54 protein-coding genes, 2 riboswitches and 1 other annotated feature (2 of these 57 running past the window's edge) are annotated in these 57,671 nt (G+C 42.8%); of the genes, 42 read left to right on the top strand and 12 right to left on the bottom strand.

The window, feature by feature from the left end:
• The 12 genes from ACIQZD_RS04275 to ACIQZD_RS04220 all read left to right on the top strand — a co-directional run.
• Positions 1–298, top strand: partial view of a TIGR03943 family putative permease subunit gene (locus ACIQZD_RS04275; protein ID WP_402898548.1) — the 3' end only. Its footprint begins 467 nt before the window's first position; 298 of the gene's 765 nt are visible here — the last part of the coding sequence; its start codon lies beyond the left edge, outside the window; its stop codon occupies positions 296–298.
• Between the two features lie 184 nt (positions 299–482).
• A complete protein-coding gene (locus tag ACIQZD_RS04270) occupies positions 483–938 on the top strand; it encodes an RrF2 family transcriptional regulator (protein ID WP_063232644.1) in 456 nt (151 codons plus the stop codon).
• Positions 939–1,012: 74 nt separating this feature from the next.
• Entirely contained in the window at positions 1,013–1,723 is a 711-nt protein-coding gene (locus tag ACIQZD_RS04265; protein WP_402898543.1) for a DsbA family oxidoreductase, read from the top strand.
• A gap of 139 nt (positions 1,724–1,862) precedes the next feature.
• Positions 1,863–2,135 (top strand): hypothetical protein, encoded by a 273-nt coding sequence (locus ACIQZD_RS04260; protein ID WP_402898540.1) that lies wholly within the window; start codon positions 1,863–1,865, stop codon positions 2,133–2,135.
• A gap of 426 nt (positions 2,136–2,561) precedes the next feature.
• Positions 2,562–3,377, top strand: coding sequence for a uroporphyrinogen-III synthase (locus ACIQZD_RS04255; RefSeq protein ID WP_402898537.1), 816 nt, complete (start codon positions 2,562–2,564; stop codon positions 3,375–3,377).
• A gap of 13 nt (positions 3,378–3,390) precedes the next feature.
• Positions 3,391–4,839, top strand: coding sequence for a uroporphyrinogen-III C-methyltransferase (cobA, locus tag ACIQZD_RS04250; protein ID WP_402898534.1), 1,449 nt, complete (start codon positions 3,391–3,393; stop codon positions 4,837–4,839).
• Positions 4,840–5,053: 214 nt separating this feature from the next.
• Positions 5,054–5,227, top strand: coding sequence for a hypothetical protein (locus tag ACIQZD_RS04245; protein ID WP_157831021.1), 174 nt, complete (start codon positions 5,054–5,056; stop codon positions 5,225–5,227).
• Between the two features lie 170 nt (positions 5,228–5,397).
• Positions 5,398–5,811 (top strand): DUF4064 domain-containing protein, encoded by a 414-nt coding sequence (locus ACIQZD_RS04240; RefSeq protein ID WP_101222988.1) that lies wholly within the window; start codon positions 5,398–5,400, stop codon positions 5,809–5,811.
• A gap of 326 nt (positions 5,812–6,137) precedes the next feature.
• Positions 6,138–7,871 (top strand): immunoglobulin-like domain-containing protein, encoded by a 1,734-nt coding sequence (locus tag ACIQZD_RS04235; protein WP_402899903.1) that lies wholly within the window; start codon positions 6,138–6,140, stop codon positions 7,869–7,871.
• A 437-nt stretch (positions 7,872–8,308) separates the two neighbouring features.
• Complete coding sequence (locus ACIQZD_RS04230; protein WP_402898529.1) at positions 8,309–8,674, top strand: hypothetical protein; 366 nt, start codon at positions 8,309–8,311, stop codon at positions 8,672–8,674.
• 94 nt (positions 8,675–8,768) lie between these two features.
• Positions 8,769–9,317 (top strand): signal peptidase I, encoded by a 549-nt coding sequence (gene lepB, locus ACIQZD_RS04225; RefSeq protein ID WP_350299754.1) that lies wholly within the window; start codon positions 8,769–8,771, stop codon positions 9,315–9,317.
• Positions 9,318–9,551: 234 nt separating this feature from the next.
• Positions 9,552–10,037, top strand: coding sequence for a DedA family protein (locus ACIQZD_RS04220; RefSeq protein WP_402898525.1), 486 nt, complete (start codon positions 9,552–9,554; stop codon positions 10,035–10,037).
• Positions 10,038–10,123: 86 nt separating this feature from the next.
• Here the strand turns inward: ACIQZD_RS04220 and ACIQZD_RS04215 are convergent, their stop codons facing one another.
• The gene (locus ACIQZD_RS04215; protein WP_101222983.1) at positions 10,124–10,858 is read right to left on the bottom strand and encodes an SDR family NAD(P)-dependent oxidoreductase; all 735 of its coding nucleotides are present in this window, start codon (positions 10,856–10,858) and stop codon (positions 10,124–10,126) included.
• A 441-nt stretch (positions 10,859–11,299) separates the two neighbouring features.
• On the opposite strand from ACIQZD_RS04215, the gene ACIQZD_RS04210 reads away from it, so the two are divergent.
• The 8 genes from ACIQZD_RS04210 (at position 11,300) to ACIQZD_RS04175 (ending at position 20,457) form a co-directional block, all read left to right on the top strand.
• Positions 11,300–12,637 carry an MATE family efflux transporter gene (locus ACIQZD_RS04210; protein WP_402898522.1) on the top strand — a complete coding sequence of 446 codons (1,338 nt, stop codon included), beginning with the start codon at positions 11,300–11,302 and terminating at the stop codon, positions 12,635–12,637.
• A gap of 155 nt (positions 12,638–12,792) precedes the next feature.
• On the top strand, positions 12,793–14,205 hold the full coding sequence (gene pepV / locus ACIQZD_RS04205) for a dipeptidase PepV (RefSeq protein ID WP_402898519.1): 1,413 nt from the start codon (positions 12,793–12,795) through the stop codon (positions 14,203–14,205).
• 21 nt (positions 14,206–14,226) lie between these two features.
• Positions 14,227–15,081, top strand: coding sequence for a D-amino-acid transaminase (gene dat / locus ACIQZD_RS04200; RefSeq protein WP_402898516.1), 855 nt, complete (start codon positions 14,227–14,229; stop codon positions 15,079–15,081).
• A 202-nt stretch (positions 15,082–15,283) separates the two neighbouring features.
• Entirely contained in the window at positions 15,284–16,522 is a 1,239-nt protein-coding gene (locus ACIQZD_RS04195) for an Nramp family divalent metal transporter (protein WP_402898513.1), read from the top strand.
• Positions 16,523–16,855: 333 nt separating this feature from the next.
• Positions 16,856–17,413, top strand: coding sequence for an RNA 2',3'-cyclic phosphodiesterase (gene thpR / locus ACIQZD_RS04190; protein ID WP_402899899.1), 558 nt, complete (start codon positions 16,856–16,858; stop codon positions 17,411–17,413).
• 21 nt (positions 17,414–17,434) lie between these two features.
• Positions 17,435–18,439 (top strand): NERD domain-containing protein, encoded by a 1,005-nt coding sequence (locus tag ACIQZD_RS04185; protein WP_402898510.1) that lies wholly within the window; start codon positions 17,435–17,437, stop codon positions 18,437–18,439.
• The gene (locus ACIQZD_RS04180; RefSeq protein WP_402898507.1) at positions 18,351–19,382 is read left to right on the top strand and encodes a diacylglycerol/lipid kinase family protein; all 1,032 of its coding nucleotides are present in this window, start codon (positions 18,351–18,353) and stop codon (positions 19,380–19,382) included. The genes ACIQZD_RS04185 and ACIQZD_RS04180 overlap by 89 nt, the downstream gene beginning before the upstream one ends.
• A 292-nt stretch (positions 19,383–19,674) precedes the next feature.
• On the top strand, positions 19,675–20,457 hold the full coding sequence (locus tag ACIQZD_RS04175) for a phosphotransferase family protein (protein WP_063232868.1): 783 nt from the start codon (positions 19,675–19,677) through the stop codon (positions 20,455–20,457).
• Here the strand turns inward: ACIQZD_RS04175 and ACIQZD_RS04170 are convergent, their stop codons facing one another.
• Complete coding sequence (locus tag ACIQZD_RS04170) at positions 20,458–20,733, bottom strand: YtzH-like family protein (protein ID WP_352925527.1); 276 nt, start codon at positions 20,731–20,733, stop codon at positions 20,458–20,460.
• A gap of 255 nt (positions 20,734–20,988) precedes the next feature.
• On the opposite strand from ACIQZD_RS04170, the gene trmB reads away from it, so the two are divergent.
• Together trmB and ACIQZD_RS04160 are read left to right on the top strand one after the other, a co-directional pair.
• Complete coding sequence (trmB, locus tag ACIQZD_RS04165; protein WP_402898502.1) at positions 20,989–21,627, top strand: tRNA (guanosine(46)-N7)-methyltransferase TrmB; 639 nt, start codon at positions 20,989–20,991, stop codon at positions 21,625–21,627.
• A gap of 146 nt (positions 21,628–21,773) precedes the next feature.
• The gene (locus ACIQZD_RS04160; protein ID WP_402898499.1) at positions 21,774–22,619 is read left to right on the top strand and encodes a YtnP family quorum-quenching lactonase; all 846 of its coding nucleotides are present in this window, start codon (positions 21,774–21,776) and stop codon (positions 22,617–22,619) included.
• 49 nt (positions 22,620–22,668) lie between these two features.
• Here the strand turns inward: ACIQZD_RS04160 and ACIQZD_RS04155 are convergent, their stop codons facing one another.
• Positions 22,669–22,986, bottom strand: a complete 318-nt coding sequence (locus ACIQZD_RS04155; RefSeq protein ID WP_076364628.1) for a PepSY domain-containing protein — start codon at positions 22,984–22,986, stop codon at positions 22,669–22,671.
• Positions 22,987–23,163: 177 nt separating this feature from the next.
• Here ACIQZD_RS04155 and ACIQZD_RS04150 point away from each other — a divergent pair, with 177 nt between their 5' ends.
• From ACIQZD_RS04150 to ACIQZD_RS04140, 3 genes are all read left to right on the top strand, one after another.
• Positions 23,164–24,237, top strand: coding sequence for a M42 family metallopeptidase (locus tag ACIQZD_RS04150; protein WP_053535952.1), 1,074 nt, complete (start codon positions 23,164–23,166; stop codon positions 24,235–24,237).
• 81 nt (positions 24,238–24,318) lie between these two features.
• Positions 24,319–24,840 (top strand): DUF84 family protein, encoded by a 522-nt coding sequence (locus ACIQZD_RS04145; RefSeq protein WP_402898494.1) that lies wholly within the window; start codon positions 24,319–24,321, stop codon positions 24,838–24,840.
• Between the two features lie 119 nt (positions 24,841–24,959).
• Positions 24,960–25,829, top strand: coding sequence for a GyrI-like domain-containing protein (locus ACIQZD_RS04140; RefSeq protein WP_402898492.1), 870 nt, complete (start codon positions 24,960–24,962; stop codon positions 25,827–25,829).
• 113 nt (positions 25,830–25,942) lie between these two features.
• On the opposite strand, the gene ACIQZD_RS04135 is transcribed toward ACIQZD_RS04140, so the two are convergent.
• A complete protein-coding gene (locus ACIQZD_RS04135) occupies positions 25,943–26,392 on the bottom strand; it encodes a YtoQ family protein (RefSeq protein ID WP_101222968.1) in 450 nt (149 codons plus the stop codon).
• Between the two features lie 91 nt (positions 26,393–26,483).
• Between ACIQZD_RS04135 and ACIQZD_RS04130 the strand changes: the two genes are divergently transcribed.
• The 6 genes from ACIQZD_RS04130 (at position 26,484) to murC (ending at position 34,818) form a co-directional block, all read left to right on the top strand.
• Positions 26,484–27,023: a hypothetical protein gene (locus ACIQZD_RS04130; protein ID WP_402898489.1), complete on the top strand. Its 540-nt coding sequence runs from the start codon at positions 26,484–26,486 to the stop codon at positions 27,021–27,023.
• A gap of 110 nt (positions 27,024–27,133) precedes the next feature.
• Positions 27,134–27,445, top strand: a complete 312-nt coding sequence (locus ACIQZD_RS04125) for a thioredoxin family protein (RefSeq protein ID WP_096337935.1) — start codon at positions 27,134–27,136, stop codon at positions 27,443–27,445.
• Positions 27,446–27,495: 50 nt separating this feature from the next.
• A complete protein-coding gene (locus ACIQZD_RS04120) occupies positions 27,496–28,302 on the top strand; it encodes a DUF1444 domain-containing protein (protein WP_402898485.1) in 807 nt (268 codons plus the stop codon).
• 149 nt (positions 28,303–28,451) lie between these two features.
• A riboswitch (glycine riboswitch) is annotated at positions 28,452–28,554 on the top strand.
• 3 nt (positions 28,555–28,557) lie between these two features.
• A riboswitch (glycine riboswitch) is annotated at positions 28,558–28,648 on the top strand.
• Positions 28,649–28,778: 130 nt separating this feature from the next.
• The gene (locus tag ACIQZD_RS04115; RefSeq protein ID WP_402899896.1) at positions 28,779–29,966 is read left to right on the top strand and encodes an amidohydrolase; all 1,188 of its coding nucleotides are present in this window, start codon (positions 28,779–28,781) and stop codon (positions 29,964–29,966) included.
• A gap of 418 nt (positions 29,967–30,384) precedes the next feature.
• Entirely contained in the window at positions 30,385–33,228 is a 2,844-nt protein-coding gene (locus ACIQZD_RS04110) for a DNA translocase FtsK (protein ID WP_483878398.1), read from the top strand.
• Between the two features lie 285 nt (positions 33,229–33,513).
• Positions 33,514–34,818, top strand: coding sequence for a UDP-N-acetylmuramate--L-alanine ligase (gene murC / locus ACIQZD_RS04105; protein ID WP_063232675.1), 1,305 nt, complete (start codon positions 33,514–33,516; stop codon positions 34,816–34,818).
• A 53-nt stretch (positions 34,819–34,871) separates the two neighbouring features.
• On the opposite strand, the gene ACIQZD_RS04100 is transcribed toward murC, so the two are convergent.
• A complete protein-coding gene (locus tag ACIQZD_RS04100; RefSeq protein WP_402898481.1) occupies positions 34,872–35,984 on the bottom strand; it encodes an aminopeptidase in 1,113 nt (370 codons plus the stop codon).
• Positions 35,985–36,213: 229 nt separating this feature from the next.
• Here ACIQZD_RS04100 and ACIQZD_RS04095 point away from each other — a divergent pair, with 229 nt between their 5' ends.
• The 5 genes from ACIQZD_RS04095 (at position 36,214) to ccpA (ending at position 40,736) form a co-directional block, all read left to right on the top strand.
• Complete coding sequence (locus ACIQZD_RS04095; RefSeq protein WP_214748672.1) at positions 36,214–36,723, top strand: DUF948 domain-containing protein; 510 nt, start codon at positions 36,214–36,216, stop codon at positions 36,721–36,723.
• 45 nt (positions 36,724–36,768) lie between these two features.
• Positions 36,769–37,341 (top strand): YtxH domain-containing protein, encoded by a 573-nt coding sequence (locus ACIQZD_RS04090; RefSeq protein WP_402898478.1) that lies wholly within the window; start codon positions 36,769–36,771, stop codon positions 37,339–37,341.
• Between the two features lie 130 nt (positions 37,342–37,471).
• Positions 37,472–37,798 carry a bacillithiol system redox-active protein YtxJ gene (ytxJ, locus tag ACIQZD_RS04085; RefSeq protein ID WP_402898475.1) on the top strand — a complete coding sequence of 109 codons (327 nt, stop codon included), beginning with the start codon at positions 37,472–37,474 and terminating at the stop codon, positions 37,796–37,798.
• Between the two features lie 474 nt (positions 37,799–38,272).
• A complete protein-coding gene (locus tag ACIQZD_RS04080; RefSeq protein ID WP_101222960.1) occupies positions 38,273–39,349 on the top strand; it encodes a bifunctional 3-deoxy-7-phosphoheptulonate synthase/chorismate mutase in 1,077 nt (358 codons plus the stop codon).
• 382 nt (positions 39,350–39,731) lie between these two features.
• Complete coding sequence (gene ccpA / locus ACIQZD_RS04075) at positions 39,732–40,736, top strand: catabolite control protein A (RefSeq protein ID WP_402898471.1); 1,005 nt, start codon at positions 39,732–39,734, stop codon at positions 40,734–40,736.
• A gap of 89 nt (positions 40,737–40,825) precedes the next feature.
• On the opposite strand, the gene ACIQZD_RS04070 is transcribed toward ccpA, so the two are convergent.
• From ACIQZD_RS04070 to ACIQZD_RS04060, 3 genes are read right to left on the bottom strand one after another with little or no spacing between them, the layout of a single operon-like run.
• On the bottom strand, positions 40,826–42,007 hold the full coding sequence (locus tag ACIQZD_RS04070; RefSeq protein WP_402898468.1) for an acetoin utilization protein AcuC: 1,182 nt from the start codon (positions 42,005–42,007) through the stop codon (positions 40,826–40,828).
• On the bottom strand, positions 42,000–42,650 hold the full coding sequence (locus ACIQZD_RS04065) for an acetoin utilization AcuB family protein (RefSeq protein WP_214748659.1): 651 nt from the start codon (positions 42,648–42,650) through the stop codon (positions 42,000–42,002). The genes ACIQZD_RS04070 and ACIQZD_RS04065 overlap by 8 nt, the downstream gene beginning before the upstream one ends.
• Before the next feature lie 26 nt (positions 42,651–42,676).
• Complete coding sequence (locus ACIQZD_RS04060; RefSeq protein ID WP_034309235.1) at positions 42,677–43,309, bottom strand: GNAT family N-acetyltransferase; 633 nt, start codon at positions 43,307–43,309, stop codon at positions 42,677–42,679.
• A 338-nt stretch (positions 43,310–43,647) separates the two neighbouring features.
• Between ACIQZD_RS04060 and acsA the strand changes: the two genes are divergently transcribed.
• Positions 43,648–45,366: an acetate--CoA ligase gene (gene acsA, locus ACIQZD_RS04055; RefSeq protein ID WP_402898463.1), complete on the top strand. Its 1,719-nt coding sequence runs from the start codon at positions 43,648–43,650 to the stop codon at positions 45,364–45,366.
• Positions 45,367–45,500: 134 nt separating this feature from the next.
• On the opposite strand, the gene ACIQZD_RS04050 is transcribed toward acsA, so the two are convergent.
• On the bottom strand, positions 45,501–48,509 hold the full coding sequence (locus ACIQZD_RS04050; RefSeq protein WP_402898460.1) for a transglycosylase domain-containing protein: 3,009 nt from the start codon (positions 48,507–48,509) through the stop codon (positions 45,501–45,503).
• A gap of 148 nt (positions 48,510–48,657) precedes the next feature.
• Positions 48,658–48,875, top strand: a binding site (T-box leader).
• A gap of 66 nt (positions 48,876–48,941) precedes the next feature.
• Between ACIQZD_RS04050 and tyrS the strand changes: the two genes are divergently transcribed.
• Positions 48,942–50,198 (top strand): tyrosine--tRNA ligase, encoded by a 1,257-nt coding sequence (tyrS, locus tag ACIQZD_RS04045; protein WP_137018134.1) that lies wholly within the window; start codon positions 48,942–48,944, stop codon positions 50,196–50,198.
• Between the two features lie 96 nt (positions 50,199–50,294).
• Here tyrS and rpsD read toward each other — a convergent pair whose 3' ends face one another.
• Positions 50,295–50,897: a 30S ribosomal protein S4 gene (gene rpsD, locus ACIQZD_RS04040; protein ID WP_137018135.1), complete on the bottom strand. Its 603-nt coding sequence runs from the start codon at positions 50,895–50,897 to the stop codon at positions 50,295–50,297.
• 454 nt (positions 50,898–51,351) lie between these two features.
• Positions 51,352–51,831, bottom strand: a complete 480-nt coding sequence (locus ACIQZD_RS04035; protein WP_402898455.1) for a GAF domain-containing protein — start codon at positions 51,829–51,831, stop codon at positions 51,352–51,354.
• Positions 51,832–51,985: 154 nt separating this feature from the next.
• On the opposite strand from ACIQZD_RS04035, the gene refZ reads away from it, so the two are divergent.
• The gene (gene refZ / locus ACIQZD_RS04030; RefSeq protein ID WP_402898452.1) at positions 51,986–52,624 is read left to right on the top strand and encodes a forespore capture DNA-binding protein RefZ; all 639 of its coding nucleotides are present in this window, start codon (positions 51,986–51,988) and stop codon (positions 52,622–52,624) included.
• 13 nt (positions 52,625–52,637) lie between these two features.
• On the opposite strand, the gene hisJ is transcribed toward refZ, so the two are convergent.
• Positions 52,638–53,441, bottom strand: coding sequence for a histidinol-phosphatase HisJ (gene hisJ / locus ACIQZD_RS04025; protein ID WP_402898450.1), 804 nt, complete (start codon positions 53,439–53,441; stop codon positions 52,638–52,640).
• Between the two features lie 168 nt (positions 53,442–53,609).
• On the opposite strand from hisJ, the gene ezrA reads away from it, so the two are divergent.
• From ezrA to thiI, 3 genes are all read left to right on the top strand, one after another.
• On the top strand, positions 53,610–55,304 hold the full coding sequence (ezrA, locus tag ACIQZD_RS04020; RefSeq protein WP_402898447.1) for a septation ring formation regulator EzrA: 1,695 nt from the start codon (positions 53,610–53,612) through the stop codon (positions 55,302–55,304).
• A gap of 234 nt (positions 55,305–55,538) precedes the next feature.
• On the top strand, positions 55,539–56,687 hold the full coding sequence (locus ACIQZD_RS04015) for a cysteine desulfurase family protein (protein ID WP_402898444.1): 1,149 nt from the start codon (positions 55,539–55,541) through the stop codon (positions 56,685–56,687).
• Positions 56,684–57,671 carry the 5' portion of a tRNA uracil 4-sulfurtransferase ThiI gene (gene thiI, locus ACIQZD_RS04010; RefSeq protein ID WP_402898439.1) on the top strand. Its footprint extends 224 nt past the window's final position, so 988 of the gene's 1,212 nt are visible here — the first part of the coding sequence; its start codon is at positions 56,684–56,686; its stop codon lies off the right edge, out of view. The genes ACIQZD_RS04015 and thiI overlap by 4 nt, the downstream gene beginning before the upstream one ends.

Raw genomic sequence — 57,671 nt, 5'->3', positions numbered from 1 at the left:
GGGGAAGGAAATAGAGATTTCGGGGTTCATATACCGTGAGGATACATTTACGAAAAAACAAATGGCCATCTCCCGCCTCTCCATGTCCTGCTGTGTGGTCGATGCGACGTTATACGGATATATGGTCAACGGGAATGTCGAAGGAATGAAGACGAATGATTGGTATACGATTACAGGAACATTAAAAAAGGGAAGCTATAAAGGGGAACCCGTACCGGTGATCGATTTAAAAGAGTCGAAGAAAATAAAGGCACCCGAAGAAGCTTATTTATATGAAAATGTACAAATCATTCAGTAGCAGTGGAAAACCCGGCAAAAGGATGTTTGCCGGGTTTTGGTGCCGAAATTTTGCCGAAATCCGGAAACGGCTGAATTATCGTGAGCCAAGGTCGAAAAAATCCAGAAATGGCGCCATTTGTTCGGGAGAACGTAACATAGTATAATGGCCTTACAATGGATAAGAGTGTAAGGGGGGATAAATCTTGTCTTCAGGTAATCGAAACAATCAAATTGGACCGCCGCGGTTCGCTATTGCCATTCACTCTCTGGTTTGGCTCGCACAAAGCGAGAAGCTCCTGACAAGTTCGGCAATCGCTTTAAAGGTGAAGTCACATGCCACTTTTTTAAGAAGGGTGATGGCTCAGCTTGCAGCTGCGGGGATCGTCGAAACAAAGGAAGGACGGGAAGGCGGATACAGCTTGAAGGTGCCTGCGTCTCAGCTGACTTTGGCCGATGTGTATCAAGCGGTACGGCCGGAATGTCTTGTTTGTATGGAAACGAGCGAATGCGGTGAAGTCGGGAAGCAGCTGGATACAGCTTTGGAGGAGATCATGAACGAAGCCGAAAAGGAAACATTGCGCCTGCTAAAGGGCTATACATTGGAAGAATTCATGAAAAAAGTCGACTTCACCAATTTTGAAAATGAGTGTCTGGGGTAATATCCTTGCAAGAGGATACCCAGGATTATATAATGTGCTTAGTGCGATTGCACTTTAAATAAGGAGGTATTTTCATGAAGGTGGAAATTTGGTCGGATTATCAATGTCCGTTCTGTTATATAGGAAAGCGTCGATTCGAAGAGGCGTTAAAGCAGTTTGAAAATAAAGATCAGGTAGAGGTTTCATTTCGAAGTTTTGAGTTGAACCCAGAGGCTGAGCGGGATATCAATATGACTCAAAATGAAATGCTGGCCAAGAAATACGGAATGTCTCAAGCGCAGGTGGAAGCGAACAGCCAAAACCTGACTCAACAGGCCAAAGAATTGGGACTCGATTATCATTTGGACAAAGTGGTCTTAACGAATTCGTTCGATGCTCACCGCTTGATGCATTTTGCTGAATCAAAAGGTAAAGAGAATGAAATGAATGAACGCCTATTTAAAGCTTACTTTACGGAAGGCAAACATATTGGCGATCACGCTACATTGGCTAGTTTGGCTGAAGAGGTTGGCCTTGAAAAGTCCGAGACGGAGGCCATGCTGGCAGGAACGGCATTCACGGCTGAGGTTAGAGGAAATGAGCAAGAAGGAAGCCTGCTTGGAATTACAGGCGTGCCATTCTTCGTCATTAACCGCAAGTATGGAATCTCTGGTGCCCAGCCAACAGAAGCATTCCTGGATACGCTAAAAAAAGTATGGGCTGAGGAAAATCCGCTTACGATCGTGAATGATCCAGCAACAAGCGACGCTTGTACGGACGGTTCTTGTAACGTGTCGGAAAAATAATGAAGATATGAAGAAGGAGACCCGAAACTGGGTCTCCTTTTTTACTTAAAAAGGAAATGTTATGTATGGCAAAGAATATAGTGTACAGGATGACTTTTCGAAAAAGTCCGAAATGAAAGGGAGCTAAAAGGTGTATATAATGATTGGAATACTAGTCTTCGTGATTGCATGTGCAGTAACTGCCAAACTAATTTCCTATAAATATTGGACATGTATTTATTCAGCATTCGGGAATGAAAATTATTTTAAGGCGGTTGCGAAATTGGAAAGGGAAGGGATACAATTCAAAACGAAAACGCCTATGAATTTAGGCTCCGAAAGCTTTCAAAAACGCCATGAAACGACTCAATATGATGTTTTTGTAAAAAAAGAACAGAAGCATATTGCCCAAAGAGCACTAAACAAGAATTAACAAAGGGAAAAACATTGAAAATTGCTGTCCTGATGACAGCTTTTTTATTGCCGGTGTTCAGACATACTACATCCCCTTTCATAATTATTTTTAAATGATGAACACAGTATACAACCTGGAGTGAATTCCAGGTCAAGTTTTACTTTCTTGGAAACTCACGAGTATTTGCTCCAAACTCACGAGTAAAAGCCCGAAACTCACGAGTATTTGCTCCAAACTTATGAGTAAAAGCCCAAAACTAACGAGGGTGGGACTTATAAAAAGAAAAGTGCTGCTAATTCATTTTTCCATTGATTTCATATAGGATAAAAGAAAGAAAAAGCGTTGATTTTGATATGGAAATTGGTTTTTTATAGTTTCAAAGACTGAAAATTTGTATAATGGGTGAGATGGATTTAATTGAATGTACATATAGGAGGGGCATGGATGAGTAAGCTTAATGGCAGGACCGTTGCTTTATTGGGAGCAAGGAAGACGGAAGAACTTAGTAAAATCGTTCAAAATCTTGGGGGAGTCCCGCTCGTTCGCCCGGCACAGGGGACGGTATTCCTTGATGATTCCCATTTGGAAGAGGATGTCACCCGGTTGATGGAAGGGGAGTTCGATTGGATGATCCTCACGACGGGAGTGGGGACGGAATTATTATATAAAACGGCCGTGAAGATGGAAGCGGGAGATCGTTTCGTAGAAGCCTTGAAGTCTATGAAAATTGCAGCCAGGGGCTATAAAACTGTGAATATGCTGAAAAAGCTTGGCCTGCAGCCATTAATCCGTGATGATGATGGCAGTACGGCAGGGCTTGTTCGCAATCTGGAAGGCCATCTGCCAGGAGGTGTAAAGGTTGCTTTGCAGCTTCACGGCGATCCGGCGCCACTTTTGATGAACTGGTTGGATGAACAAAAAGTGGAGCATAAAGAAATTCTGCCATATGAACATATACCGCCCGAAAAAGAAATGATGCAGCAGCTGATCCAAGAACTCCTTGAAGGCAAAATCGATTCGGTTGTGTTCACGAGTGCACCGCAGCCGCGAAATTTAATGAGATTTGTCCGTGAACAAGGTGTGGAGGATAAGATAGCCGACCTGTTTGCATCAGATGTAATTGCTCTTGCGGTCGGAAAGGTAACGGCGCAGGTGGTAATCGATGAAGGGATCGAGCGGGTCATTTATCCTGAAGATCAACGGATGGGCAGTGCAATGGTGGAACTGGTGAAATATTATCAGGGAATAGCAAGCAGATAGGGGTGAGTGCAGCATGACCAAGGGCAAGGTCTATTTTGTGGGTGCAGGTCCGGGTGATATGGGCCTGATTACCGTAAAGGGTCAAAAAGAGATTGAAAAAGCGGACGTCATTTTGTATGACAGGTTGCTAAATCCCAAACTGTTGGAGGCTGCCACCCTCGATTGTGAATTGATATATTGTGGCAAGACACCTTATACTACTGGCATCAGTCAAGGTGAAATCAATGAGCTGCTTGTTTCCAAAGCACAGGCAGGGCATCGGGTAGTCCGATTGAAAGGCGGTGACCCTGCCGTTTTTGGTAGAGTCGGGGAGGAAGCGGAATCGTTGAAGGATGAGGGAATCCCATTCGAAGTCATTCCGGGGGTTACGTCCAGCATTGCCGCATCCATGTATTCAGGAGTCCCCGTCACGCATCGGGATTACGGACGCTCCTTTGCGATGGTGACGGGCCATGACCGAACGAAGAAGGATATAGATTGGAACGGGCTTGTGAAAAGTATAGATACGGTCGCCTTTTATATGGGTGTGGCCAATCTTCCTTATATCTGTGAAAATTTGATCAATCATGGAAAGTCGGGGAACACGCCGGCACTCGTCATTCAATGGGGCACATATGGAAGACAGGAAAGTGTCGAGGGGACCTTGGATGATATCGTCGAAAGGGTAAGTGAAAGGTCGCTTGGCAATCCTGCGATCACCTTGGTCGGGGATATTATTTCACTAAGGGGAAAACTGCAATGGTTCGAAAAGAAGCCACTATATGGACAACGGTTTTTAGTGGCCAGGACCGGAACGGCAAAGAGTTCCTTGGCGGAAGCCCTGCATGAACTTGGCGGCGAAGTCATCGAGTTTCCTAAATGGAATGCGGCAAAAGTGAAAATAGAAGAAAGTCAGCTGCTTTCTTTTCTTTCGTATGATCGAATACTCTTCACTTCGCCCGAAAGTGTCCATGGATTCTTGGATTCACTCACTGAACATGCTATTGATTTCCGCCGGATTTCTTCGAAACTTTATGTGTTATCAAGGAAATCGAAGAAGGCTTTCCAGCAACGGGGACTGATGGCAGAGCTCAAATCCGAGATGGCGGAAGCCGGAACACTGTTGGTTGTTGGAGATCGAACCAGAGATCAAAGAGATCCGGCTCATGGGGACGGAGACTATTTTCAATCAATCGATAAATTTGTCGATGAAAGATTCCTTGAAATCCTTCCGAGAATGCTGGACGGGAAAGCTGTCGGAACGGTACTATTTTCGAATCGGCATTCTGTTGATATGCTGATGCAATATGGGAACAAGGCAGACGTGGATGTTAAAGGGCTGCTAAATCAAGCCTCCATCGGGGTAATCGGGGAAAGTACCGGCAATAGACTTAAAGACTATGGATTTATGTTGGATATGATGCCCAATGAACCGTCTGTCGAACAATTGGTGGAGTTGATCGTGAATAGGAATGTTTTTTAGGCTCTGATAAAAACAGAGTCTATTTCCTTTGGAGGGGCTTCGTTAATCATTTCTATAGAAATGTTGTTTGCATTCAGTGTTATGGCCTATCGTGTTATCATTTAATTACGGGACATAACTGGAAAATGCGGAAAGTTTGAAAAGGCCTCACTTACTGCTTTTATTGAGGATTTCCAGAATTGATGTTTACCATTCAAAGACAGGGGGTGACTTAATGTTTAATATTGTTGATATTTTATGGCAATTATTCTACCTTGCCCTACTAGTTCTGCTATTCGTAATGGTTGTGAAGTCAATCCGTTTCTTTATTAAACATATGACAAAAATGAATAACCTTGAAAATAAAAGAGATGAATTAAATGAACGATTGAAAAAGAAGGATGAGTGACGGCCGTATCTCCGGGCCGGTTTCCTGTTTGCGAGTTATGGCATGGATAGATGGGATTAGCCTTGCCAAATGGACGCTCGTAAGATTTTGAGGAGTAAAGAATAAAAGTCTTTTATTCCTTCCCAGATTGGGTATTATATATAAGTGACTTTTCCAGGGAGGCGAAGCAAATGAAACGGACATGGGAATACGTATTAAGTATCATAGGCGTGAGCATCGCTGCAATTTTTTTAATCGTGACGATCATAACGGCCGTTTATCTCAACAGTATCGATTTGAAAGAAATGGTGGACTACTCATTAATGACAGATTCTCAGGAGTTTTCCTCATCTGAGATAGATATGTCAGTCAAATTTTTCATGGGCTTATTATGGGCAGGGATTATATCGCTGTTCATTGCCTTGGCAGGCGGTTTGATCGCTATCTTTCTATTAAAAGGCGGCAAAGCGAAGGGAGCTGGAATCTTATTGATCATTACGGGCATTCTGACGATCTTTCATGTTTGGCCGCTTATCTTCTTCATCGTACCGGGAATCATGTGCCTTGTAAGGAAGCCGAGGGAAACGGTGGAAGTGATCGTATAATCCGACACCATACATAGTTCTGTGATTTGAAAATAAAGGAGCTGGCCCGAGAATGCGGGTAAGCTCCTTTTTTGCTGTACGGATATTTTAGGAGGATATACCTTTTTATACCTGAAATCACCAGTCTATCATGTTACTATTATTATAGATTTAAATATAAATAGACTGGAGTTCGATCAATGAAAATACCATTAATGAAGGTTGGGGCACTAACCTGTTTAACACTCGGTTTGTTCAATGGACAGGCTTTTGCGGAGTCTGGTCTAACTAATGCGTGTTCATCATTTGGTGGGATTCAACCCAATGAAAATCCTTCCCATAAGTAGATTAACTGCTTACTGACGAATGCAGCAATAGAAGCTGAAATTCCCCCTGAAGTGGTAAAAGCGGTGGCTACGCAGGAAAACGGGGATTGGAGGCAATTTAATGAGGACGGTAAACCGATTAAATCCGACGATGGCGGTATCGGTCTAATGCAGCTTACCAATAAAACTGGATATGACCAGAAAAAGCTGGAAAATGATATAGTCTACAATATCAGGGCAGGCGTCGAGGTCTTGAATGGCATGTATTCAAGAAGGGATTTGCCTAAGATCAAAGGTGCAGGACGCAGGGTCATCGAAAATTGGTATTTCCCTGTCATGGCATACAATGGGACAAAACCGGTGAACAGTCCACTTTACCAGGAAAACGGACAAAGAAATGCAAATGCCTACCAAGAGGAAGTTTTTGCTGAGATAGAAATCCAAAGTTATTTGAAGGATACAAAACTGGCAAAATATCCATTCAAAACATCGGACTTTCAATATGATCGGAATAGCACTGAAAATATCATCTTTAAAAATCTTGAATACACACTGACAGATCAAACGCATGACTCTGTTTATTGGTTCAAGGCAGGAGACAAAGTGGTGACATCATCAAGCGCGAATATCAGGAAAGAAATAAGCAATACGGAAGGTGCAGTACGTGTGCCACCCAATACAAGCTTGATCATCACAGGGAATTTTGACTATCACGAATCTAACGGAAATAAATTTGTCTTTTACCCCGTACAAACGGAAGACAAAAGTATTAAGGGGTATGTTTCATCGGCTTACATCTCCAATAGGCCATCGATTGTCAAAGATACGGATAAGCCTGTGATTTCAGGGGCTACCGGTAAATCGATTCCATTCAACTCAACCTTCAATCCTAAAACCGGCATAAAGGCGAAGGATGATAAAGATGGTGACTTAACGAGTGCCATACGTGTTGAAGGTAAGGTGGATACCAAGAAAGTGGGCACCTATAATTTGACTTATACGGTAGCTGACAAGGCTGGGAATGTGGCCAAGGTCACAAGGAAAATAACCGTTTATGATCAAGTCAAGCCAGTGATTTCAGGTGCCGGGAATAAAACCATCAAACTTAATTCTTCATTCAATCCAAAAACGAACGTGAGTGCCAAGGATAATGCCGATGGCAACTTGACTAGTAAAATCAAAGTGACAGGTACGGTGAATACGAAGAAAAAGGGGACCTATACATTGAAGTATACGGTCACCGATTCATCGAAAAATGCAGCGACAGTCACAAGGAAGATCACGATAGATGGCACCAAGCCAGTCATCTCGGGAGCCAATAGTAAAACAGTTGGCTATTATTCGACCTTCAACCCTAAATCAGGTGTTTCTGCGAAAGATAACCTGGATGGCAACATGACAAGTAAAATCAAAGTGACAGGTACGGTGAATACGAATAAAAAGGGAACGTATACATTAAAGTATACAATCACTGATTCATCGAAAAATACTGCGACAGTCACAAGAAAGATTACGGTAGACGGCACCAAGCCGGTCATTTCCGGTGCCAAAAGCAAAACCATTGCCTATAACTCGACATTCAATCCTAAATCAGGTGTATCTGCTAAAGATAATCTTGATGGAAGTTTAACAAGTAAGATCAAAATAACAGGGACTGTGAATACTAAGAAAAAAGGTACCTATACATTGACGTACACAGTTACGGATAAATCGAAGAACAAGGCAGAAGTAAAAAGAAAAATAACAGTTAAATAGAAGGCAAAAAAGGATTCCCGCAATAGGGGAATCCTTGAGTTTGTAGGCAAGGTTTTATCTTAATTTTTAAACAAAGTTGATTGGAGCGGGTGTGCGAGACTCCTGCGGGAAAAGCGAGTCGAGGGTAGACCCCACAGGCGCAAAAGCGCCGAGGAGGCTACCGGACCGCCCGCGGAAAGCGAGTGCCCTACGTTTCAATCGACGTCCAAGATTTTTCAAATCCACATGAAAACTGTAGATAAATTTGATTTTCATCGAGTTTGTCTACAATCTGTAGGATTCCCGTCATAGGGAATCCTTTTTGATGTCTGAATGTGTTTGGTTGAAAGGTATGCATATATAATAGTAGAAAGTGTCCTTGGGGGTGGAGTAGATATTGATAAAAATGTTATAATTGTAAATAGATGTAACAGGAAGTGATCTGAAGGGGATTGTTTATGGGCAAAGAACACGGGCATGTAAACTGGATGGATCAGATTTTTAAGGAATGTGAACGTGAGGTCGGGTTGAAGAATAATCCTGGCTTTGGAAAACCGCTTCCGGAGTCGGCATTATCGGGATTGACAAAGGCCAAGGATGCCGGCTACCTTCCGCTTTGGATAAAATGGCAAAAAGAAATTCGTGAAGAGCTATCCGGATTGGTTCGATTGAAAAAAATGAATGGACCTGAATCTGAAATAATGAAACGAATTGATGAAATAAATGAGAAAGTCCGTACATATAATGCGATTTGTCCAGCCAAAATGCAGCGCAGGGAAATAGAGTTGGAAAGCATCGATATCCAATATGAAAAATGGAAGTAATTGATAATGTGTAAAATGTGGGTATTTGTATGACGTGATCATTAAAGGATTATGATATAATGGCATGAATAAAAAACAGAGAGAGGGACTTCGATTGGAAAATAGAAAAGAAGTTTTTTCATGGATAAAAGCGATATTGATTGCAGTCATTCTAGCTTTTTTAATTCGAACGTATATTTTTGCACCGATTGTCGTGGACGGTGAGTCAATGATGCCGACTCTGCAAGACCACGAAAGAATTGTTCTTACCAAGTTTGGAACGAATATCGATAATATCGACCGGTTTGATATTGTCGTTTTTCATGCAACGGTAGATAAAGACTATATAAAAAGGGTTATCGGTCTGCCAGGTGACCATATTGAATATAAAGATGATACGCTTTATATTAATGGGAAAGCTTATGAAGAACCATACTTGGACAAATATAAGAATCAGATGGCAGGGGTGCCGCTGACTGAATCCTTCAAGCTCGAAGATATAACAGGCAGCATGACTGTGCCGGAAGATCAGCTGTTCCTTATGGGGGACAATCGCCAAAATAGTTTGGATAGCCGTGAAATCGGCACGATTTCCGTCGATGAAATTGTAGGAAAGGCGAATCTAGTGTATTGGCCGATCAATGAAATAAAGATTGTGAAATAAGAAGAAGCGGACTCAGGTTTAGAGTCCGCTTTATTGTTGCGTTTTTCATTCCATTGTCATACAGGTTTTTCAACAAAAAACGTGTCGAGTCTACTTTTTTTTATCTTTTTTTATGAAAATCAACTCATTTGGGTTAAATTAGGTTATCCTATTAAAAAGAAGTAATCACGTTACCCAGGCCCGCATAAGAAATTGGATTACTTTAAAAAAGGGTGCTGAGATGGAGTACTATAGATGGATATAGTAAAGGATTTAATATCAAACTATGGTTATTTCGCGATATATGGGCTATTGGCCATTGGGATTATTGGCTTGCCGGTTCCTGATGAGTTCATGATGACTTTTGTCGGCTATTTGTCATCCATTTCCGTTTTGAATGTCCAGGGAGCATTCCTTGTCAGTTTCCTTGGATCGATATCCGGGATGCTTTTCAGTTATTTCATCGGGAAAAAGGTAGGGAAGCCTTTTTTGAGGAAGTATGGTAAGTGGATCAAAATGACCCCCGCGAGGTTGGAAAAATTGGAGAAATGGTTCAATAAATACGGTCCTTGGACCATTATCATAGCCTATTTCATCCCAGGAGTCCGTCACTTCGCCAGTTACATTTCCGGTATGAATGGTATGGGGAAACGAAAGTACTTTATCTTTGCCGGAGCAGGGGCTTTCAGCTGGTGTTTGGTATTTACGACTTTTGGCTATTTCATTGGTGTGTTAACTTAAATTATTTCAACTTCAAAATTTCTTTATTGAATCAGAAAAACCCGTTTCTTGATTCCAGAAACGGGTTTTTCCATTTCTGCCTATATTTATTGAGCTGAGTATCCACCGTCGATGACAAGCTCGGCACCAGTTACGTATGAAGCGTCATCGGATGCTAGATAAAGTACGGCATTTGCAATATCCGCCGGCTGACCCAAGCGTTGTAATGGAGTTGCCTTGATCATTTGGTTCACTAACTCTTTTGACTCTTCTAATTTTTGAGTCATCGGTGTTTCGATGATACCAGGGAATACGGCATTGACGCGGACACCCATGCGGCCATATTGCGTTGCAGCTGCCTTGGAAATAGCACGAACGGCACCTTTTGAAGCAGAATAAGAGTTTAAGCCCATTCCGATTTGAGCAGTAAAGGAAGAAATGTTCACGACTGCGCCTTTACCTTCTTTAGCCATGTAAGGAACAACGTGTTTCATTCCAAGGAATGGTCCAAATCCATTGATGCTTAACATTAGCTGCCAATCGGCCAATGACGTATCGTTAATGCCTTTTTCCGTTGAGATACCGGCATTGTTAACCAAAATGTCGATCTTGCCAAATTTAGCGATAACTTCATCCGTCACTTTTTTCCAGCTTTCGTCTGAAGATACATCAAGTACAGCTCCATGGACGTTATCCAATTCATTCACAACAGCTACAGCTTTTTCATTGATATCAGCAGCAATGACTTGTGCTCCTTCTTTTGTGAATAGGTCAACCATTTCCCTGCCCATACCAGATGCTCCGCCAGTGATAATGGCTACTTTATTGGTCAATCTTCCCATCATGATCACTCCTAATTGGTTGTTATAACGATGAATATATGTTCAAGCATAGTTCAAAAGTTATATTATCAACGAGCAATACTATAACTCCTTCAAGAATCCGTCAAGCTTTTTATTTTTCCGCTTGCAAACTTTTTCTTGCTGGATAAAAAAATATTTGTGGAAAAAGGAATTTCCACGTTGAGAGCGTTATCAATCTTTTAATCTACAAATTTGATACCGTAGATCATCAATATCTAAAATAGCTTAATCTGTTCTATTTGAACCGATTCACAAGTAATCTTGTAGAGGCATCGTATGATGTTGGGGAGCACCATATGTTCAATTCTAGTGATTAAAATGGAATACTGCAATCTTTTTGTACTTTAAATACAAATTTTTATAACGTCATTCCAATTCTAACTTTTCAGAACTTTTCTGTACATTGGAGGTCATCATTTTATGAATAACAGAATGTATCTTTCCTTGGCCATCCCGCTTACGATTTCGACGATGAGTACGCCCTTGCTCGGTGCGGTCGATACGGCTGTGGTTGGAAAGTTGAGCGATCCCGCCTATATTGGCGGGGTGGCTGTCGGAACCATTATTTTTAATACGATGTATTGGCTTTTTGGTTTTCTTCGGGTCAGTACATCTGCCTTCGCTGCACAAGCGGAGGGGGCAAGGGATGAAAAGCAAAGCCTGATGGCCTTGGTTCGGCCTTTTTTCATAGCAGCGATCATCGGTCTTCTTTTTATCGTGATCCAAAAGCCCATTTTGAATGTTTCGTTAGGCGCAATCGGTCCGGAATCGGACGTTTCCGCCTTTGCCGCAGACTATTTCGGCATCCGGATATGGGGTGCACCTTTTGCATTATTGAACTATGTCATCTTAGGCTGGTTAATCGGGAAATCCAGGATAAAAACATCTTTGTTCATTCAAGTTTTCATGAACGTGATCAATATAGTCTTATGCCTCGTTTTTGTAAATGGCTTTTCATGGTCTGTATCAGGGGTTGCTGCCGCTTCATTGATATCAGAGGTTGCCGCGTTTTTCCTGGGCTTGTGGGTGATCCGGAAAGCGGTCAACGTACCGGATTCATTTTCATTCCGGGAGGGGTTCGATCGGGCTTCCCTGAAAAAAATGATGGTGGTCAACAGGGATTTATTCATCAGGACCATTTGCCTGATCACGGTTTTCAATCTTTTTACGGCCAAGGGAGCCACTTTCGGGACAGAGACACTGGCGGCAAATGCCGTACTTATTCAAATCCATTACCTGATGGCCTATTGCTTTGATGGCTTCGCGAATGCATCGAGTCTTTTGGTCGGGAAGGCTATTGGTTCGAAAGATATAAACCTTTATAAAAAAACACTCTCACTATCGGCGCGGTGGGGCTTATATGCTTCGGTCATACTTGCCGCATCTTACTATCTATTCAGCGATGAGGTCATTCTCCTTTTCACGGATATTCCCGGTGTCATCGAGCTGGCCCATGAATATGGACTTTGGATAGTCCTATTCCCGTTCAGTGCCTTTATCGGACTCATTTTTTATGGAGTGTTCACCGGTGCGACTGAAGCCGTTCCAGTAAGGAACTCGATGCTCCTTGCACTATTGGCTTTTTTGCTTGTCCAATTCTCAGCAGTCAGCAATCATGGCAATCATGGATTATGGCTTGCATTCCTGGCTTTCAGTTTAGGACGTTCCGTGTTTTTAGCATTATACATCCCAAGGCTAAATCGAAAAGTTACAAAGCTTATGGATGCCGATAGTTTAATGAAATCATCCTCTTTTTAATAAAAGAGGGTGTTTTTTATTTATGTAAGGGATTTTATCGGTAGTTTGACGGTAGCGATAATACGGGAATACGAAGAATAGGTAGCAACGCTTGGCGAATCAGGTAGTAAAAGTGATAAAATGAAAAATATATATAAAAGAGGAGTTGTCGTATTTTGAGTGAATTGAATTGGCGAGAAGAAGTTGAAAAACGGAAAATGGACTTATTACTGGATACACAAAACTTATTGAAAATAAAAAGTGTACTAGATGAGGAACATCCTACAGAGGAGGCCCCATTCGGTAAAGGGGTGAAGGAAGCGCTTGAATTCATGCTTCAATTAGGCGAAAAAGACGGTTTTACTGTGAAAAATGTCGATAATGTCGCTGGTCATATTGAAATGGGTGAAGGCGAGGAGTTAATCGGGATATTATGCCATGTCGACGTGGTACCTGAGGGAGATGGCTGGAGTTCGGATCCGTTCGGCGCTGAAATCCGCAATGGCCGCATATATGCTCGTGGGGCAATCGATGATAAAGGGCCGACGATGGCTGCTTATCATGCGATGAAGCTGGTCCGGGAGCTAGGAGAACCTTTGAACAAACGTGTGAGGATGATCATTGGAACCGATGAAGAATCGAACTGGCGCTGCGTTGACCGGTACTTTGAAGTGGAGGAAATGCCTTCGATCGGCTTCGCACCAGATGCTGATTTCCCGATCATCAGTGCGGAAAAAGGAATCTGGGATTTCTCGGTCATACACCCTGCCGATGCAGGAAATGGCACGAACTCAGACGTGAATGTTATCGAATTTTCTTCAGGTCGAAGGACGAATATGGTACCGGATTTTGCTACGGCCATTGTGGAAGCGGCCAACCCTGCTGAAGTGGCGGCAAACTATCAGGATTATTTGCAAAAATACTCATTGAGAGGCCAAGCCGTTCCGCAAAAAAATCAAGTGCTGCTTGAAATGAATGGTGTCTCGGCACACGCGATGGAACCGAAAAATGGAAGAAATGCAGGTCTCTATTTAGCAGCATTTTTAGCTGATCTTACTCTTGATCCGCATGCGAAAGCTTACTTCACTTTCATTAAGGATCGTTTGTTTGAAGATTCCCGCGGAAATAATTTAGGTGTAGCTTATTCGGATGAGCAAACAGGTGAACTGACGCTAAATGCCGGTGTTTTCAATTATTCAAAACAAGGGGACAGCTCGATCGGTTTCAGTATGCGATATCCGGTAACGTTTGAGTGGGAACAGCAAAAGGCGGCATTGGAAGAAAGACTTGCTGCATATAATTTGAAAGTGAAGACCAATTCGCATTCGACTCCACATTTTGTGGACAGTGAAAGCTTCTTAATTAAGACCTTGCAGGAAGTTTATGAAGCGGAGACAGGTGACAAAGCTGAACTCCTTTCGATTGGTGGCGGCACATACGCCCGTTCATTGAAAGAAGGAGTAGCATTCGGCCCGCTTTTCCCTGGAAGCGAAGACATTGCGCATCAGAAAGATGAATATATTGATATTGAGGATATGCTTAAGGCAACGTCCATTTATGCACGTGCCATTCATGAATTGGCTAAATAAGAGGCAAAGAGGGAGAAAGACATGGGAAAAATCATTTTTAAAGGCGACCTTAAAAGCAGGTCCGAAGTAAAGGTAGATATTGAAGACCGGGGATATCAATTCGGTGACGGCGTCTATGAAGTCATTCGGGTTTATAATGGCGAATTATTTGCGGGAGATATGCATCTGAACCGGCTGATGGACAGTGCGAAGTTGATTCAGATGAAAGTTCCTTTTACTGTAGCGGAAATCACAACCCGTATGAAAGAGCTGATCGCTGAAGATCAACTGAAGGACGGTATCGTCTATATGCAGCTGACAAGGGGAGTATCTCCGCGTACACACTCTTTTCCAACTGCGGAGACGGAACCGGTCTTTGTTGCCTATACCAAGGAAATGCCTTATACAGGTAAAATGAAGCCAGGGGTCAAGGCTGTTACCACCGACGATATACGCTGGCTGCGCTGTAATATCAAGAGTTTAAATCTACTTGGTAATATAATGGCTAAACAGCAAGCTGCCGAAGCCGGCTGTGATGAAGCGATCCAGCATCGTGATGGTACGGTGACGGAGGGTAGTTCGTCAAATGTCTCAATCGTGGTGGATGGACAACTTAAAACGCATCCGGCCACAAACTTGATCCTGAATGGAATTACCCGTCAGGTGATGCTGAAACTTTGCGCGGATCATGGGATTCCCTATGTCGAAGAAGCCTTCACGGTCGAGGACATGATGGCAGCCGACGAAGTCCTTTATACAAGCACTAGCGTCGAAGTGACACCAATTATTAATATCGATGGCCAATCGATTGCAGCCGGGGAACCCGGTCCGATTACCCGAAGACTGCAGAAACTGTTTTCCGAGGAAATCGAGAAGCAATGCGGTTCCGTTAACTAGATATAAGCCCCTTTGCCACTATTGGCAAAGGGGTTTTTATATATGTAGTCGGAAGCGAGATGGCCATCTCCGAGTTAATTTACTCCATATGCAATCCTCCCTTTTTGACATTTTCAAGAACCAGGAATATACTTGCTAATAACCTAAAAAGTTTACCTCTTGCAACAATTTGAGTTGCGTGTAAAAAGGAGTATGAATAGATATGTCCGATGTGTTGCATCAATCCTCTTCGAGAGGAATAAAAAGACTGCTTCCCTATCTAGGGCCTGCCTTTATAGCAGCTGTGGCCTATATTGATCCAGGGAATTATGCGACCAATATTACAGCCGGATCAAAATATGGCTATACGCTATTATGGGTTATCTTCGCATCCAATTTAATGGCTGTGCTAATCCAATCACTATCAGCTAAATTGGGGATAGCCACTGGAAAGAACCTTCCAGAGTTATGCAGGGAAAAATTTTCGAAAAAAACATCTTTCTTCTTATGGATTCAGGCCGAAGTCGTTATAATGGCAACCGACCTGGCTGAATTCATAGGAGCGGCACTAGGGATTTTTTTACTATTTGACTTACCGCTTATCACATCGGCAATAATTGCCGCGATTGGTTCCTTTGCCATTTTGGAAATCCAGCGCAGGGGTTATCGAACATTCGAAGCTCTGATCACTGTCATGATATTTGTAGTTGTGATAGCATTTGGTGCTCAAGTTTTTTATGCAAAACCTGATACATCAGCCGTTGTTTTAGGGCTCTTCACTCCAAAATTCGAGGGAGTGGACAGTATTTTACTATCGGCCGGCATGCTCGGAGCCACCGTTATGCCACATGCGATATACCTTCATTCCTCTTTGACGCAAAGAAGAATAGTCGGAGTAAACGATTTGGAAAGAAAAAGGATTTATCGTTTTGAGCTCATTGACATTGTCATCGCCATGTTGATTGCAGGTGCGATCAATGCCGCCATGGTCATTGTTTCAGCTGCCCTATTTCATAAGAATGGAGCACTGGTTGAGGACTTGGATGTTGCCTACCAACAGTTCGGGGCCATGCTTGGACCATCAGTCGCGTTGTTTTTTGGAATAGGACTTTTATTTGCCGGCTTATCCAGCTCATCCGTTGGTGTAATGACCGGTGATGTAGTCATGCAGGGATTCATTAAAAGACATATACCGATTTATTTAAGAAGGGCCATTACCACTGTTCCGCCCCTGCTCATAATATTATGGGGAGTGAATCCATCCAAAGCACTTGTGATGAGCCAAGTTGTACTCTCGTTTGGCATCGCGTTTGCCCTAGTGCCCTTGATCATGTTTACAAGCAATATAAAAATCATGGGCAGCCTGGTCAACCATAAAATCACCTCGAGCATCGCCTGGCTTATAGCTGTACTTATCATTGGACTGAACTTGTTCCTGCTTTACGAAACAATTTTCAGTTAAAAGAAGCAGTGAAGGACCAATCTTTGGTCCTTTTTTGTATGGATTTTTGCTGTGTGTTTCGTTAATCCGACCCAGTTCGGGGATAATTCGACCTAGCGCGGAGATAATTCGACCTAGCGCGGAGATAATCCGACCCAGCTCGGGTATAATCCGACCTAGCGCGGAGATAATTCGACCCAGCCCGAAAAAAATCCCTCTTGGACCGCGGTTCATAGTAAGTAAGATTTGGAATATTCCTGATGGAGGGAATATTTAATAGGAAGCCCAAGAAAAGGTATATGCAATGGGAATTATGGTAAAATTAAAGGGAAAATAGGAAGGAATGAAGTGACCATGAATACTCACTTTTTCTTTGCTTTAGTATTGCCTGATGATATTAAGGCTCATTTAAATGCTGTTACGGAACAATTGAAGCCAGAATTTCCATTTAAGAAATGGCTGCATCCAGCCGATTATCATATTACGATGGCATTTTTGGGCAATGCTCCCGATACATTGAAAGAGGATGCCATGGGGCGTGTGGAAAGCGAGCTTTCCAATGAGGCTTCATTCGGCTTGGAACTCGGCGATATCGGCGGTTTTGGCAAGAGTGACAGTCCAAGGATTCTATGGGCAGGCGTCAAGCAGCAAGATAGGCTTTTTTCCATCCAAAGGAAAGTCTATAATTCTTGTATCGAAGCGGGTTTTGAACTTGATAAAAAGCCGTTTAAGCCTCATATAACGCTGGCAAGAAAATTCGAGGGGGATAGTCCCTTTTCGTTGGAGATCGTCCGCCAGATAGCGAATTTGAAGGATAAGCATTTTGAAGCAGATCAGGTTGCGTTATATCAAACACATCTTGGAGCTTCCCCTTCATACGAGAAGGTTTTCACGATAAACCTTCAAAAATAGAGAGAGATGGGTGGTGGTCGAATGGCACAGCTCATAAAGATGCAGGATTATATTTCCCGGTATGAGCAGGATATTTATCGTTATCCAACACAATTTGCACGGTTGAAAAAACAGCAATGGGATAAATTGAAGGCTTCTTATAATGCGTGCGAGCTAGATCGGTTGTATAGCGAACATACTGAAACACAAGTCAAATTCGATTCGCCTCAGGAAGAGTCAAAGGGCCTGTTAAAAAAGGTTAAAGGCATCTTCCACCGGAGGACAGGTGAACAGGAGGCAGAAGCAGAAGAACTGCCAATACCGGGCCAGATTGAAGATGCTAATGTTTTTTCATTAAGATTTCCGTTCCGTCCGGCCAGTCTGGATGAATTAAAGCAAAATTATTTAAATCAATTGCTCCGCTTTCAAATGAAATGGGGCAGTTCGACGCTTCGTGAAAAGTCATTTGTGGACCAATCATTCTTTTTGGATGAGAGGCTCCGCTTTTTTCTGCAGCGTTTTCCGGATACGTTTCTCTTATTATATAAACCTATCTTTCTATTGAAAAATGCGCCTGTTGAAGTCGAAGTCATTTTATTGACCCCTGTTGATGCTTGGTGCATCACTTTTCTGGAAGCGGAAGAAGACGCTGCGTTCATCGGTTCGAGTGATCGGTTCTGGGTCCGCAGGCATCATAATCATCCTGATAAAAAAGTTCTCAATCCTTTGTTGGGCGCAAACCGGATGACGAACATCGTCTCACAGTTATTTGAGCTATATGAAGTGAACATGCCGATTAAAAAGGTGATTTTATCCCGGAATGGATATGTCGATTATCCCGAAGCCCCTTATGATATTACGATATTGGATAAACGGAACTTCCCGGAATGGTTTGAAAGGATGCGGGCAATATCGTCTCCTCTTAAGGCACAGCAGTTAAAAGGGGCGCAGGCATTGCTTGAATATTGCCAAACTACATCCAGCTTGCGACCTGAATGGGAAGCCGAATATAACCAAACAGAAGGAAATGAGCATGCCGCACCTTAATGAAACGGTGTATTTCATTGTCAATCCAGTGGCTGGAAATGAAGAGAGTTTGAAGATATGGAAAAAAGCCGAGGGAATACTGAAATCAAAAGCTGTTCCCCATGAGGTGTTTTTTACAAGGGAAAAGGGGCATGCGCTAAGATTGACGAAGGAAATTCTATCAGGGACGAAACAGGATACCCGGGTGATTGCTGTCGGGGGAGATGGCACGATTAATGAAATGATAAATGGCGCCATTGGTTTCCCTCACGCAATCATCGGCTCCCTTGCGGCTGGGTCCGGCAATGATTATGTAAGGGGCATTCAAAAAACTGAGAGTATGGAAGAAGCCCTTTCTTTATTTCAGGATAATGCCTTTAATACCATTGATATTGGACAGTTCATGACGAATGGCAAGGTGGGTTATTTCGTGAACAGCCTGGGAATGGGGATTGATGCTGAAATTTCCGATGAAGCAAACCGTTCCCCTCTGAAAAAATGGTTTAATTTTGTCAGAGCGGGTAATTTAATTTATCTGTTCATTTTTATAAAAAAGTTATTTTCTTACAAGCCCAGCTGCATGGAATTGATCATTGATGGAAACCGGCATCTTTTGAAAAAGGTATGGTTCATCGTCATTGCGAACCAGCCCTACTTTGGAGGTGGAATGAAAATTTCACCGATGTCGAAGGTGGATGATGGCAGGTTGAACGTGATTGCGGTCCATGATATTACTTTGTTGAAATTATTGACCGTCTTCATCACCGTTTTATGGGGCGGTCACCTCAACATTAAAAATGTTGATTCTTTTTCTGGTAAAATGATAAAAATGAAGAATAAAGGGTCAGTAAAAATCCAGTCTGATGGAGAAATTGTTGGTAGGGACGAAGTTGCTGCAATGGTTTTGAAAGAGAAAATGCGCGTCATGTTCAAGGGTGATATCCCATACAAAAATATGAAATGATTTATTTGTTTTTGTTTTATGCGTATAATCGTTTTATAGTACTTGACGAAGAAACCGTTTTTCAACTAAAATTTAATTTATGGCTATTGTTTAATTGCTCAATAGCTATTTTTTTATTTCTCTAAAATGAGGATGTTTTTAATTGCGGGTATCATCCCGATGCAAGTATATATGCAGCTTCGCCAGCAGGCGGATTTTTTATAAAACATGGACTCAAAGTAGTGGTAATACATACACTAGGTGAACGTACCCACATTTGTATGATTAAGCGAGGAAATCGAAGGTGAACCAGTTGGAACATTTATTAGGTCAGGAGTGGGATATATCCCCTGCTGGAGGAGCTACGGGAGAAGCCTTTATTGCCGAGAAAGAGGGGCAGAAGCTCTTCCTTAAACGAAATTCATCGCCATTTTTAGCTGTTCTTTCAGCTGAGGGCATTGTTCCAAAGTTAATGTGGACAAAACGCCTGGAAAACGGGGATGTAATTACGGCCCAGCATTGGATGGAAGGCAGGGAGCTATCTCAGCAGGAAATGAACAATATAAGAGTCGCAAAGCTGCTTCAAAAAATTCATCAATCCGATCCTTTGTTAAGCATGCTCAAAAGGCTTGGGAAATCCCCTTTACGACCTGAAAGTATACTTACAGACATAGAAACCGGGTTATCTTCGGATGTTACGGATATTCCGATTATCAAGCAGGCCATCCATTTTTTACAGAATAATCTCCTGTTGATTGAATGCGACGAAAAAGTCGTCTGTCATTGTGATGTGAACCATAATAATTGGCTCATGACCGAAACCGACGGATTGTTCCTGATTGATTGGGACGGAGCGGTCATTGGCGATCCAGCCATTGACCTCGGCATACTCCTGTATTCATATGTCCCAAGGGAAGAATGGAATCAATGGCTTGCCCGATACGGCAAGAAGCTAGACGCAGGCCTGGAGATGAGGATGAAATGGCACACGGTTTCACAACTTGTGCTTTCCATCCAATGGCATCATCGCAGAAAGCGGTACGAGGAAAGAAATGAATTACTGCAAAAACTGGAAGCATTATTGATGGTTGGCTGATCAGAATTGATCTATATCATCCACCCACTGGGACAAGTCGTTCTGGTGGGTTGAAATATGTGCATCTAAATCGGCGGTACCGATGCCAGTTTGGCTGTATTCGTAAATCTCCGTCAGTATCGTTTTCACATTGCTGTCAATATCCATATTGATCATTAAGGATTTGACGAGCCTTTCAACCTGTTCACATTCAGAAACGGATCCACAGCAGTCTGATTGATGATTGGTCAATATATCTTTCAATAGTGACATTTGATGTTCATGGGAAAGCGGCATATAATACCTCTCCTTTCTTAAATATGGATTCAAGGGATTCTCAGGTGGTTTTCTTGCCTGCCCTTCACTTATTTATGGTGTGTTTTACGGAAAGTTTTATACATGAAAACTACAGAGACTGTCGCCTGGATGGCCGGCAGTTTTTTTATTTGTTAAGTCGGTGCATGCAGGCTTTTTCCTGAAAAAATCAACTTGCAGGAATCCATCCACTCGTGGTATGGTTTGAACGATTATATTATAAATAGGGGTGTCATCATGCGTTTAAGAAATAAACCTTGGGCTGAAGACCGTTTGAATGATTTTCCACAATATGTAATTCAGCAGCCAGTGAGCCATAAAGGTAAATGGCATGAAGTTTTCGGTAACGATAATCCGTTATATATTGAAGTGGGTACGGGCAAAGGCCGATTCATCACAGAAATGGCAAAAGCCCATCCTGATGTGAATTTCATTGGAATAGAAGTATATGGAAGCGTCATTGTAGCTGCATTGGATTTGCTGATTGAAGCGGATGTTCCAAATTTAAAGCTGTTGAATGTTGACGCAGCGAACTTGGGGGACTATTTTGCAAAAGGTGACGTTGATCGCGTCTACTTGAACTTCTCTGATCCGTGGCCGAAATCACGTCATGCAAAACGTCGGTTAACGTATAAGACCTTCCTCGAAGTATATGAAGGCATCCTGCCAGACAAAGGCGAGATCCACTTCAAGACGGATAACCAAGGGTTATTCGAATCTTCCTTGAAAAGTATTTCCGAATACGGCATGCTCTTGAAATATGTAAGCCTAGATCTGCATAACAGCAATTTTGAAGGCAATATCATGACTGAATATGAAGAAAAGTTCTCGAGTAAAGGCAACCGGATATACAGATTGGAAGCAAAGTTCCAATAATCATAATTACCGATCAGAAACCAGGTGCACAGCATCTGGTTTTTTTACTGTTAAAGCGGGTGTATTTCTATCACGAGGATGACTTGATCGTTATCAATTTCAATATATGGAAGTGGGTGTTAAACTATAGGAAGAGGAGGGGTATAATGGAAAAGATGCAAATAGGGGAAATTAAATTAACATGGTTGAATGGCGGTGTGACTCACTTGGATGGCGGTGCGATGTTCGGTGTTGTACCGAAACCGCTTTGGTCCAAGAAGTATCCTGTTAACGAAAATAACCAAATCGAACTACGAACGGATCCGATTTTGGTGCAGGCTAATGGATTGAACATGCTTATAGATTCCGGAATTGGCAATGGAAAGCTGAATGACAAGCAGAAACGGAATTTTGGGGTGACGGAGGAATCCAATCTTGTCGAAGATCTTGGCAGACTTGGGCTTCAGCCAAATGATATCGATTACATTTTAATGACCCATCTACATTTCGACCATGCCTGCGGTTTGACGAAACGTGAAGGTGAAACTTGGGTGCCTGTTTTCGAGCGTGCAGAAATCATTACGACCCAAACTGAATGGGATGAAATGAAAAACCCGAATATTCGTTCAAAAAGTACATATTGGGCAGAAAACTGGGAGGCTGTCGCTTCTCTTGTACGTCCTTTTGAAGGTGAGCTGGAAATTACGGACGGTATTAAAATGATCCATACTGGGGGACATAGTGATGGACATGCGATCATCATCATTGAGGATGACGGGGATAGATTGATTCACATGGCAGATATCATGCCGACGCACGCCCATGCGAATGTCCTCTGGGTCCTCGCTTATGATGATTATCCCATGACTTCCATCGAAGCGAAGGAAAAGTGGATGAAATCCGGACTGGAAAATGGGTCTTGGTACAGCTTTTACCATGATGCCCAATATTGTGCCATCAAATGGGATGTAACGGGTAAGGAAATAATAGACGAATTGAAACGGAAGCGGTAAGCGGGAAAGCAAAAGGAGGACGTCATTTTGACGGCCCTCCTTTTTTGTTTCAATCATTTTGCGCATTAAGCTCCAATATCGTTCCTGTTGAGGCATCTGCAACAAATTCGAATTGCTCGCGTTTACCCTCTGTGTTTCTGGTGATCCCGCCTTTGTACACTTCATAGTCCAAATCATTTTTTGTATAGTTTTCCGGCTTCATCAAGATCCATGAGCCATATATATTTCCATCTTTTTTGACTGTTTCCTTCACTTGGGCCAAGACTTTATCGGGAGAAGGTTTACTTGATTGATCCAATAGTTGTTTTGTCGCATAGCCCGCAGCAAACCCGGCTGCAGTACCCAGTAAAAACGTTTTCCAATTCATTGATTTCTCCTCCATTGCATTTTTTAAAATCACTTCTTCCAGTATACAGAAGAACGCTTTATTTGACTAATAATTTGAAATTTTACCCATTAACTGATAAATTAGAACTTTCTAGTGTAACACGATGCTAAGTTCTGTAAAATAGTAAGAAACAATACATAGGTTAGGGGTAGAAAAATGAATCATGAGACTTTGGAGCTTTTTAAAACATTGACGGAATTACCGGGAGCCTCGGGAAATGAACATGCAGTTCGGAGTTTCATGAAAAGTGAGCTGGAAAAGTATTCGGATGAAATCGTCCAAGATCGCCTTGGCGGAATATTTGGCGTAAAAAGAGGCAATGAGGATGGTCCGACTGTACTAGTTGCCGGCCACATGGATGAAGTGGGATTCATGGTCACCTCCGTAACGGAAAATGGAATGATTCGCTTTCAGACCCTAGGAGGCTGGTGGAGTCAAGTGCTTTTGGCCCAAAGAGTTGAAATCATAACCGATAACGGTCCGGTCATTGGTGTCATCGGTTCGATTCCGCCTCATTTGCTTGATGAGTCGCAACGCTCAAAACCAATGGATATCAAAAATATGCTGATTGATATCGGGGCGGATGATAAGGAAGATGTTAAGAGGATCGGTATTAAGCCAGGTCAGCAGATTGTACCGATTTGTCCATTCACGCCGATGGCCAATGAGAAGAAAATCCTCGCAAAAGCGTGGGATAATCGTTACGGCTGCGGACTTGCGATTGAATTGTTAAAAGATTTAAAAGGTGAAACGTTACCAAATGTCTTATATTCCGGGGCAACTGTCCAGGAGGAAGTGGGATTACGGGGCGCTCAAACTGCAGCTCATATGATCAAACCGGATCTTTTCTTCGCTTTGGATGCAAGTCCGGCGAACGATATGTCCGGCAGTAAAAGTGAATTTGGTCAGCTTGGAAAAGGGGCACTGCTCCGCATTTTCGATCGTTCGATGGTTACGCATCGCGGCATGAGGGAATTCATCCTTGATACGGCCGAGTCGAATGAGATTCCGTATCAATATTTCGTTTCCCAAGGCGGCACGGATGCAGGGCAAGTCCATATTGCAAACGAAGGCATTCCAAGCGGGGTGATTGGCATTTGTTCCCGTTATATTCATACACATGCATCCATGATTCATATTGATGATTATGCCGCTGCACGTGAACTGATTGGGAAATTGGTTCGTTCCTGTGATAAAACGACATTCGAGACCTTGATAAAAAACGGTTGACGGAGGAAGCTGAAATGGAAAGGGATGCTGTCATGAATCCTTTTCCATCAGCTTTTTTTACATAGAAGGAAGGTAATTATATTGAAAATAGCAGTAGGAAGTAAGAATCCGGCGAAAGTAAGTGCCGTGCTTGGTGTATATGAAGATGCTGACATCATTTCCCTTCAAGTGGAGAGCGGGGTCCCGGAACAGCCTTTTTCGGACGAGGAAACGATGGAGGGGGCAATGACACGTGCCCGGAATTGCTTGCTTCACAGTGATGCCGATATGGGTATCGGACTTGAAGGCGGTGTCGTGAAAATGGGACAAGCCCTGTTTCTGTGTAATTGGGGTGCAATGGCCATGAGGGACGGTGAGGTCTTTGTAGCTGCCGGAGCGAGAATCCCGGTTCCGGGAATTGTTGCCGGGAAGCTGCTGGACGGTGAAGAGTTGGGCCCGGTGATGGACGCCTTCACAAGGCAAGAGAATATTAGCAAAAAGGAAGGAGCGATCGGCGTATTTACAAATGAGCGAATCACCAGGGGGGAAATGTTCCTTCATATCATGAGGATGCTAGCCGGTCAACACGAGTATAAGCTGAAAATGAAAAAGCATGATTTTTGAATCACTGTCATGGAAAGGCGGGCTTCGAATGATGGAAACGAACACTGCCAAAACAGAGCAGAATAAGACAGGATTTTATAGAGCGGCCTTGCTAGTATAGTGACAAGGGGTGAGCGGATATGGGGTGGGTTGAATCAATCCAAAAGGCCATCGACTATATCGAGGAGCACTTATTGGAGGACCTCACGATCGAGAGTATTTCCAAGCAGGCGAATGCCTCAGCTTTTCATTTTCAACGGACATTCACCATTTTAACGGATATAACCATTGGTGACTATATCCGTCGTCGAAGGCTGACCTTGGCGGCCCAGGAGATTTCATCAACAAATGGCAAGGTCATTGATTTAGCCTACAAGTATGGCTATGACACCCCCGAGGCATTCTCAAAAGCTTTTCGAAGGCAGCATGGGGTATCTCCAAGCGAAGCCCGAAAGTATATGGGGAAGCTGAAATTCTATGAACGCCTGATGATACAGGTGATTCTGAAAGGGGCAAAACCGATGAAATACAATATCCTTGAAAGGGATTCCTTTCAATTGATTGGAATCAAGCAAGAGTTTTCCTTGGTTAATGAAGAGAATTTGATCGGGATTCCAAAGTTGTGGGAGAAAGTGAATTCGGATGGAACAGGAGATAGGTTGGCGAAGTTGAACAATGGCCAAATAGATGGCTTGATTGGTGTATGTGTCGATAAGCGGGCTGTGGAAAAAAATGAAACGATGGATTATTGGATAGGTGCAGAGTATGCCGGGAAAGTGCCTGAAGAGTTTTCAACCCTTACGATACCGGCTTCCAAGTGGGTTGCATTCGAAGTTCACGGACCTATGCCCGATAGCATCCAACAAGCTTGGAAACGAATTTTTTCTGAATGGTTCCCTACCAGCGGTTATGAACATGCCGGAACTCCAGAATTGGAAGTATACGCGAATGACGACGCTTCAAACCCTGACTATTACTCCGAAATTTGGATTCCCATTAAAAAGGGATAAGGTAAAAATATACGTTTTTCGCTTGCAGGGGAGGCCCTGCAAGCTTTTTATTCGTTTCTTTATAAATGATCAGTTCTTCATACTTGAGCTGGAAGGTTAAGGGACAGGGAGATTTACAGCCCTTCTTCAAAAATATAAGAAAGCACCTTCATGGCTTGGTTCACGGATTCGACTGTGACACTCGCCTTTTCCGATAATTCCTTTAAGGCATGATGATGGGATTCCGGGCGAATCAAAATAAGCGGTTTACCCAGGGAAACGGCGGTGCTTGCGTCCATGGCAGTATTCCACTGTTTATATTTCTCGCCAAACAGAGCGACGACAAGATCGGCTTTTTTCATCAAAAGACCTGTCCGCAAATTATTGATTTGGGAAGCGGCCGCATCCTTCAGGATAGGATTCGGCTGTTCCCCAAGGATATCTTCACCGATATTATCGGAGCGTTCATGATTTTCCATCGGGCCGACGAATTCTAAAGGGAGCTTCAGTGCAGCGGCCTTATCTCTCAACTCGCTTCTCCAATTTGAATGGATCTCCCCAGCAAGATACACGATTAACTTCATTGTTTTCCTCCTCGGTATTAAAATTTGCTTTCATTGTACCATGTTTTTTAGATAATGGATGAATTCCGTAAATAAGGATAATATTATCCATATGGTAGTAAAAGAGACGGCTGGAGGAATGATGATGGCTTTATCGAATAAGAATTTTCTTGTTTTCCTGTTGATAAGCAGTTTGATCGTGGGCTGCTCAGGTATCGAGAGACAAACCGAAAAGGCAATGAAGGCTGCTGAAGTGGCTTTTCGTGACGATGAAAAACAGCCCAATCAAGAGGCGGGGCTAATTCAGGTCTATCTGCCAAAGGATTTTAAAGTAGTGGAAGAACATGATAATAATTTGATTTTACAAAAAGGTGATAAGATTTATATATTATTTGTCAATCCAAATGAAAAAGAAGACAGCTCCGTGTTATATTTGGCGATAAAGGAACAACATGATCAAAATGTAATGCTGCATTCTTTTCAGACTGATGATAAATTTGGCTTTATCTCGATTAAAGAGATACCGAAAGAAAAGTATGAGCTTGCAGTGGGGATCGGCGGGGTGAAGCTGACAACCGAAACGGATAAAGACCAATTAAAAACCGATGCAAAACAAATGATGGAAATCGTTTCATCCGTGCCCCAAAAATAAGCTGACCCGTGCCTTTCAACCGATCCGTATTAATGGTTGATTCGTGGAGAGTCTGGTATGATGGGAGTTATAAAAATTAAGGTTTTATTTAGAGCAGGAGGAATATTCAAATGGAAAAATTACAAACCGTTGAGCAATATGATGCATTGAAAAATGAAGGCAAACATATCTTTCTTTTTTCAGCAACATGGTGTGGGGATTGCCGTGTAATCGAACCGATAATGCCGGAGATTGAAAAGAAATTTCCTGACTTTACATTCATTTATGTGGACCGTGATGAATTCATCGATGTGTGTGCGGCTAATGATGTGTTTGGAATACCAAGTTTCATTGCGTATGATAATGGCAAGGAGCTAGGCAGATTTGTGAGCAAGGATCGCAAAACTCAAGAACAAATTGAGGAATTCATTCAATCATTATAATCAATTTCCCCTTCTCGCTGGGGATTTTTCAATGAAGAGGAGGGTCAGTCATGAAAATGGACAGCACGAAGCTGAAAAATATCTTGAAGGAACGTTTAAAAGATGAGAATCGCACATTCAAATTCAATAGCAAGCAAGATACGTTACGGGTGGAAAATGTGAAGACCGGGAAGGGGATTACCATCGAGTTGCCTCCTGTGCTTGCTAACTATGAAAACGTACAGGAAAAGGCCATCGATGAAATTACCTATTACGTGGAAGAGGCCCTGAATGTGATGGGGGAGGAACACAGCATGGAAGGCAAGGAGAAATTCATTTTCCCAGTCATCCGCTCGACCTCCTTTCCAATGGAATCGGAAGAAGGAAATCCATTTTTATTCGATGAGCATACGGCTGAAACCCGGGTTTTTTATGCCCTTGATTTAGGGAAAACCTACCGTCTTATAGATGAGAAGATGATTCAACGGGAAAATTGGCAGGGTGATAGGATCCGTGAAATTGCCCTTTTTAATGCCCGTTCCCTCTCCACTGAAATGAAGTCGGATATCGTTGCAGGTAATGCATTTTATTTTTTGAACACGAATGATGGATATGATGCCAGCAGGATTTTAAATGAATCATGGCTTCGGGAAATGAAGGACAAGATCGAGGGAACCATGGCTGTGGCCATTCCCCATCAGGATGTCATCATCATTGCCGATGTGAAGAATGATACGGGCTATGATATTCTTGCGCAAATGGCGATGAGCTTCTTTGCCAGCGGTCATGTTCCAATAACGGCTCTATCATTCCTTTACGAAGAAAATGAGTTGGAGCCCATCTTCATTATGGGTAAAAACAAAAAACGTGAACAATAATATATTGAAACACAAAAGGACCGTGTCAGCATCTGACAGCGGTCCTTTTAAAGTTTAATAGAGTTTATAACTCTGAGTTGATATTTATTTTTTAATCGGTGATAATATAATTGGAATATTTTGAAAATATATAATGATAGAACAAGCGGATGAACGTTGTGGGAGAGTGCAAGCATTGAGGCCGGGAAGGAGCAAGTTCCAAAAAGATCCCTTGGAGCAAATCTCTCAGGTAAATGGAACCGCAGCTGAACGCAACTCTGGAGAGCGCGCAGGAAGCAGTGTGCCACCAAAGGGGAAATCTCCATGACCAAAAATGGAGCTAAACTCTCAGGTAAAAAGGACAGAGAAGGGGAGCGGTAAGTTTACGCAATCCTTCCTTGCCCTTTTTTATTTGGCACTTTGTATAAGAAGGTATGCAGCGAACTGGAACTTACTAATATGCTCAACTTGAAATAAGGGGGAGAATGATCATGAACGTGAAAAGCAAATTAATGAACATGCTGGAAGCCCGTAAAGGGGAAATGGTTCAAATCCGCCGTCATTTACACGAGAATCCGGAACTATCCTTCAAAGAAGAGAAAACGGCACAATATATCATTGATTTTTATAAAGGAAAGGATGTGTCGATTCAAACGAATGTAGGAAATGGATTAGGGATCATCGTAACGATTGAAGGCGGAAAACCTGGGAAAACGATAGGTCTCCGTGCGGACTTCGATGCATTGCCGATTACAGAAGAAGCGGATGTTCCGTTCCGTTCAAAAAATGAAGGTGTCATGCATGCCTGCGGACACGATGGGCATACCGCTTATTTATTGGTTCTGGCAGACTGCATCAATGAGCTTAAAGATTCCCTATCCGGTACGATTAAAATAATCCATCAACATGCAGAAGAAACGCCCCCAGGTGGAGCAAAAAGCATTATGGAATCAGGGTGTTTGGATGAACTGGATGCCGTTTTTGGAATCCACTTATTTCCGTCGCATCCAGCAGGGGTTGTCGGGTATCACGGCGGCTATTCGATGGCTGGACGGACCTATTTCAAGCTGGCGATAAAGGGTGTAGGCGGACATGGTTCCTCCCCGCATATGGCTAATGATGCCATTGTGGCAGGGGCCCATTTCGTGACAGCCGTACAAACTGTAATCAGCCGCCGCTTGAATCCTTTTGATATGGGCGTGGTCACAATCGGCTCCTTCGATGGAAAAGGAAGCTTTAATGTCATAAAAGATCGTATAGAAATTGAAGGGGATGTCCGTTATATGACAGCAGAGACCCAACAGCTGATCGATAAGGAAATCCACCGCATCGTCAAAGGGATAGAAACGGAATTTGATGTTCAGTGCGAACTAACATATGTGCCTGATTATCCTCCGTTATATAATGACCCTGAACTGACTGGATTCGTGAAAAATAGTCTGGAAAGCATGAATGACAAAGATATTAAAAATGTCTTGGAATTTCCGGTTTTCTCAGGTTCAGAAGATTTTTCGTATTATGCCGAAAAGATTCCTGGCTGCTTCTTTTACATTGGCTGTAAACCGAAAGGGGTGGAGAAGGCATATTTCAATCACCATCCTAAATTCGACATTGATGAAGATGCCCTTTTGATTGCATCCAAATCAGTGGCCCAGGTTGTATGCAATTTTTATGAATGGGAATAGTCGCATTGGTATATTTGTTTGCAAAAAAATGCAGAAACCCACAAAACACCGTTCGGTATTAACGAACGGTGTTTTATGGGCTTCAGAATGCCGCCGGAGGTTTCGTGAAGGTTGCTTTAATGAATTGACCAGTCTGCTTCTTGCGCTGCATGAAAACTTAATCTCTTTGTAAACGCGATTTAACAGCGGTGTTTTATTTAAATAGTAGACTAGGGGCTAATGTTATTTCGCGATGGGTAGGTTTAAACTCATTCCAGAAGGGGTTTAATAGGGTAGGAGTTCTGCGAAATACGTTAAGTTAGTAAGAGTGCGATAAAAAAATAGATACTAATCCCAATTTAGCTTAAATTTTCTCGATATTTTTAAAATAACTGGTAGAATTAGTTACATAACTACAGATGTAGAAAGAGTGATAGTTTTGAAATGGCTAAATAAGATGAAAAAATGGTTCCAAGCAGAGGAAATTATCGAAATCGAAGAAATTATTATAGATGAACCGCTTGATGAAGAGACATTAAGGAAAATGGATTTTTCGAAGCTTTCGAAGTCAAAGGAAGAAGAAATAAAGGTTTACAATCAAAAAGTGGAAAAGATGTCGCAGACGCCAGACCCGGATACGAAAATCCTGTTTCAATATCCAAAAGGGCAGTTCAAGTTTCCGCTCATTCCAGACCGTGAACAGAACAAAAGAAAGCCTAGGGAAAGAAATAGGGAAGAACACGAACCAAAACAGGGGAAGAATGTGACCAAAGAAACGACGAGAAGGCCTGTAAGGGATCCTGAACCAAAACGGAGAAGCTTTGAACGGGAGGAAACCTCAAAAATAGTCCCTTCAAACACTCCATTCCGCCCGACGGAAATCCCTTCACCCATTTATGGGTTCCGTCGTCCGGAAAAAAAAATAGTCGTTTCTGAAGAAATTGTCGAATATGAATTAGAAAGCAAAATGCCCGTCCTGAAAAAGGAAGAACCCGATATCGGGATTCCAGTATCGATTCCTGAAATCCCAAAAGAAGTGTCACATGAGGAATTGACGACTGAACCATCCGTTCTTATACCGGAACAAGCGGAAGAAAAACGGGAAGATTCGGAGATACCCGCTTTCTTTCGCAGGAATTCCATTGAGACACTGCCAGAACAAGCAGTAATCGAGCCTAACATAATTGAGCCTGAGGTGGAAAAAGAGGCTATTGAACAGGACGAAGTCGATTTTGGACGCGAAGTTGCTGTATCCATCATGGAACAGACGGACGACACACTGTCTGAAGCGATATCGGTTCCTGGGGAGATTGCTGTACAATCCAATCAACCATCCGTTAGTCAAGGGACAATGCCTGAAGACCCATCTGAGGCAATACCTGAAGAGCAGCACAAACGTCCGAAAAAACATATCCCATTTAATGTGATGATGCTTAAGCAAGATCGGGAAAAAAATGGTTTCATGAATAAAATGATGCCGGAAAAAAAAAGCCTTAATTCGGAAAAGGCGGTAGTTTCACCTGGTAAGCGGCCAATGGATGATGCTGCCCAAACGGAGGCAGGACAAGCGAAACCATCCGCCATTCCTGAACGGAAACAGGAGGAAGGAAGAGTTATGCCGAAAGAGCAGACTCCGGCCATTTCACCTACCTTTTCGGACACTAAGGTTGGTTCCGGAACCGACGCTGTGCCTGAAAATACAGTCGAATCCAACATCGGTTCCAACCTTATGCCGCTCTTGGAACAGGAATCCCCCATTTCTGGAAACGGGTATCAAGAAGCAGTTTATACAGAGGCAGCGGCAGAAAGCAGTAAGGGCGAAATCCCGGCAGTTTTTGGCTCCGTGGAAGCGGATGAGAATGAAAATCCATACTATGTGTTTCCGAATATCGAATTGCTGACACCTCCCACTTATGCTGTGCATGATGATGTGTGGCTCGAGGAACAGACTTTATTACTTGATGAGACATTGAAAAATTTCAATGTCCGTGCAAAGGTCGTCAATGTCACTCAAGGACCGGCAGTAACTCGTTTCGAGGTGCATCCGGAACCGGGAGTGAAGGTGAATAAAGTGACGAACCTGATGGATGACATCAAATTAAGCCTTGCTGCTCAGGATATGCGGATGGAAGCGCCTATTCCGGGTAAACATACAATTGGCATCGAGATTCCGAATAGGAAAAGCAAACCGGTATTTTTGCGGGAGGTTTTGGAAAGTACTGAGTTTCAAGAGCATGAATCACCGCTTGCTGTGGCTTTAGGACTCGATATATCCGGTCAGCCGATCATCACGGATTTGAGAAAGATGCCGCATGGATTGATAGCCGGGCAAACGGGATCGGGGAAAAGTGTCTGTATCAACACCATGTTGGTAAGCTTGCTTTATAAAGCCACGCCGCAGGAGTTGAAATTGCTGTTGATCGATCCGAAAATGGTTGAGCTCGCCCCATATAACCGGATCCCGCATTTGGTCAGTCCAGTCATAACCGATGTAAAAGCCGCTACGGCTGCGTTGAAGTGGGCTGTAGAGGAGATGGAACGGCGTTATGAATTGTTTGTACATGCCGGTGTCCGTGATATCACCCGCTTTAATGACCAAGCGGAAAAAGCCGGTCAATATTCAAGCAAGCTGCCTTATATCCTGGTGATCATCGATGAGCTTGCGGATCTAATGATGATGTCCCCGGCTGATGTAGAGGAAGCGATTTGCCGGATTGCCCAAAAGGCCCGTGCCTGCGGCATTCATTTGATTGTAGCCACTCAAAGACCTTCAGTCGATGTCATAACTGGATTGATCAAGGCAAATATCCCGACAAGGATCGCTTTTTCGGTTTCTTCACAAGTCGACTCCCGTACGATCATCGATAGCGGCGGTGCAGAAAAATTATTGGGAAGAGGAGATATGTTATTCGCTGAAAACGGTTCTTCAAAAACGGTGCGCCTGCAAGGGACTTTTGTGAGTGATGAAGAAATCGACCAAGTCGTCAACCATGTTAAACTGGAGCAGCAGCCAAAATACCTGTTCGAGCAGGAAGACTTGCTGAACAGGGCCCAGGTCACGGAAGAAGCGGATGAACTGTTTTTCGAGGCCTGTGAATTTGTCGTAAGCCAGCAGGCTGCATCTGCATCTAGTGTGCAAAGGCGCTTCCGTGTCGGTTATAACCGTGCAGCGCGCCTAATAGAAATGATGGAGCAACATGGAGTAGTTTCCGAATCCAGGGGCTCAAGGCCCAGGGATGTATTGATTACGGAAGAAGAACTGGAATTTTTACATGTTAATTAAGAGAACCTAATAAAAGGAAATTGTATATAATGTGAAAGGGTGAAAACCCTTTTTTATCACCTTAATTAAGGGAAAAACCAATGATTTGATAAATTGGCATCTGCCTGACATGGATGAATGAATAAAAAAGTGATATAATAGTTTTTTGTTGATGAATGATTGAAAATATAAGCTTGAAAAACCTATGAAGAAATTGCGTTACTAACAAGTCTCGTAATGAAAAAACAAATAAAAGATGACGTCATATACTGTCATACAGGTAGACGATTGGTGGAGGTTCGCTTTATGACTGCTTACCATTTTGTGGGAATTAAAGGGTCGGGTATGAGTGCTCTTGCACAAATACTGCATGATATGAATATTGAAGTGCAGGGTTCCGATTACGAAAAAGAATTTTTTACACAATTGGCATTAGAAAAAGCCGGGATTAAAATCCTTCCTTTCAATGAGGAAAATATTCAACCTGGAATGACCATCATTGCAGGAAATGCTTTTCCGGATAGCCATCCGGAAATCGTTAAGGCAAAAGAACTTGATTTGCCGATCATCCGTTATCACCGTTTCCTAGGTGATTTCATGAAAAACTTCATCAGCGTGGCGGTTACGGGAGCGCATGGTAAAACATCGACGACCGGCTTACTTGCCCATGTGATGGGGGGCGCTAAACCGACATCCTTCTTGATTGGGGATGGAACGGGTAAAGGAATCGCGAATTCTGATTACTTCGTATTCGAAGCATGTGAATATCGCCGTCATTTCCTTTCCTACTATCCGGATTATGCAATCATGACGAATATCGATTTCGATCATCCTGATTATTACGCCAATGTCGAAGACGTGTTCGAGGCTTTCCAAACGATGGCCCTTCAAGTCAACAAAGGCATCATTGCGTGCGGGGATGATGAACATTTACCACATATTCAGGCGAAAGTACCGGTTATTTTTTACGGATTTGCAGAAGGAAATGATTTTCAAGCGAAAAATGTTTCCGTCACTCCGGATGGCACGACTTTTGATGTGCATGTAAGGAACAATTACTATGATACATTCACTATTCCTACCTTTGGGAAGCATAATGTGTTGAATGCACTCGGTGTCATTGCACTTTGTAAATATGAAAACTTGGATACGGAAGCTGTGAAAGCCCAATTGCGGACTTTTGGCGGAGTTAAACGCCGGTTCTCCGAAAAGGAAATCGGAAGTCAGATCATCATTGATGATTATGCACATCATCCGACGGAGATCTCTGCAACTGTTGACTCGGCGCGTCAGAAATATCCAGAGCGTGAAGTTGTTGCGGTATTCCAGCCGCATACCTTCTCGAGAACTCAGGCATTCCTTGATGAATTCGCCGACAGCTTGAATTTGGCCGACAAAGTATACTTATGTGAAATTTTTGGATCTGCTCGTGAACATCAAGGGAAGTTATCGATTGAAGACCTTCAAGATAAGATTCCCGGTGCCGAGCTGATTACGGAGAATACAACATCAATATTGCAAAATCATGAAAATAGTGTCGTGTTATTCATGGGTGCGGGGGACATTCAAAAGTTCCAAGCTGCCTATGAGCATTCACTGCAGGTAAAATAAAAAAACGACCGATCCGCTCTAACGGGTCGGTCGTTTTTTTATTGGTTTTTACGTTATTTTAAATTTTCTGGATTTAAATTTTCCAGTTCCGGTAAAACGAAGCGTCCGTCCTTACGTATCAAGACGTCATCAAAATGGATTTCCCCGCCGCCATATTCAGGTCGCTGAATATTTACCAGGTCCCAGTGAATGTCTGAATGGTTTCCGTTAAAGGCATCATCATAGCATTGTCCGGGAGTGAAATGAAAACTTCCATCAATTTTTTCATCAAAGAGGATATCTTGCATCGGGTGTAGAATATAAGGATTTACACCAATTGCAAATTCACCGACATATCGTGCGCCTTCATCAGTATCAAAAATTTTGTTGATGCGTTCCGTATCATTCGCAACCGCTTCAACGATTTTCCCATCCTTGAATGTTAACTTCACGTTTTCAAAAGTAAAACCCTGATAAGGGGACGGAGTATTATACGAAATCACTCCATTGATGGAATCTTTAACCGGAGCCGTATATACTTCACCGTCAGGAATGTTCAGCTCACCCGCACATTTGATGGCTTTAATGTCTTTGATGGAGAAGGTTAAGTCCGTACCGGGCCCAGTTAAGCGGACCTTATCCGTTTTATCCATCAATTCAACAAGGTTGTCCATTGCTGCGCTCATTTTGCCATAGTCGAGGTTGCAGACTTCGAAATAAAAGTCTTCGAATGCTTCTGTGCTCATTTTGGCTAATTGGGCCATGGAATTTGTCGGGTAGCGAAGTACGACCCATTTTGTTTTTGGCACGCGGATATTTCTATGTACTTTACCGACTGTCTGTCCATGAATCGCCATCTTCTCTGAAGGGACATCGGATTGTTCATTGATATTATCCCCGGCACGAAGCCCGATATAAGCATCCATCTGGTTCATTACGTTTGCTTCAAACTCACCCATCAGCTTGTACTGTTCTTCTTTGGCACCTATCAGCAAGGCACGATCCACTTGGTGATCCTTTAAAAGGACGAATGGGTAACCACCTGCTGCATAGGCTTCATTCACAAGTGCGTTAACAAGTTCACGCTGCAAACCAAAGTTTTCGATCAAGATTTTTTCACCTTTTTGAAGCTTCACGGAATAATTGATTAAGTTTTTGGCCAATGTTACAATTCTGGGATCTTTCATAAAAAATACCTCCATTGTTTAAATTCGACTTATCTTTTCTATCATACCCGATTTCCTGCGATAAGTGTCACCCATGAAGTTCACCGAAGAACTGGATGGAGACAACAATATTTCCAGATTAGGGTTAGATAGGGTATATTGAAAAAATAAATACGTTTATAATAATAGGGAAGGGGTAATTAATATCTAACAGCTATTAAATAAGTCGAATTTTTTCGGAGGTGTTCCAATGGAGATCATTTTATACGTAAGTGCTGCTGTTGCAGCGATAGCTTTTTTGGTACTTGTCATTTTCCTGACAAAGGTACTGACATCACTTCAAACTACCCTGGACAGTGTGGCCCGGACGCTGACAGGATTAGAGAGCCAAATGCAAGGCATAACGCTGGAAACTACTCAGTTATTACATAAAACGAATACGTTGGCTGAAGATTTGCAGCATAAGTCAGAAAACCTGAACACTGTGGTGGATGCCGTGAAGGATGTAGGTACATCCATCTCTAGTTTCAATTCTTCCATCCAAAAGGTTTCCCATAAAGTGCAGGCTGAGATTGATAATAATCAAGACCGAATCTCACAAATTGTACAATGGAGCAATGTAGCCATGGAGATAAGGGACAAATGGAAGTCCAGAAGCAAACAGGCTGCCCCGACCCCAACCGAAAGGGCGGAGTTAGAAAGGGAAGCGCTGGAAACAGATAACCTGCCTAAAAAGAGGTTTTTACGTTCTAGATCTTAAAAGCTAGTTAAAAAAATGAACTGAAAATTGAAAGGGGAATGTATTATGACTCAAAAAGAATTCGCGACAAAGGAATATCAGAAATCATATGAGGACGAACGCGACTCGATCAATTCGAAGGACTTTATGATCGGCGCCTTGATCGGCGGGATGATCGGAGCGGCTACAGCATTGTTCATGGCCCCGAAAGCAGGCAAGGAATTAAGGAATGACTTCAATGAACAAGCTAAAAACATTTCAGAGAAAACAGAAAGATTAAGACAGACGGCGATGGAAAAAGGTGCATCCCTTGCTGATACTGCAAAAGAAAAAACAAGCTCTGTCACGGAAATCGTTTCCAATAAATCTTCAAATATCGTCAATAAAGTGAAAAACCTAAAAACGGGAAAAGAAAACGGCGACGCGGCTGATGATACGACGAATTCAAGCAATAAGGATATTGATGTAACCGGAACTTCCGATTCTCCTATCGTATCCGTCGAAACGAACTTTGCTAACGGCAATGACTCGAAAAATAATCCTGCAGATCCTACAAGCGGAAATAAGAATGCGGCAAAATTAAAACTAGATGAAGCGAAAAAGGCATTTGATGAAACAGAGAATAATCTAAAGAAATAATATTCCTTGAATTCCTTTAATGCGGATGAAGAGGCATAAACGGATGAAGAATAAGGCGGTGAAGTGCTTCAATGGCTTCATCGCCTTTTTGATGGTAAAATTTATATGGACAAGGAAAGGAGACTGTATTATGGTCATGAGCAAAATCGAAACAGAAGAACAATTCAATGAGCTTCTAAAAGAGGATACATTCCTGCTTTTCAAGCATAGCGTAACATGCCCGGTCAGTGCTGAAGCATTTGAGCAATATGAGAGGTACATCATAGAGAATGAACAACTTAAAACGGCCTATTTAGCCGTTCAGGAAGCTCGTCCACTATCCAATTATGTGGCAGAAACATTTGATATCAAACATCAATCACCTCAGGCCATCCTTTTTAAAAGTGGAAAACCGGCCTGGAATGAATCTCATTGGCGTATTACATATGATTCATTGAGCAAGGCCATCACAGAATGATTCATGAAGGCCGGATCCCTTTGGCAAGGGTTCCGGCCTTTTATTATTTCCATAGGATTTTTAAACGATCTCCAGGGGAACCTTTCTTTAAAGGCCCTTCCTGTTCAAGTGGCAGACGATTTGATCATGGTCCAATGCTCTTTGAGATAAAATATCAATTAAATTATAGCTTTCTTGTTCTATTTCCAATATAATTCCTACAACGGATTGTTCCAATATTCAGTCTAAATCGTTTTTTCTGCATGTGTAACACCTGATTTTATGCATTTATAACTTTAATGCTTAAAAGCGTTTAATTATTAAAGAAAAATATAGTGACATTTATGGGCACTTCATTTATAATTGATTTTATCATACATGAAATATTCTAAATTTTTCATTGATAAAACAATCGGGGTGGATCCAGATGGGATTTTATTAGTTTGAGTCCGCTGAACCGATTTCTATTTTAAAAAACGAAGGGATGGATTTGTAATGAGCAACAAAGAGCTTGATGGACTTCGTAATCAACTGGATGATGTGAACCTTCAGTTATTACATCTTATTAATCAACGTGCTGAACTTGTACAGGAAATTGGTCGCGTTAAAGAAAAACAAGGTGTAAACCGTTACGATCCGGTCCGTGAAAGAACAATGCTGGATCTTATCGAAGCCAATAATCAAGGACCGCTTGATCTTGGTTCGATTAAACATATTTTCAAAGAAATCTTTAAATTGGGCTTGGAGCTACAAAAAGATGATCAGAAGAAAACGCTTCTTGTATCGAGAAAGCAAAAGGCTGAAGACACTATCATCGACATTAAGGGTGAATTGGTCGGTAACGGGATCCCTAGCTTCGTTTTCGGACCATGTGCCGTTGAATCTTATGAACAGACAGCTGCGGTGGCGGAAGTCATTAAAGCTAAAGGTTTGAAATTGATGCGCGGCGGTGCATTTAAGCCACGTACATCTCCATATGACTTCCAAGGGCTTGGTTTGGAAGGATTACAAATACTTAAACGTGTTGCTGATGAATACGGCTTGGCTGTAATCAGTGAAATCGTGAGTGCCAACGATATCGAAGCGGCGATCGATCATATCGATGTCATCCAAATCGGGGCGCGCAACATGCAAAACTTCGATTTGCTAAAAGCGGCAGGTGCTGTAAATAAACCAGTTCTTTTAAAACGTGGACTGGCTGCAACGATTGAAGAGTTCATTCATGCAGCGGAATACATCATGTCGCAGGGCAATGGCAACATCATCCTTTGTGAGCGCGGTATCCGTACTTACGAAAAAGCAACAAGAAATACACTTGATATCTCTGCTGTACCGATTTTAAAACAAGAAACTCATTTACCGGTCATGGTTGATGTAACGCATTCAACTGGACGTCGCGATCTACTGCTTCCTACGGCTAAGGCGGCTCTTGCAATCGGTGCTGACGGTGTTATGGCTGAAGTGCATCCAGATCCTTCCGTTGCTTTATCGGATTCTGCACAGCAAATGGACTTCAAACAATTTGATGAATTCTACGAAGAAATTAAACGTTTGAACTGGGTAACTGTATAAGCTAAGAAAGTCTTTAAATGATCTATTTACGGCCCTTACCAACTTGGCAAGGGCTTTTTTTAATGGTAAAATACTAGTTTTTGCAGAAAAAGCTTCGAAATGAGCACTATTGGATTGCAGGAAAGATTCGACTATCGTATGATAAATAACAAGAATGAGAACTGTTCGGAAGATTGAGTCATACATAAAGTGATATCTATGTGAATTTTATACTTGAATAGGGTATTGAATATTTGACTGAGAAGAGAGTAGGACTGCATTTTTTGTTAGGCAGATCGTTCCTAAAATAATCTTCCTTATAGAGAAAAACGCATAAAAGATTTTTTTCCGAAATAATTCGGGTCTTTTATGGGGAAAATGAAAGAAATGGAGGAATGGATGAATGAATAATATAACCATTTATGATGTGGCGCGTGAGGCGAATGTTTCCATGGCCACCGTTTCCCGCGTAGTTAACGGGAATCCAAATGTAAAGCCTGCAACAAGGAAGAAAGTTTCAGATGTGATTGAGAAGTTAGGGTATCGTCCCAATGCAGTGGCAAGGGGACTTGCCTCAAAGAAAACGACTACAGTCGGGGTCATCATCCCGGATATCTCAAGCATCTTTTTTGCCGAATTGGCACGGGGCATAGAAGATATAGCCACCATGTATAAATACAATATCATTCTAAGCAGTTCTGATGAGAATATAGATAAGGAATTCCATTTGCTGAATACGATGCTTGGAAAACAAGTGGATGGTATCGTATTCATGGGCGGCAACATTTCTGATGAGCATGTCAAAGAGTTTAAGAATTCACCTGTTCCAATCGTTCTGGCAGGTTCGGTGGATGATAGCGGACAAGTTCCATCTGTCAATATTGATTATGAGGCGGCGGCATTCGACGCAGTGACCTTCTTCGCTAAAAAAGGCCACAAGCATATCGCTTTTGTAAGCGGAAACCCTTCGGCGCTGATTAATGAAATGAAATTGACTGGTTATAAACGGGGATTGAAAGAAGCTGGGCTTCCATTTGATGAAAGTTATGTCGTTGAAGGTGATTATACATATGATTCAGGAATTGAATCTTTTGAAAAGTACCTGGAAGCTGCAGACAGACCGACAGCATTCATCGCCGGTGCTGATGAAATGGCGCTTGGAATTGTCCATGCCGCTCAGGACAAAGGGTTTAATGTACCGGAAGACTTTGAAGTGATCAGCTTCGATAACACGAGATTGACATTGATGGTGCGTCCGCAAATCACGACGATCGTTCAACCTTTATATGATATTGGTGCTGTTGCGATGAGGCTTCTTACAAAGTTGATGAATAAAGAACAAGTGGAGGAAGGTCTTGAAAAAGTGATCCTGCCACATCGGATTGAAAATCGTCAATCAACGAAATAAACTGGTTTGGAGAGTGTCCCGAGGGCACTCTCTTTTTGTTTCTCAAATATTTGCCCGAACAAAAAAGATCGTTTTTCAACGATCTTTTGTTAACTTTGTTCATTGCTTTTAGTTGTTTGCCTGTTAGACCTGATGGGATAAAGGACCTTTTCAAGCGTCAGGGCATTCTTCTCGGTAATTTCAGGCTTCCTCGGAATGGGTTCGTATATATCCTCCATGTCATCCCATTCATACGGCAGGGGAACAGGGGACTCAGGCTGCCAGCAATCGAGCCATTCCTTTGATAAGGGACCTGATATATCATTATTCGTCATTTCAAGCCAGACCCTCGCCCAAGCCCTCGGGACGACGCGCCATATATCATATCCGCCGCCGCCCACTGCAATCCACCGTCCTTCGCAATACTTATGGGCCATTTCGTGGGCCAGCTTTGGTATTTCCCTATAAATCTTCATGGTGGCTGATAGATGGGTGAGCGGATCGTAATAATGGGAGTCGGCTCCGTTTTGCGTTAATATGACATCCGGTTTGAAGAATTCAATGACCTCTTTAAAGGAAGCCCTGTAGCATTCGAGCCAGGAATCATCTTCAGTGAACGCATCGACCGGGATGTTGAATGAATAGCCGTAGCCTTTTCCCTGGCCCCGCTCGTTAATATTGCCGGTGCCGGGAAATAAGTAGCGACCTGTTTCATGGATGGATAATGTACATACATCCGGATCATCATAAAATGACCATTGGACTCCATCACCATGATGTGCATCGGTATCGACATACAAGACACGCGCCCCATATTTCTTTTGCAGGTATTTAATCGCGACCGAACTATCGTTGTAAATGCAAAAGCCCGAGGCTTTCCCGCGGAAACCGTGATGCAGGCCACCGCCAAGATTAAGTGCGTGCAGGGACTGGCCGGTCATGACGGCATCCACAGCCGTCAAGGTACCGCCTACAAGCAATGCACTTGCTTCGTGCATTTTGGGGAAGATAGGGGTATCCTCCGTTCCTAGCCCATAATTTACAGCCTTTTCAGGGGGGAGCTTTCCCTGGCCCGCCAACCTGACAGCGTTTACATAATGGTGATCATGGATCAGTTCCAATTCTGCATCGGTTGCCATTCTGGGCTTGATAATTTGATCATCATTGATGGCATGGTGTTTTTTTAATAAATCAAGCGTGAGTTTAAGCCGTTTTTGATTGAATGGATGCTCATCGTTGAATTTGTAGGTAAGGAGTTCATCCGAATAAACGAAAAGGGATGTATCATTCATGTGAAATCCCCGGTAGACTAGGCCATAAAACGGTATAGCCTTCTTTCTTCAAATCCTCCACCACCATAAATGGATTCATCGTCTGTACACGAATTACAAGAATTTTATAGTCGGTTCCATTTTTTTCAGGATAAACAAGGGTGCTCAGGATATTCGTATTGCGCCTTTTGAAAATATGGGCAATATCATGAAGGGAACCTGCCTTATCCGGGATCCTGATTTCGATTTGGGAACCGGGCTGATTGACTCCAGTCAACTCAACGTATGAATGAAGTAAATCAGAACCGGTTATGATGCCCACTAACTTCCTTCCCTTTACGATTGGAAGGCAGCTGATATTGTTATCACAGAAAACAGCCCCGATTTCTTCCACGAAATCCAGCGGGTGCCCCGTGATTATTTCCGTTTTCATGATGCTTGATAGTGGTTTTTGTAAATCATTTTTGTATTCTTCGGTACGGAATATAGAAGGGGCAGCATCCCGAATATCACGGTCGCTGACTAATCCCACAAGTTGAAAGCTGTCATCGACAATGGGGATATGGCGAATTCGCTTCTCCTTGATGATCAAGACAGCGCTATGGATTGTATCCGTTGGAGTGAGGGTGATGATATCCTCATTCATTATTGTTTCAACAATCATTTTCCTTCCTCCTCTTACTCGCCTCTTTAATACATAAACCGATTCATAAAACGCAATTGGTCGAATTTCTGGATGGATTCCGGCGGGACCCTTTTGCCAATACGGGCCATCAGGCAGTTGGCTGGGTGGGAACTGATTTCAGGATCATCTGTTGCAAAGTAGACCAAACCACCGGCACTCATCATTTTTTCCATGACCTTACGATAGTCCCAAATATTCAGACCTGTCCCTTTCAAATCCCAATGCCAATAGTATTCAGTGGTGATGATGATGAAGTCTTCAACCGAATCGTCTTCCATGGAAAGGCGGATTAGGTTTTTCCCGACGGAGGCACCCCGGTATTTAGGGATGACCTCGATTGCACCAAGCTCAATCAGGTCCTCCATCTTGATTTCAGACCAGCGCTCCAAGGGATCGGGATATAAGTAAGTTACATAACCCACGATTGTTTCATTTTCACGGGCGATAAAGATCCTGCCCTCAGGCAAGTCTGCAATCTCTATTAACGCTTTATGCTGCAAAGCAGGCGGGCGAAAGGCGACCAAGTCTTCGTGAAACTCATAAGCGGACATTTTTTCGCCGCTTAACGGCCCCTCGATGATGAGCGTTCCGCTTAATGTCTGCAGTTCCTTGGTGTAAAAGGTCTTACTATATTCCATTCTTTCACCACCCTTGTTATATAGTAATCTTACACTCTCGCATTCCGGAGTATACGAAGCATTGCTTTTAAAAACTGATTGAATGGAAAGCTTACATAAATTATACATGAAAACGAGGGGCATAATTCAGAAAGTTCAAGGCTCTTTTGTTACAGTGCCTCTTCTTTCACGGCCATCATATGCATTCACCTTAACCATAACCATATACCAGTAACTTTCAAAATTCACCAAGAAGGGATTTCCCTAATATGGAAGTATTCAATATTTTAAAAATTGAGATAATTCGATTCTTATACTATAATGAAAATATAGAGCCGAATGAAGGGGGAGTTTGTCGTATGAATGTGAAAGCGTTACCAGTAGTGGAAGGTAATTTTAATTTAAAGAATTATGATGAAAAATACAATAAGTTTGACTGGTCTGAGACCGAAAAGGAATTCTCCTGGTCTGAAACCGGTAAAGTGAATCTTGCGTATGAAGCCATTGACCGCCATGTCGAAACATACAAAAAGAATAAAGTGGCCCTTTATTACAAAGACGATAAAAGAAAGGAAAAGTATACATTCAAGGAAATGAAAGATTATACGAATCAAGCGGCCAATGTGTTCAAGAACATTGCCAATGTGGAAAAAGGAGATCGTGTTTTCATCTTCATGCCTCGCTCCCCGGAGCTTTATTTTGCATTGTTGGGTGCGATTAAAACGGGAGCGGTCGTAGGGCCGTTGTTCGAAGCTTTCATGGAAGGCGCCATAAGGGATCGTCTTGAAGATAGTGAGGCAAGTGTGATAGTGACGACACCTGAACTTTTGCCGCGTGTCCCGGTGGATGAATTACCCCATTTAAAGCATATTTTCTTGGTGGGGGAAAATATAAAAGAAGAAGGAAATTACCATAACTTCAATAAAAAATTAAAAGAAGCCGACAAAAAATTTGAAATTGAATGGGTGGATCGGAATGACGGTCTGATTCTTCACTACACCTCAGGTTCCACAGGCAAACCAAAAGGAGTGCTACACGTTCATAATGCGATGATCCAGCATTATCAAACGGCAAGATGGGTTCTTGATTTGCAGGATGAGGACGTGTATTGGTGCACAGCCGACCCTGGATGGGTGACAGGGACGTCTTACGGGATATTTGGACCTTGGCTGACAGGAACCTCGAATGTCATTGTAGGCGGGCGGTTCAAGCCTGAATCCTGGTACAAGACCTTGGAGGACTTTGGTGTCACGGTTTGGTATAGTGCCCCGACTGCCTTCAGGATGCTGATGGGCGCAGGTGACGAAATCGTTAAGCGGTTCGATTTGAGTTCTCTCCGCCATATTTTAAGTGTCGGTGAACCGTTGAACCCGGAAGTGGTGCGCTGGGGAATGAAGGTATTCAATCACCGTATCCATGATACATGGTGGATGACGGAGACCGGGGCACAGGTCATCTGCAATTATCCTTGCCTGGAAATCAAACCGGGTTCGATGGGCAAACCGATTCCAGGTGTGAAGGCGGCAATAGTGGATGATCAAGGCAACGAGCTTCCGCCGCATAGAATGGGGAACCTTGCCATCAAGAAAGGCTGGCCTTCGATGATGAAGACCGTCTGGAAGAATGAGGCTAAATATGAATCTTACTTTATGCCAGGTGATTGGTATGTTTCCGGAGATTCCGCATATATGGATGAAGATGGTTATTTCTGGTTCCAAGGCCGTGTTGATGATGTCATCATGACGGCAGGGGAGAGGGTCGGACCTTTCGAAGTGGAAAGCAAATTGGTCGAGCATCCAGCCGTAGCCGAAGCCGGGGTCATCGGTAAGCCGGATCCGGTTCGGGGGGAAATTATCAAAGCGTTCATCGCCCTTCGTGACGGATACGAGGCAAACGATGAATTGATTGAGGAAATTCGTACATTTGTAAAGCATGGTCTAGCGGCACATGCGGCACCTCGTGAAATTGAATTCAGGGATAAACTTCCTAAAACAAGAAGCGGTAAAATCATGCGCCGTGTCTTGAAGGCTTGGGAACTTGATCTGCCAACTGGTGATTTATCCTCGATGGAGGATTGAGAAACTTAGTCTTACTGATTATTGAGAAGGAAAAAGGCATCCATGGTCACTTCCATGGATGCCTTTTTGGGAGATTTATAAGGAAACAGGCTGTCGGGGTAACCCGACAGCCTGTTTTAGTTCAAGAAAGAGTGTCATTCTTCCTCTTCTTCAGCTTTATCCGAGTCTTGCTCTTTATCATTGACTGTGTCTTGCTCATTGTCGGTCTCTTGATTTTCTTGATCTGTATTCTCTTTGTTTTGATCTTTGTCTGGAGCTGGCTCTTTATCTGTTTGCGTTTCATTTTCTGGTTCTTTTTCTTTATCTGAACCGTTCTCTTCTTTTGAGTCTGGTTTTTTATCTTCGTTAGCTATTTTATCTTTTCCACGATCATCTTTAGTTTTTGTGGAATCTTCTTTTGAACCTGTCTTTTTAGCGCCGCTTTCAACACGTTGAGAAGGGGCTGATTCTTTGCCGACTATGTCTACGGCCGTTACGTAATAGGAACCGCCTGAGCCGACTTTATAAACCAGGCTCTCCCCAGCATTGATGCTCGCCACTTTCTTGCCGTCTTTATAGACACGATAACCGACGACATCTCCTTCATCATGCAAGCCCCATGTAATCTTATCGTTACCGATCGTTATGGATAGGGGATCTGGTGCCTTTCCATTATCATTCAATTTCGCTGTCGCCCCGACGACATTTCCTGATTTTTCGGCTCCAGGAATCACGGATCCCGGGTCATCGACATATTTCAATCCGATATCTGCAAAGGAATCGGGATTCAACATGAACCCGCCGCTTGTGAATTCGCCAGGCGTTTGCGGAAGGGCTGCGTAGCGTTTGCTGCCGACTGATACATATTGTCCATCTATGAAACTATCATCCGCCTTGGATGGAGCATATTTGGCAATGAATAAATCCGATTTGACAAGCCCGGCCTTTTGGCATGAACTTGAAGGCAGCAGTCCTGAAACGCCACAGAAGGAACGGCTGACAATTCCGCCCGGCATCTCAAATCGCTTATCGGGGTCGATGAGTTTTGGGTCGACTTTATATGCGGCATTGATCAGATCAGCCCAATAATACATATTACGTTTATTATATTCAAGACCATTATAGGTCCCTTGCAAGGATTTTGGTGTGTCATATCCAAGCCATGTACCGAATGATACATTGGGATTGGTAGCGACGAACCAAGCGTCCCAATAATTTTGTGAAGTTCCGGTCTTACCTGCCCAATCGCTCGAGAATGCAAGTCGGTTCCTGACCGAAGCGGCCGTCCCGCTGTTTACGACATCTCGCATCATATCAAGCGTCAGGTAAGCGGCTTGCGGAGAAAATACTTCCTCTGGTTTCACTTTATGTTCATAGATGACCTCGCCATCTTTCGATACGATTTTATCGATCATATAGGCATCGACGAATTCCCCTGAATTGGCAAATGTGCCAAATGCATTGACGTTTTCTTCAACGGTTACACCTTTTGACAAAGCTCCCAATGACATGGAAGGATTAGAGTAATCCTCTTTCGTCACTGTTGTAAAGCCCATTTTTTCCAAATAGGAAGCTGGACCTTGGTTGATTATTTTCATGTAAAAGAGCGCTGCCGGGATGTTATAGGAATTCTTCAGTGCCTCACGCGCTGTCGTTACTCCCGTATAGCTACCGCCGCCATAGTTTCCTGGACGCCACATTTTTCCTGCTGGAATGGAAATGGGTACGTTGGCCGATACGCTTCCAGGTGAGATCTTTCCTAACTCGATCCCTGGGCCATATACGAGCAGCGGCTTCATCGTTGATCCGTTCGATCGCAGTGATGCGGTTGCATGGTTCGTCTGTTCCCGCTTGAAATCACGGCCGCCTACGAAACTGATGATTTTTCCTGTTTTATTTTCGATTAGAATGGCCCCTGCTTCAACGGGCTCACTCACCGTTTTCATTTCCTTCGTATCAGGATCGACGACTTGTGCCGTTTTATCGTATCCGTAATTCGGATAGTTTTTCGTCACTTCCTGCATCTTGTCATAAATCTTTTTATCGATTGTCGTATAAATCTGATAGCCGTTCTGCCGCAGCTTACGATCGGCAAGTGCTAGATATTGAGCTTTTAAATCATCATTCTTTAAATCTTTCTCTTCATATCCATCTTCTTTTGCCAGACTGACGGATAGGATTTCGATGGAGCGTTTTTCGATTTCATAGGTGAGCCATGGATATTTCTCGGATGGCATCTCCGTTTTGCCGATAAAGTCTTTTGTTATGTCGTATGCGCTTGCTTTATCATATTCTTCTTTTGTTATGTATCCGTTACTATACATCCGCTTTAAAACGGTTTTCATCCGGTTGATGCCGGGCTCTTGATTTTCTTTCAGTTTTCCTTTCTGGGTATATGGTGTATATCCGAAAGGGCTCTGCGGCAATCCAGCGATAAACGCAGACTGGGGCAGTGTCAGATCTTTGGCCTCCACGCCAAAAATACCTTCAGCGGCGGACTCGACACCAGCGATGTTACGTCCTGAAGAATTTCGTCCCAAAGTGGAAACGTTTAAGTAGGTTTCCAAAATCTCTTCTTTTTCAAAGAATTTTTCGACCCGGAGCGCAAGCAGGATTTCTTTTGCTTTCCGTTCAAACGATACTTCGTTGGTCAGGACCTGGTTTTTAATGAGCTGCTGTGTTAATGTACTTCCTCCCGATTGGACGGTTGCATTCGAAAATTCCTGGTAAACGGCACGCAGGATGGCTTTCGGGACAACCCCGTCATGCTCATAAAAATACTCATCCTCTGTAGCGATGACTGCATTTTTTAGATGCTCGGAAACTTTATCGATGGACACTTCTTCACGCTCAAGGTCACTCTTAAGCTTGCCCAAGTATACTTCATCAGCAAAGTATACTTCAGAGGTCTCTTCATAATTGTAAATGTCTTTTTTCAAATCTTCTTTTGAGCGTACCGGCTCATCATTGACGAGGGCAGCGAAATAGCCGGCTCCGACGCCGCCGGCGAATGAGAATCCTAGAATCCCGACAATAATGAGGATCAGCGTTAAATTCCAAATGACTTGGTATGTAACCCGCGCGTTCCTATGTGTTTTTTCATTTTGAAAAAAACGGGTCAGCTGCTTCCAGACTGTTAGAAATCTATCTTTTTGATTATTCATCGTATCATACCCCCTGAAATCACATATATTATAGCATACAACAGGTAGGGGAAAGGGCATCTTTCTTATTTTTCTATAATCTGTAAGGGTATGTTGACAAGGATTCTTATGTATGATAAAAGTTTATTAACAACAATAAAATGATTAAATGATCGCGATGATAGGACCCAGTAGTCAGACTATCCCTGTTTTCAGAGAGCCGGTGGTTAGTGGAAATCGGTACAAATAGTATGATGAATTACTTCCTGGAGCATTTGCTGTGAAATGATTAGTAGCAGGAAACGGTTGACGACCGTTATTCGTCTTGAGCGGAGGGCATATTATGTCCTCAAGTTGGGTGGTACCGCGAATTCATTCGTCCCTTCATATATATGAAGGGGCGTTTTTGTGTGCTTTTTGCGGTTTTTTTCTAAGATGGAGGAGGAATATTAAATGGAATTGCTTAAAGACCTCGAATGGAGAGGGATTATTTATCAACAAACGGATGAAGAGGGTTTTAAGAACCTTTTAGAAAAAGAGAAAATTTCTTTATACTGTGGTGTCGATCCAACTGCGGATAGTATGCATATCGGACATCTATTGCCATTCCTGACATTGCGCCGTTTCCAGCAGCACGGCCATCGTCCCATTGTATTAGTGGGTGGTGCGACTGGACTTATCGGTGATCCAAGCGGTAAAAAAGAGGAACGCCAGCTGCAAACTCTGGAAAAAGTGCTCTATAATGCCGACTGCATAAAAGGGCAGCTATCCCACATCTTTGAATTCGAAGGTGAAAATGGTGCGGTCATGGTCAATAACTATGACTGGATAGGTAAAATCGATATGGTCACGTTCTTGCGTGATTACGGGAAATACATCGGCATTAACTACATGCTGGCAAAAGATACGGTTGCTTCCCGCTTGGATACGGGAATTTCCTTTACTGAATTTGCGTACACGATCTTACAAGGAATTGATTTCGGCCATTTATACAGCAATTACAACTGTAAATTGCAAATTGGCGGCAGTGATCAATGGGGCAATATTACGACTGGGCTGGAAATGATCCGGAAATCCAATGATGAGGATGCTAAAGCATTCGGTATGACGATCCCGCTCGTAACGAAAGCGGATGGAACGAAATTCGGTAAAACGGAAGGCGGAGCAATTTGGCTTGATCCTGAAAAGACGACTCCGTATGAATTTTACCAATTCTGGATCAATACAGCCGATGCTGATGTCGTGAAATACCTGAAATTCTTCACATTCCTATCTCGTGAGGTGATTGAAGAGTTAGAGCAATCCGTACAGTCCGAACCGCATTTGCGTAAAGCGCAAAAAGCTTTAGGGGAAGAAATGACCCGTTTGATTCATGGTCAGGAAGCTCTTGACCAGGCAATCAAAATCTCTGCCGCCCTATTCAGCGGAGAGGTGAAGAATTTAAGTGCGGCGGAAATCAAATTGGGCTTCAAAGATGTCCCTAGCTTCGAACGTGAAAGCAAGGAAGATATCGGTTTGGTCGATTTAATCGTTGAAGCGAAAATTTCGCCATCAAAGCGTCAAGCCCGGGAAGATATTCAGAATGGGGCAATCTCCATAAATGGGGAGAAAGTGACTGATCTGCAATATGTAGTGACGGAAGCTTCTAAGATTGAAGGGGAGTTCATCCTAGTTCGTCGCGGCAAAAAGAAATATACATTAGTGAAATGATTGTTCAAGGCCCGGCTGAATCACAGCCGGGTTTTCTCATGCAGGGGTGTTTAGGTGCAAAAAAAACCCCATCCAAGGATGGGGTTTTTGAAGTTATTAACGAGAGTAGAACTCAACGATAAGAGCTTCGTTAATTTCAGCAGGCAATTCAGAACGTTCTGGTAAACGAGTGAAAGTACCTTCTAATTTCTCAGCATCGAAAGTAAGGAAATCAGGAACGAAGTTAGTTGCTTCAACTGATTCTTTAATGATTGAGAAGTTACGTGATTTTTCACGAACTGCGATTGTTTGTCCAAGAGACACTTTGTAAGATGGAATGTCTACGCGGCTTCCGTCTACAGTGATGTGACCGTGGTTAACAAGTTGACGTGCTTGACGACGTGTACGAGCTAAACCAAGACGGTAAACTAGGTTATCAAGACGTGATTCAAGAAGAATCATGAAGTTTTCACCATGTACACCTTTAAGTTTGCCAGCGCGGTCGAACATTGTGCGGAATTGACGTTCAGTGATTCCGTACATGTGACGAAGTTTTTGTTTCTCTTGTAGTTGCATTCCGTATTCAGAAATTTTTCTACGTTGGTTAGGACCATGTTGTCCTGGAGCATAAGGGCGTTTTTCTAATTCTTTACCAGTACCTGTTAGGGAAATTCCTAAACGACGGGATAGTTTCCAGCTTGGGCCAGTATAACGAGCCATAGGATGACTCCTCCTTTAAATGTTTTTATTTTGGTAAAATAAAAACCGTGTGAATATACGATCATGACCATTTTGTTTTCATGTACCTTCGCCCTAGCAGCAGAGGGTTACGAGATACACCTCTGTATTGAGGAACAAAATGAGAACATAAAGGCTGTCACATAGGCTGCAATATTTTACACAAAGAGTATTGTATAATATTTGGCTCAATGAGTCAAGGACAGTTGTGATTAATTAAGGAGTAGATAAAGAGAATCGCAGCAGGTAAATTTAAAAAATGCAATTTTTAGTGAGGTTTTTTCATTGTAAGCGTTATGATGAGATAATGAATACATGGCGAAAAATATCAAATGGGCCGATGAGGCGTTATATATTGGGAAGAATTCAGGAAGGACCGGTACATGGGGCCTGTAATGGAAAAGGGAGCAGGCAAGGATTGCCGCTCCCTTTAACTTTATAGATGCCTGGAAAGGATTTCAGCGAACTTCTCCAGTCCTTGCTGATCCATTTCGTCAAAACGGTCCGTGACCGGGCTGTCGATATCGAGGACACCGATCAAATTGCCATCCTTCATGAGCGGTATGACAATTTCAGATCTTGATGCCGCATCACAGGCGATATGTCCAGGGAATTTGTGGACATCCTCTATGCGCAGGGTTTTTTCAGTCGCCGCTGAAGTCCCGCAAACGCCCCTGCCCATTGGAATGCGGACACAGGCTGGAAGACCCTGGAAGGGTCCTAAAATTAATTGGCCTTCTTCGTATAAATAGAAGCCGACCCAGTTAATCTCATCAAGAAACTGATTAAGTAAAGCTGCCGCATTGCTTAAATTGGCTATCCGGTTCGTTTCATCTTCAATTAAGGCAAGAAGTTGCTTTTGGACCAGTTCATAGTTATTTTCTTTTTTTCCTTGATACATTTCGACATTAAACAAAAGCGTTCACCTGTCTTCCGCATATTTTTACAGCACTTTCTAATCATGTTGCTTTATTGTTGGAAAATTGTCGAGAACTTACTAAAGGATTCAGGCTCTTCCGTGAAGAAGTAGTCCACAAGACTTGTCTCAAAGAAAGCGAGGGATTGCCTGAATGAATCGCCAGACGCCAACGAAACAAGCCATTGTGGAAGCAGCATTGCATTTATTTCATTTAAAAGGCTATCATGCTACATCCATACGGGATATTGCGAATAAAGCCAAAGTGAACGCTGCAAATATTGCCTACTATTTCAAGAATAAGCAGGGGTTGCTGGAATTCTGTTTCACTTCCTATTTAGAAGAGTATATCCTGGTCCTTGAGACGAACATGACATTGCTGGAACATGAAGGCCCGCAGCATTGCTTGATGAATCTTGTAAAGGATATTCTCGCTTTCCAGAGGGAAAACTTCCTTGCTGCACGGTTCATATATGGGGAATCTTCACTCGATTCCAATTTAAATCGTGAAATTCATTCGACTTATTTTACAAAGGAAAAGTCTTATTTTCAATATATTTTGGAACAGGGGATCAAGAGCAGGAGTTTCCAGCAGGTCTCGGTTCCCATGTATATGCTGCAGTTGAAGGGTTTATTGACGGCCCCTGTCCTGCATACCCATTATGCGATGGATGTGCTTCATGTGTTCCCGCAGGAAGCCTATTACACGAATATTTATGCCAATGAAGTCGGACGTTTTTTGCAGGATACCCTTTTCATAGACCTGCAGCCACTGTTAGCGGGCCGGAGCTGAAGTGTATACAGAGTTACCCATTGAACCCTTCAATCAGTGCCTGATGGCCCTGACCCAAATCCTTAGCCTGATGTGCATCGGAACCGTAAATAAGCGGAATGCCGAGATCGAAAGCACGCTTTGCAAACCGTTCAGGAGGGTATGGTTCACCGCATAGCGGCTTTACATACCCGGCTCCATTATAATCTAGTTCATACCTTTGTTCTTTGATCATGTCGAGCACTTTGTAAACCCGCTCGTCAAAACCAGAAGCCGGCGGATATCGATGCTGGAACTTATGGACAAGCGTAATATGCCCGATCCGTTTTGGTTTATAAATGCCTAAATCAGTAATTATTGATTTTTCCAGTGTATCGTAATATTTGGCATACACCGATTCCACTGAACCTAGTTCATTGGCAATCTCACCAAACCCATTTTCGCTGAAATCGATGCAGTGCCAACTGCTTTGATGCTTGATGAAGTGGACGGAAAGTATACTATCATCAAGGAATTCTCCGATTTCGTCGAGGAATTCTTTTGTTTCTTTTTCATAACCCTCTATAAAGTCAACCTCCAGACCTGTTTTGATCAGGATTTTGTCTTTATGGCGTTCTTTCAGTACGCGGAGCTCTTGAAAGTAATCCAGGAGCAGGGCAGCGTCCATGCCGCTGTCTTTTTCAGGCGTAGGATCTTGAAAATTTCGTGGCAATGGAGCATGTTCCGTAAATGTGATTTCCTTTAAGCCTAGCTCGATTCCCCGCGTAATATATTCATCGAATTTATCCGTAGAGCCGTGAGGGCAAAACGGAGTGTGCACATGACCGTCAGCTTTCATGGTCCTTCCCTCCCAAAAAACAGGTATTTGTAGCAATTTTCTACAAAAAAAACATTTTTCTCGTCAAAAATTATTGCTAACATGGTATCATAAAAGCATTAAATTTAACATTTTTAAAATTGATATATAAACGAGCAAGACTGTAAGGACTAGAACAGGGGGCTTACCATGGATTACATAATTGGGGTAATTGTATTAATTTTGATTTTCATCATTTGGGGTTATTTTTTCAAAAAGAGATATTTTAAAGAAATCGATCGACTGGAATCCTGGAAAATAAGCATCATGCACCGCCCCGTGCTGGAAGAGCTTTCTAAAGTCAAACAATTGAACATGACAGGTGAAACAGAGGAAATGTTCGAAAACTGGCGCATTGAATGGGACGCCATCATTACTGATCATATGCCGGAAGTCGAAGAGCTTTTATTTGATGCCGAGGAATTCGTCGATAAATACCGTTTCAGCCGATCAAAAGAAGTACAGCGCAAAATTACAGTCAAGCTGAATGAAATCGAGGAAATGATCAAAAAGATCTTATACGAACTGAATGAACTTGTAGGCAGTGAGGAAAAAAACCGATTGGAAATTGAGGATATCAAGGAATCCTACCGTCAATTGAAGAAATCCCTGCTTGCACACAGGCATAATTACGGGAAAGCGGCTGATAAGCTGGAAAATACCTTGGATGAGGTATTGCAGATCCTTCAAAAGTATGACGAAGAGACCGTGAACGGCAATTATTTGAATGCCAGGGAGCTTGTTCTATCCATTCAGGAAAAATTGGCGGTTCTGTCAGTTAAAATGGAAATGCTCCCGAAATTATTGGTAGATAGCCAATCCGAGCTGCATTCCCAGCTTCAAGAATTGAAGGATGGTTATGAGGAGATGTCAGGACAGGGGTATCTGTTGAGCCATATCCAATTCGAGCAGGAAATATCCCGGCTTGAGGAAGAACTGGAACTATATAAAACACAATTGGAAAATGCCGAAACGGAAGCAGTGGATAAAGGCATTAAAGATATGCGCGAAAGCATTGAGGTGCTTTATGACCTTTTGGAAAAAGAAGTACTTTCAAAACAGTATATCTTGAAAAATGATGAAGTTCTCAGGAAAACGATCAGTGACCTTGAATATGAAAACGATAAACTTAAAGTTGAAACCATACATGTTCAACACACATATCATCTGACGGAAAATGAGCTCGATGCACAACGGAAAATGGAAAAGCAGATTGCCCAGATTTCGAAACGCCATCAATTGCTTGTCTTGAAAATGGAGGATAATGTGATGGCAAGCTCCCTTATCAGCGAAGAGATGCAGGGGCTGGCTGTACAGTTGAAGGAATTACAGGAAAATCAGAAAGACTTCACCATTAAATTACAGGCTTTACGGAAAGATGAAATGGATGCCAGGGATTCACTGGCTGAATTGAAACGGAAAATGGTCGATACTGGACGTTTAATTGCAAAAAGCAATATTCCAGGTCTTCCAGAAGAGTATAAAGTGGTGCTTCAGGATGCCAAAGAAAGTATGGATGACGTTCAAGGGAAACTTGAAGAAAAGCCGCTTGACATGGCCGCTGTTTATATTTATTTGGAAAAAGCGGTTCAACAGGTGAATAGGGTCCACGAAAAAGCCCATGAATTGATCGAACATATGTATTTGGCCGAAAAGGTGATCCAATTCGGAAATCGCTATCGAAGCAGTCACGATATGGTTGCCGAGAGCCTAAGGGAAGCCGAAGCGAAATTCCGAAGCTATGAATATCAAGCAGCGTTGGAAACGGCAGCAACGGCCATAGAAAAGGTCGACCCGGGCAGTTTACGAAAAATCGGGGCGAACATAGAAGAAGTCCTTTCCTAAAAAACCCGCCATGGCGGGTTTTTTTCTTTTATCGGACGTACCGTGAATAAACAGGCGGGAAGTTTAAATCATTCTGAGAAATAAAAAGAAGCAATTCTCCTATCATTCATTGACCAGTGTTTTACATTCTCTTTCAAATTCAATTATGTTAATATTAGATGTTGCAACAGCAACATTGAAACTTATATTTAGTAGAGTGACCATCATAGATACAAAAACATGGAAGGTGAGCCCATGATTTATTTTGATAATAGTGCAACAACAAAACCATATCCCGAAGTAATCGAATCATTCATGAAGGTTACTTCGGACTATTTCGGGAACCCCTCTTCGCTTCATGGACTTGGGGTGCAATCCGAAAAACTGCTTTCCGCTGCAAGAAAGCAGATCGCTGATTTATTAAAGGTGAAGAGTTCGGAAATATATTTCACTTCCGGGGGGACGGAAGGAAATAATCTTGCCATTAAAGGGGCCGCACACTCTCAGGGAAATCGCGGCAAACACATAATCACGACAGCGATTGAACATCCTTCTGTAGAAGATGCATGCCAATCATTGACGAAAATGGGTTATGAGATCACATATCTTCCCGTTAACGATTTTGGGCAAATTGATGTAACGGACCTTAAGGATGCATTGAGGGAGGATACCATTTTGGTTTCCGTCATGCATGTTAATAATGAAGTTGGCTCGATACAGCCGATTGCTGAAATCGGCAAATTGATAAAACAATACCCAAACGTGCTCTTTCATGTCGATAATGTGCAGGGAGCAGGCAAAGTTTCTTTATCATTGCGTGATGCCAATGTGGATTTATGTACATTTTCCGGCCACAAGGTCCACGGCTTGAAGGGGACGGGCATCCTTTATGTTCGTGAAGGCGTTCGGGTCGATCCGCTTTTCCATGGTGGCAATCAAGAAACGAAAATCAGGAGCGGCACCGAAAATGTTGCGGGAATCGTCTCCCTATCGAAGGCTTTGCGTATTAGTATGAACAATCAATTGCTGTATCATGATAAGCTGCAGCAAATCAAAACTTATTTATATAAAGGTTTGAAGGAAATGGACGGGGTGTTGGTTAACAGTCCTGAAGAAGGGGCACCCCATATTGTGAATTTTTCCGTTCCCGGACTTAAATCCGAGGTATTGCTGCATGCACTTGAATCGGAAGGAATATATGTTTCGACAACTAGTGCCTGTTCTTCGAAAAAAAGGACGATAAGCAAAACGGTGGATGCAATGTTCCATAATTCAGCTCGTTCCGAAAGCGTCATCCGAATCAGTACTACCTATGGCAATGAAATGGAAGAAGCAAAGCAAGTTCTGGCGGCGATACAGAAAATAGTCGCTAATTTAGAAAAAATAATGAGGGTTGCAAAATGAAATTTGATCATATAATTATCCGTTATGGAGAAATCTCCACGAAAAAAAGAAACCGTAAAGGCTTTGTAGACAAAATGAAGGCACATATCCGCTGGAGTTTAAAAGATATTGAAGGTGTAGTGCTTACAGCCAACCGGGAGCGGATGTACGTTCTCCTTAACGGTGCGGACCATAAGCCTGTCATTGACCGATTGAAAGGCATTTTTGGAATTCAGTCATTAAGCCCTGCGATAAAAATAGAGCGTGATCTGGAAGTGATGAAAACGGCAGCGCTGTATTACCTGAATCATACTCTAGACGAGGTAAAAACGTTCAAGATCACGACAAAGCGCGCGGATAAGGATTTTCCATATAATACCGATGAAATTAACAGGGCAATCGGCGGGCATTTGCTTCGAAATACAGAGGATTTAAAAGTGGATGTAAAGAACCCCGATTTGAACCTGCTAGTGGAAGTGAGACGCGAAGCCGTGTATTTGACAGGTGAAATCATCCAGGGGGCAGGCGGTCTTCCATTCGGGTCAAGCGGAAAGGCGATGCTGATGCTTTCAGGCGGGATTGATAGCCCTGTTGCGGGATTCCTTTCGATGAAACGGGGATTGGACGTGGAAGCGATCCATTTTTACAGCCCACCGTTCACGAGCGAACGTTCACGTCAAAAGGTCATTGATTTGGCGGGCAAGCTTGCCGAAATAAATGGAAGCATGAAAGTGCATATCGTTCCATTTACGGAAATCCAATTATTGATTCAAAAACAAATCCCGGAAAATTACTCAATGACTACTACCCGTCGTTTAATGATGCGGGTCGCCGATCGAATTCGTGAAAAGGAAGAAGCCATGGCACTGATTAACGGTGAAAGCCTTGGACAGGTTGCGAGCCAGACGATGAGCAGCATGTTCGCCATCAATGAGGTGACGAATACACCGATCCTGCGCCCGCTGATTACTATGGATAAAACGGAAATCATCAAAATTGCAAGAG

The organism is Peribacillus sp. NPDC096447, from assembly GCF_044762725.1.
In the GTDB taxonomy this organism is placed as follows: Bacteria; Bacillota; Bacilli; order Bacillales; family DSM-1321; genus Peribacillus.
This window is presented reverse-complemented; position numbering and strand designations above follow the sequence as displayed.

Bases quoted from the DNA above. Each gene is read 5' to 3' on its own strand.
- ACIQZD_RS04155 (WP_076364628.1), bottom strand. From the start codon at position 22,986: ATGAATTGGAAAACGTTTTTACTGGGTACTGCAGCCGGGTTTGCTGCG.
- ACIQZD_RS04060 (WP_034309235.1), bottom strand. From the start codon at position 43,309: ATGGAATATAGTAAGACCTTTTACACCAAGGAACTGCAGACATTAAGC.
- ACIQZD_RS04185 (WP_402898510.1), top strand. From the start codon at position 17,435: ATGGCACAGCTCATAAAGATGCAGGATTATATTTCCCGGTATGAGCAG.
- ACIQZD_RS04100 (WP_402898481.1), bottom strand. From the start codon at position 35,984: ATGAAAGATCCCAGAATTGTAACATTGGCCAAAAACTTAATCAATTAT.
- ACIQZD_RS04245 (WP_157831021.1), top strand. From the start codon at position 5,054: ATGTTTAATATTGTTGATATTTTATGGCAATTATTCTACCTTGCCCTA.
- dat (WP_402898516.1), top strand. From the start codon at position 14,227: ATGGGAAAAATCATTTTTAAAGGCGACCTTAAAAGCAGGTCCGAAGTA.
- ACIQZD_RS04140 (WP_402898492.1), top strand. From the start codon at position 24,960: ATGGGGTGGGTTGAATCAATCCAAAAGGCCATCGACTATATCGAGGAG.
- ytxJ (WP_402898475.1), top strand. From the start codon at position 37,472: ATGGTCATGAGCAAAATCGAAACAGAAGAACAATTCAATGAGCTTCTA.
- ACIQZD_RS04070 (WP_402898468.1), bottom strand. From the start codon at position 42,007: ATGAATGATACATCCCTTTTCGTTTATTCGGATGAACTCCTTACCTAC.
- ACIQZD_RS04050 (WP_402898460.1), bottom strand. From the start codon at position 48,509: ATGAATAATCAAAAAGATAGATTTCTAACAGTCTGGAAGCAGCTGACC.
- ACIQZD_RS04170 (WP_352925527.1), bottom strand. From the start codon at position 20,733: ATGCCGCTTTCCCATGAACATCAAATGTCACTATTGAAAGATATATTG.
- ACIQZD_RS04120 (WP_402898485.1), top strand. From the start codon at position 27,496: ATGAAAATGGACAGCACGAAGCTGAAAAATATCTTGAAGGAACGTTTA.
- ACIQZD_RS04080 (WP_101222960.1), top strand. From the start codon at position 38,273: ATGAGCAACAAAGAGCTTGATGGACTTCGTAATCAACTGGATGATGTG.
- thpR (WP_402899899.1), top strand. From the start codon at position 16,856: ATGAATACTCACTTTTTCTTTGCTTTAGTATTGCCTGATGATATTAAG.
- cobA (WP_402898534.1), top strand. From the start codon at position 3,391: ATGACCAAGGGCAAGGTCTATTTTGTGGGTGCAGGTCCGGGTGATATG.
- ACIQZD_RS04260 (WP_402898540.1), top strand. From the start codon at position 1,863: ATGATTGGAATACTAGTCTTCGTGATTGCATGTGCAGTAACTGCCAAA.
- ezrA (WP_402898447.1), top strand. From the start codon at position 53,610: ATGGATTACATAATTGGGGTAATTGTATTAATTTTGATTTTCATCATT.
- refZ (WP_402898452.1), top strand. From the start codon at position 51,986: ATGAATCGCCAGACGCCAACGAAACAAGCCATTGTGGAAGCAGCATTG.
- ACIQZD_RS04265 (WP_402898543.1), top strand. From the start codon at position 1,013: ATGAAGGTGGAAATTTGGTCGGATTATCAATGTCCGTTCTGTTATATA.
- ACIQZD_RS04065 (WP_214748659.1), bottom strand. From the start codon at position 42,650: ATGATTGTTGAAACAATAATGAATGAGGATATCATCACCCTCACTCCA.
- ACIQZD_RS04015 (WP_402898444.1), top strand. From the start codon at position 55,539: ATGATTTATTTTGATAATAGTGCAACAACAAAACCATATCCCGAAGTA.
- ACIQZD_RS04210 (WP_402898522.1), top strand. From the start codon at position 11,300: ATGAATAACAGAATGTATCTTTCCTTGGCCATCCCGCTTACGATTTCG.
- ccpA (WP_402898471.1), top strand. From the start codon at position 39,732: ATGAATAATATAACCATTTATGATGTGGCGCGTGAGGCGAATGTTTCC.
- ACIQZD_RS04090 (WP_402898478.1), top strand. From the start codon at position 36,769: ATGACTCAAAAAGAATTCGCGACAAAGGAATATCAGAAATCATATGAG.
- ACIQZD_RS04135 (WP_101222968.1), bottom strand. From the start codon at position 26,392: ATGAAGTTAATCGTGTATCTTGCTGGGGAGATCCATTCAAATTGGAGA.
- ACIQZD_RS04220 (WP_402898525.1), top strand. From the start codon at position 9,552: ATGGATATAGTAAAGGATTTAATATCAAACTATGGTTATTTCGCGATA.
- acsA (WP_402898463.1), top strand. From the start codon at position 43,648: ATGAATGTGAAAGCGTTACCAGTAGTGGAAGGTAATTTTAATTTAAAG.
- murC (WP_063232675.1), top strand. From the start codon at position 33,514: ATGACTGCTTACCATTTTGTGGGAATTAAAGGGTCGGGTATGAGTGCT.
- ACIQZD_RS04230 (WP_402898529.1), top strand. From the start codon at position 8,309: ATGGGCAAAGAACACGGGCATGTAAACTGGATGGATCAGATTTTTAAG.
- ACIQZD_RS04150 (WP_053535952.1), top strand. From the start codon at position 23,164: ATGAATCATGAGACTTTGGAGCTTTTTAAAACATTGACGGAATTACCG.
- ACIQZD_RS04125 (WP_096337935.1), top strand. From the start codon at position 27,134: ATGGAAAAATTACAAACCGTTGAGCAATATGATGCATTGAAAAATGAA.
- tyrS (WP_137018134.1), top strand. From the start codon at position 48,942: ATGGAATTGCTTAAAGACCTCGAATGGAGAGGGATTATTTATCAACAA.
- ACIQZD_RS04240 (WP_101222988.1), top strand. From the start codon at position 5,398: ATGAAACGGACATGGGAATACGTATTAAGTATCATAGGCGTGAGCATC.
- ACIQZD_RS04160 (WP_402898499.1), top strand. From the start codon at position 21,774: ATGGAAAAGATGCAAATAGGGGAAATTAAATTAACATGGTTGAATGGC.
- rpsD (WP_137018135.1), bottom strand. From the start codon at position 50,897: ATGGCTCGTTATACTGGCCCAAGCTGGAAACTATCCCGTCGTTTAGGA.
- trmB (WP_402898502.1), top strand. From the start codon at position 20,989: ATGCGTTTAAGAAATAAACCTTGGGCTGAAGACCGTTTGAATGATTTT.
- ACIQZD_RS04255 (WP_402898537.1), top strand. From the start codon at position 2,562: ATGAGTAAGCTTAATGGCAGGACCGTTGCTTTATTGGGAGCAAGGAAG.
- hisJ (WP_402898450.1), bottom strand. From the start codon at position 53,441: ATGAAAGCTGACGGTCATGTGCACACTCCGTTTTGCCCTCACGGCTCT.
- ACIQZD_RS04195 (WP_402898513.1), top strand. From the start codon at position 15,284: ATGTCCGATGTGTTGCATCAATCCTCTTCGAGAGGAATAAAAAGACTG.
- ACIQZD_RS04215 (WP_101222983.1), bottom strand. From the start codon at position 10,858: ATGGGAAGATTGACCAATAAAGTAGCCATTATCACTGGCGGAGCATCT.
- ACIQZD_RS04130 (WP_402898489.1), top strand. From the start codon at position 26,484: ATGGTAGTAAAAGAGACGGCTGGAGGAATGATGATGGCTTTATCGAAT.
- ACIQZD_RS04095 (WP_214748672.1), top strand. From the start codon at position 36,214: ATGGAGATCATTTTATACGTAAGTGCTGCTGTTGCAGCGATAGCTTTT.